Genomic DNA, 57,671 nt, shown 5'->3' on the forward strand with positions numbered 1-57,671 from the left:
CCATCGAGGACCTCATGCCCTGGCGCTTCAACCAGCCGTCAAGCATCGCCGCATAGGGCAACGACCTCGCGCTTACGATCAGCCGGGCAGTCAGGGGGGGCTGCACATTCACGCCAACTGCGACACAAACGATGATTTGACGGGTGCCGAGTCCGTCATGATGACATACACTATCCCAGACCACGGTCGACGCCGACGTCGGCGCCTGTCGTGGACAAAAGCCCTGTTTTTCATGTCTGCTTGTGATTTTTTTCGGGTCGATCTCCCGGCAGAACAAGAGGAACTGTTCCTGTGACCGAGATAGCCGCCATCAGCGCTGCATTGAGGAATGCATTCTGCACGCTACTCGACGTCGCGCCGGTCCCGGCCGGCTACGCGATCACCACAGGATTTATGCTGCCCGACGGGGACCTGCTGTCGTTCTACCTGATCGCTGATGCAGATGGTCGATTCCACCTCGAAGATGATGGCATGACGCTGCCCAATGCCGTTGCCGCTGGCCTCGACCTGAAGTCACCGGTTCGGGACGGCTTGTTGCGCGGGATCCTCAGGGACGAGGGGCTGTGCTACCTCGAGGATCTGTCGATCCGGTCAGATAGCGTGGAGGCATCCAGCCTTGGCCCAGCGGCTCTCCGTTTCGTATCTGCCATGATCCGAACGCGCGACCTTGCCCTTCTCAGCCGCGAGAATGTAGCCGCTTCGTTTGCCGATGATGTTCGGCGCGAGCTGGCCGGCCACTTGCCTGATAGTCTAGCCTTGGACGAGGAGAACCAAGGCCGGGGCGGCTCTACACCTGACATCACCCTGCGCAACCGCGCGACCGGAATCCGGGCGGCGCGTGTCTACGCTGCCGGGGGCGACCTACGGCTTCTGGATGCCCTCGTCGATTACCAGTCGAGTGACCGTAACGATTCTCCGGTCGTGGCCGTCGTGGATCGGCGCCGCGGCCGCGTGAGCGAGAGTCGGTTCAACACAGCGACGAACAAGGGCCTGCCAATGGCTATCGTGGATGGCAACGATGCGGAATGGGTGGATCGGGTCTTGGCGCTAGCTGGCGCTGGAAATCCACGTCACCCGATCATGCACTGAGCTAACTAACAGTCCAGCTGCTCTAGCCCGCCCTCATGGACGGGCTTTCTTATGCATGTCGCGTCGAAGCGAATTTCTGCGGTTTTAGCAGTAGCAAGCGAGGACGCCGGTCCTGCCTACGCGCCCTCCGCCGTCGATGCTGTCCCCCGTCACGACAGTAGTTGCGCGTCGGGGTCCACAGCAGATCGTTCGTCCAAGCGCTTACGCGCGCGACGAGCGTGACTGGTTCATCTTGGCAAGCAGCCGCCTCAGCAGCTTTGATAGCGCCGGCATATGTATCAAGGTCGATCGCAGCGCTCGCCTCTCAACTAGGGAACGCCTTGGCGCGTTCTTAGAATTCCACGAGAGGTTTGCCTGCGGCTCCTGCCTCGGGGCGCGCGCCGCAACCAGTGGGTCGCGGATCGATTCTTCCGCCTTCACACCAGAACAACGAAAACCCTCCGCATTCCTCCAGTACCGCCGAAACACCCGTCCTCATGTCGGCCCCCGCCGCGGCAGCCTCGTCTTATCCTCGCCCCCGACCTTCCCGCCGCGCGGCCGCGTGACTACTCTCCTGCTGCTTCCTCAGAAAGATCGACCGATGGGTATATTACTGAACCTGATCGCATTCGCGGTCCTGCTGTTCCTGATCTGGCAGCTTCGAGATCGCACGCTGTCCACCCGCGTGTTTGCCGCGCTGGTCGCGGGCACGGTGTTCGGGATCGTGTTGCAGATGATCCACGGACCGGACAGCGCCACCACCTCGACCACGATCGAGTGGGTCAACATTGTCGGCAACGGCTACGTGAAGCTGTTGCAGATGGTGGTCATGCCGCTGGTGTTCGTGGCGATCCTGAACGCGGTGGCAAAGCTGCACGACGCAAGTTCGCTCGGGCGGATCGCGACGTTGACGGTCGGCACGCTGCTGGTGACGACCGCCATCGCCGCCGCCGTCGGCATCGCGCTGGTGCTGGCCTTCGGCCTGAGCGCCGAGGGGCTGGTGCAGGGCGCCGCCGAAACCGCGCGGCTCGAGGCGATCCAGAACGTGCAGGCGCCCAAGGTGGCCGACCTGAGCGTGCCGGACATCGTGCTGTCCTTCATCCCCAGCAACCCCTTTGCCGAGCTGACGGGTGCCAGCCCGACCTCGATCATCGCCGTCGTCGTCTTCGCGGCGTTCCTGGGCGTCGCGGCGATCCGGCTCGTCCGGCGCGACGCGGAAAAGGGGCGCAGCCTGCTTGCGCTGATCGACACGCTGCAAAGCTGGATCACGCAGCTTGTGCGGATCATCATGGCGCTGACGCCGTTCGGCGTGCTGGCGCTGATGACCAAGATGGCGGCCACATCCGACGCGGCCGACATCCTGAACCTCGGGACCTTCGTCGTGGCGTCGTATATCGGGCTCGCGATCATGTTCGTGGTGCATGCGCTGTTCCTTGCGGGCGTTGGGGTGAACCCGGCGGCGTTCTTCCGCAAGTCGCTGCCGGTCCTGACCTTCGCGTTCTCCAGCCGGTCCAGCGCGGCGGCGATTCCGCTCAACGTCGAGACGCAGATGCGCCGCCTTGGCGTGCCGCAGACGATCGCGTCGTTCTCGGCCTCGTTCGGTGCCACGATCGGCCAGAACGGCTGCGCGGGGCTGTATCCGGCGATGCTGGCGGTGATGGTCGCGCCGACCGTTGGGATCAACCCGTTCGACCTGGGCTGGCTCGCGATGCTGGTGGGCGTCGTCACGCTGTCGTCGGCAGGCGTCGCGGGTGTGGGCGGCGGGGCCACGCTGGCCGCGCTGATCGTGCTGCCCGCGATGGGGCTGCCGGTAACGCTGGTCGCGCTGCTGATCTCGATCGAGCCGCTGATCGACATGGGCCGGACGGCGCTGAACGTGAGCGGGGCGATGACCGCCGGAACGGTGACGTCGCAGCTGATGGGCCAGACCGACCGCGGCATCCTGCAATCGCCCGAGGATGCCGAGTTGCTGACCGCCTGACGACGGCAGGCAATGGAACGGCGCGGGCGGAGGTCGCCCGTGTCAAGGGAAACGGCGCTCGTCAATGCGGGCGCCGTTTTCGGTTGTAAGGGGCCGCAGGATCAGCCGGTCCTGTCCAGCCTATCCCGATCAGAACTTCCGCGGCTTGCCCTTGGGCTTGCCGGTCGGACCGGTCGCCGGCCGGGTGGCGCTGCGGGGTTTGCGCGTCCCGGCCGGACCACCTTCGGTCGGGCCCGCCTTTTTGTAGCCTTTCGGGCGGTCGGGCGCGGCGAAATCGGCCCCGGCCTTGCGCGCGGGTTTTCCCTTGCGGTCGTCGGGCTGGGCGTTCGTGCGGGGGCGGGCGGGGCGTTCTGCCGGGTCGGGGCGCTCGGCCTGCTCGGCCCGGGCGGGTCGGGCGGGGCGCTCCGTCCGCTCCGGGCGGGGGGCTCCGTCGGTGTCGGGGTGGCGGCGCTCGGCCGCTTTTTTCGGCCACGGCTTGCCCGAGCCCTTGGCGGCGGGCTTGCCGGTCCTGGAGGCAGGGCGGTCAAGCATCGGCTCGCCCGCCATGCGGGTCATGACAAGGCCCGCCTCAAGTTCCGTCACCTGGCCGAAGCGGGGTGCGTCGGCGGTCGCGATCTGGACGAAAGTCTCGTCCTGGCGGACGCGGATCGCGCCGATGGAATCGCGCGAGATCCCGCCCGCCTCGCAGATCTTGGGCAGAAGCCAGCGCGCCTCGGCCCGCCCGGTGTGACCCACCGACAGCGAAAACCACACCGCATCCCCGAACTCGCCGCGCGGGCGCGGGGCCTGGTCGGACGGCGCGGCAGGCGGATCGGCCAGTTCTTCGGGCGCGGGGCGGCCCTCGCGCCACAGGCGGATGAAGGCGGCGGCGACGTGTTCGGCGCCGAAGCGCTCGATCAGGGCGGCGGCGGCTTCGGCCTCGTCGCCCACGCCCTGCAGAAGCGCCGGGTCGTCCAGCATCCGGCGGTCGTCCTCGGCCCGGACCTCGTCGGCGGTGGGGGGCGTGCCCCATTCGGCGCTGACCTTGGCGCCTTGCAGCAGGCGCTGCGCCTTCTTGTAGTCGGCGGGGGTCACGATCAGCGCCGACACGCCCTTGGCGCCCGCGCGGCCGGTCCGGCCGGAACGGTGCAGCAGGGTTTCGGGGTTCGTCGGCAGGTCGGCATGGATCACCAGTTCCAGCCCCGGCAGGTCGATCCCGCGCGCGGCCACGTCGGTCGCCACGCAGACGCGCGCGCGGCCGCCCCGCAGCGCCTGCAGCGCGTGGGTGCGTTCCTGCTGGCTGAGTTCGCCCGACAGCGCCACGGCGCCGAAGCCGCGGTTGCCCAGCCGCGCCAGCAGGTGATTCACGTTGGCGCGGGTCTTGCAGAAGACGATCGCGGTCTTGGCCTCGGTCAGGCGCAGCAGGTTGAAGATCGCGTTCTCGCGGTCGCGCGCGGTCACGCTGATCGCGCGATAGGTGATGTCGCCGTGCTGGCGGGCCTCGCCCTGCGTCACAAGCCGCAGCGCGTCGCGCTGGAAGGTCTGCGCCAGCTTCTCGATCGCGGGCGGGACGGTGGCCGAGAACATCAGCGTGCGCCGGTCGGCGGGCGCCGCGCCAAGGATGAACTCAAGATCGTCGCGGAAGCCGAGGTCCAGCATCTCGTCGGCCTCGTCCAGCACGCAGGCGCGTACGAAGGACAGGTCCAGGCTGCCGCGGTCGATGTGGTCGCGCAGGCGGCCGGGGGTGCCCACGACGATCTGCGCGCCGCGGATCAGTGCCCGGCGCTCGGTCCGGTAGTCCATGCCGCCGACGCAGGTCGCGATCTCGGCCCCGGCGTAAAGCCATGCCAGTTCGCGCGCGACCTGCAGCGCCAGTTCGCGCGTGGGTGCGATCACCAGCGCGGCGGGCAGGCCGGGCAGGGGCAGCGCATCGCCGTTCAGGATGTCGGCGGCCATCGCAAGGCCGAAGGCCGCGGTCTTGCCCGACCCGGTCTGTGCGGACACCAGCAGGTCGCGCCCCGCCGCCTCGGGCGCGAGGACGGCGTTCTGTACGGGGGTCAGGTCGTCATAGCCGCGCGCCGCGAGTGCGGCCGCCAGCGGCGCGGGAATCATCCCGCCGAGGGTCGGTTCGGTCATGTGTCTTGCCAATGCAAAGGGGGATGCGCGCATCCGTGTGATGGCGCCATCCCCTTGCGGCAGGCCCCTGTTGCCCGCCGACCCGGTCATCCGGTGCCGAAGGGGCCAACTAGGGGACGTGGCCCGGCAATGTCAAGGAAACCCCGGCAAACAATGGAAAAATCGCGTTGGTCAGGCTAGCGCGCGGGACCGGCTGGGCGGCTCCGCGCCGCCTTGCCGCGGCCGATAGCGTCAACATGCTTTACCGATTGTCGGATTTGCGTCACGTTCGCCCCAGTTTGACGCCTGGGGGGCGTCGCACACACAATTCGGAGGACCCGCATGACCAAGCTTTTCCTGACCACGGCGCTTGCCGCCATCCTCGCCGTCCCGACGCTTCCGGCGCTCGCCGCCACGCCCGCGCCGGGCGAGAAGCTGGCCGCGCAGCAAAGCTACAACTACTGGCTGCTGGACGCGATCAAGACGCTCGACCCGCAGAAGAACACCGACCGCGAAGGCTCGGACGTCATCAACCAGCTGTTCGAGGGTCTGACGAGCCAGGACGCCAAGGGCGCGATCATCCCGGGCCTCGCCGAAAGCTGGACCGTGAGCGACGACAAGAAGGTCTACACCTTCAAGCTGCGCGACGCCAAGTGGTCGAACGGCGATCCCGTGACCGCCAACGACGTGGTCTTCGCCTGGCGCCGCCTGGCCGACCCGGCCACCGCGTCGGAATACGCGTGGTTCGCGGAACTGGCCAACATCGCCAACGCCAGCGAAGTGGTGAAGGGTGACCAGCCCGCCGACCAGCTGGGCGTCAAGGCCGTCGACGACCGCACGCTGGAAGTGACGCTGACCCAGGGCACGCCCTACTTCCTCAAGATGCTGACCAACGCCTCGCTGTTCCCGGTTCCCCAGAAGGTCGTCGAGGCCGAGGGCGACAACTGGACCCAGCCCGGCAAGCTGGTCGGCAACGGCGCGTTCACGCTGGTCAGCCACGACCTGGGCGTGCAGCTGACGCTGAAGAAAAGCGACACCTACTGGGATGCCGCGAACACCATCCTGACCGACCTGAAGTTCACCACCGTCAGCGACGTGAACGCGGCGCTCACGCGCTTCCAGGCCGGCGAGCTGGACTATACCGAGATCCCGGGCGGCCAGTATCCGCGCCTTGAAAAGGAATACCCGGACGCGGCCACCGTGTCGCCCAAGGCCTGCACCTACGCCTACATCCTCAACCTCAGCGACAAGGGGCCCGAGGCGCTCAAGGACAAGCGCGTGCGGCAGGCGCTGGCTCTGGGCATGCAGCGCGACATCGTCGTGAACAACATCCTGCAGGGCGGCCAGAAACCCGCCTGGACCTGGACGCACTGGGCGATGGACGGCTTTGCCGAGCCGGAAAACCAGTGGGCCGCGATGAGCCAGGAAGACCGCACCGCCAAGGCGAAGGAGCTGCTAGCCGAGGCCGGTTACGGCCCCGACAAGCCGCTGGCGCTGTCGCTGCAGTACAACACCTCGGAAGATCACAAGAAGATCGCCGTGGCCGCGCAGCAGTTCTACAAGCAGCTGGGCGTGAACGTCACGCTCAACAACGTCGAGTGGAAGGTCCACACCGACAAGATGCAGAACCAGGACTTCGACATGGCGCGTTACGCCTGGTGCGCCGACTACAACGAGCCGTCGACCTTCCTCGACTACTTCCGCTCGACCGGCAAGAACGAGGGCAAGTTCAACAACGCCGACTACGACGCGGCGCTGGATCACGCCAAGACGGCCGAGAACCCCGCCGAGGACTACAAGAAGGCCGAGGCGATCCTGGCCGACGAGGTTCCCGGCGTGTTCGTCTACAACTACGCCTCGGTTGCGATGCGCAACCCGGCGATCAAGGGCGTTCCCCTGGAAAACCCGATGAACGACTGGTACGCCAAGGACTTCTATCGCGTCGAACAGTAACGCGATCGATGTCGTGACATGACGGCCGGGGCGCGCGCGCGAGAGCAAGCGCGCCCCGGACCCTTGTCATTCCTTTCGGATCTCATCCAGGCGAGACCCAGATGTTCGGATTCATTCTGCGGCGGCTCGCGGTGGCGATACCCACCCTGCTGCTGCTCATCATCATTTCATTCGTCCTGATGCACTCGGCACCCGGCGGGCCGTTCACGCAGGAACGCGCGCTGCCGCCGCAGGTGCTGGCGAACCTCGATGCCAAGTACGGGCTTGACCAGCCCCTGATCGTCCAGATGTGGACCTATATCGTCGGCATCGTCACCCGGTTCGACTTCGGGCCGAGCTTCATCTATCCCGACCTTTCGGTCAACGACATCATCTCGCAGGGTTTTCCGGTGACGCTGACCTACGGCGCGATCGGGTTCACCCTGTCGGTGCTGTTCGGCGTGATGCTGGGGATCGTCGCCGCGATCCGCCACAACACGTGGATCGACACGGCGGCCGTCGGCGTGTCGATCGGGGCGCAGGTGCTGCCCAACTTCGTGATCGCGCCGATCCTGGTCCTCGTCTTCACGCTGTGGCTGCGCTGGCTGCCCGGCGGCGGCTGGGGCGGCTGGCCCTACTGGGTGATGCCGATCATCGCGCTGACGCTGTCGCACATGGCCTCGATCGCGCGGCTGACCCGTTCGTCGATGCTGGAGGTGCTGGGCTCGAACCACATCCGCACCGCCCGCGCCAAGGGCCTGAGCGAGCGCGCGGTCATCATGCGCCACGCGCTGAAACCGGCGATGCTGCCGGTCATCAGCTACCTCGGGCCGCTGTTCGTGACGATGATCACGGGCTCGGTCGTCGTGGACATGTACTTCTCCACCGGCGGGATCGGGCGCAGCTTCGTCGATTCCGCCCTGTCGCGCGATTACGCCGTGATGATGGGGATCACGATCCTCGTCGGCGCGCTGACGATCTTCTTCAACCTGCTGGTCGACGTGCTTTACGCGTGGATCGACCCCAAGATCAGGTACTGACGCCATGACCATGATCGACCGCGAAGCCATCGAACGCCTTGGCGATTCGCTGAACGCGCAAGAGGTTCAGGGCCGCAGCCCGTGGGCCGACGCGCGCCGCCGCTTCCTGCGCAACAAGGCCGCCGTGGCGGGGCTGATCGTCCTGCTGCTGGTGCTGGCGTTCGGGCTGTTCGGCCAGCATCTGGCCGCCTGGAACAACGAGGACCTCGACTTCAACGTGATGGGGATGGTGGCCGAAAAGGGCCAGCCATCGATCGAAAGCGGGCACTATTTCGGCACGGACGAGCTGGGTCGCGACCTGTTCGCGCGCACCGTGCAGGGCACCCGCGTGTCGCTGCTGGTGGGCATCGTCGGTGCCGCGATCGCGGTCGTCGTCGGCACGCTGTACGGCGCCGTCTCGGGCTTTTCCGGCGGGCGGACCGACCAGATCATGATGCGGGCCGTCGATATCCTGATGTCGATCCCCTACATGTTCGTGCTGATCCTGCTGCTCGTGATGTTCGGCCGCTCGATGTGGCTGCTGTTTCTGGGGATCGGCCTGATCTCGTGGCTGGACATGGCGCGGATCGTGCGCGGCCAGACCCTGACCCTGAAGAACCGCGAGTATATCGAGGCTGCGCGCGCCACCGGCGTTCCCGGCTGGCGCATCATCCTGCGCCACATCGTCCCGAACCTTCTGGGCGTCGTCGCGGTCTATGCGACGCTGCTGATCCCGCTGATGATCCTGACGGAAAGCTTCATGTCGTTCCTGGGCCTCGGCGTGCAGGAGCCGCTGACCTCATGGGGCGCGCTGATTTCCGAAGGCGCCAAGACGATGAACTACGGCACGTTGTGGCAGCTGCTGTTCCCGCTGTTCTTCTTTGTCATCACCCTGTTTGCGTTCTTCTTCGTCGGTGACGGGCTGCGCGACGCGCTGGACCCGAAGGATCGCTGAGATGCTGCTTGAAGTGAAAGACCTGAACGTCCGTTTCGCCACCCCGGACGGAGAGGTGAAGGCCGTGAACGGCATCGACCTTGACGTCGAGCGGGGCGAGACGCTGGGCATCGTGGGCGAATCCGGCTCGGGCAAAAGCCAGCTCGCCTTTGCGATCATGGGGCTTCTGGCCCGCAACGGCACCGCCACCGGGTCGGTCCGGTTCGAGGGGCAGGAAATCCTGAACGCCCCCGCCCGCACGCTGTCGAAGCTGCGGGCCGAGCGGATCGCGATGGTGTTCCAGGACCCGATGACCAGCCTGAACCCCTACATGCGGGTGTCGGACCAGATGGCCGAGGTGCTGATGCTGCACAAGGGCATGGGCAAGTCGGCGGCGGTCGCAGAATCCGTGCGGATGCTGGACGCGGTGCGGATTCCCGACGCCCGCGGCCGCGTGAAGCTGCACCCGCACGAGTTCTCGGGCGGCATGCGCCAGCGGGTGATGATCGCCATGGCGCTGCTGTGCCGGCCGGACCTTCTGATCGCGGACGAGCCCACCACCGCGCTCGACGTGACGGTGCAGGCGCAGATCATGGAATTGCTGGACGACCTGCAACGCGACTTCGGGATGGCGATGATCCTCATCACCCACGATCTTGGCGTCGTCGCCGGGTCGTGCGAGCGGGTGATGGTCATGTATGGCGGGCGCACGCTGGAACGCGCGCCGGTCGATCCGCTGTTCGCCGCGCCGACCCAGCCTTACACGCAGGGGCTTTTGTCGGCGATCCCGCGGGTGGACCAGAGGGGGTCGCGCCTGTCGGCCATCCCCGGCTCGCCCCCCAACATGACCCGGCCGCCGGCGGGCTGCCCCTTCACCCCGCGCTGCGCCTATGTGATGGACGTCTGCCATCAGGCGATGCCGCCCCTGGTGACGTTCGAGCCGGGCCGCTCGCGCGCGTGCTACGCCGAGATCGAGCGGGTGATGGCGGGTCCCCCGCCCGTGGTCGAGATGCCGGAACCCGCAGCGGCGGAACTGCTTGAGACGACGGCGCCGGATCTGACCAACGCGCTGCCCGATGCGGCCGTCGCGGGCGCGGGCAGCGCCGGCGTCACGCCCGAAGGACGCCGCCCGTGACTGCGCCTGTAACTGCGCCCGTGACAGCACCCGCGACTGCGCCGCGCCTTTTCGCCGGACCCTGCGCGCGGGTGGGCTGCCGCCCCGCCGCCGGGCCCGAACGCCCCCTGAACGGAGACCGTCACCCATGACCAACGGCACCTCTGCACCGCTTCTCGACGTGCGCGACCTGCGCGTGACCTTCGACATCCGCCGCGACGGCGACATGCCCTGGACGCCGCCGCGCCACCTGCGCGCGGTCAACGGCGTGGACTTCACGATCCGTCCCGGCGAAACGCTGGGGATCGTGGGCGAATCCGGCTGCGGCAAGTCAACCCTCGCGCGGGCGCTGATCGGCCTCGTCCCCGCCACCGGCAAGGCGATCTGGCAGGACGGAACCGACCTTCTGTCGCTCAGCGCGCGGCAGATGCTGCGCTACCGCAGCGACATCCAGATGGTGTTCCAGGACCCGCTCGCGTCCCTGAACCCGCGCATGACCGTGGGCCAGATCATCGCCGAGCCGCTGACGACCCACCGCAAGGGCCTGTCCCGCGACGAGGTGAAGCTGCGCGTCAAGCAGATGATGGACCGCGTGGGCCTGCTGCCGAACCAGATCAACCGCTATCCGCACGAGTTCTCGGGCGGGCAGTGCCAGCGGATCGGGATCGCCCGCGCCCTCATCGTCGAGCCCAAGCTCATCATCTGCGACGAGCCGGTGTCGGCGCTCGACGTGTCGATCCAGGCGCAGGTCATCAACCTTCTGGACGACCTGCAGCGCGACCTGGGTCTTGCGCTCGTGTTCATCGCCCACGACCTGTCGGTGGTGAAACACATCAGCGACCGGGTGATGGTCCTTTACCTAGGCAAGGTGATGGAACTGGAAGGCGCGGACGAGGTCTATGCCAACCCCCAGCACCCCTATACGCAGGCGCTCTTGTCGGCGGTGCCGGTGCCCGATCCCGCGCGCGAGCGCGCCAAGCGGATCATTCCGCTGGTGGGCGACCTGCCGTCGCCCCTGGCGCCGCCGTCGGGCTGCGTGTTCCGCACCCGCTGCCCGCGCGCGCAACCCCTGTGCGCGGCCGAGGTTCCGGCGCTGACGGGCGGGCGGCACGGCGCGCACGCGCACCGCTTCGCCTGCCACTTCCCCGGCCCGCTGACCGCAACCGAGATCGACGCCCACCGCGAGGCGGCCGCCTGAGCCTGTTTACCCGAACGCCAAATCGGAAAGGCCCCGTTCCTTGCCGGAACGGGGCCTTTTCCTTTGGCCGGCAGCTCGCGCCTATTCCAGTTCGACCAGCAGGTCCTTGGCATCGACCTGCGTGCCGGGCGCGACGTGCAGCGCCTTCACCGTCGCCGCGCGGTCGGCGTGCAGCCCGGTTTCCATCTTCATCGCCTCGATGGTCAGCAGCAGGTCGCCCGGCTTGACCTTCTGCCCCGCCTGCACGGAAACCGAGGCGATCGACCCCGGCATCGGCGCGCCCAGATGGGCGGGGTTGCCGTCGGCGGCCTTTGGGCGCGCCACGGTCTTGGCCCTTTCCAGCCGGTTCGGCACCCGGATCACGCGCGGCTGGCCATTGAGTTCGAAGAACACCCGCACGTCGCCCTCGTCCGAGGTTTCGCCGACCGCCTGCAACCGCAGTTCCAGCGTCTTGCCGGGATCGATCTCGATCGAGATCTCCTCGCCGGGCTCCATCCCGTAGAAGAAGGTGCGGGTGGGAAGCGTACGGACCGGCCCGTAGGCCGCATGGCGCTGCGCGTAGTCGGTAAAGACCTTGGGATACATGAGGTAGCCGTTCAGGTCCTCGTCATCGAGATCGGCGCCGGTCGCCTCGCGCGCGGTCGCCCGCACCGCCTCGATGTCCACGGGGGCCAGCCCCTTGCCGGGCCGCTCGGTCAGGGCAGGCTCGCCCTTCAGGACCTTGGCCTGGATCCCCTGGGGCCATCCGCCGGGCGGCTGGCCCAGATTGCCCTTCATCATGTCCACGACCGAGTCGGGGAAGGCCACGTCCACGCCCGGGTCCTCGACCTGCGCGCGGGTCAGCCCCTGCGACACCATCATCAGCGCCATGTCGCCCACGACCTTGGACGACGGCGTGACCTTGACGATGTCGCCGAACATCAGGTTCGCGTCGTGATAGGCCTGCGCGATCGCGGGCCAGCGTTCCTCCAGCCCGAGGCTGCGGGCCTGCGCCTTGAGGTTGGTGAACTGCCCGCCCGGCATCTCGTGCAGATAGACCTCGGACGCGGGCGCCTGGTTGCCGGACTCGAAGGCCGCGTATTGCTGGCGCACCTGTTCCCAGTATGTCGAAAGCGACCGGATTGTCGCCATGTCCAGTTCCGTGTCGCGCTCGGTGAAGCGCAGCGCCTCGACGATCGACCCCAGCGCGGGCTGCGAGGTGCCGCCGGCAAAGCTGTCCATCGCCGCGTCCACGGCATCCACGCCCGCCTCGGCGGCCGCCAGCAGCGTGGCCGCGCCCGCGCCCGAGGTGTCGTGGGTGTGGAAGTGGATCGGCAACCCGACCTCTTCCTTCAGCGCCTTGAAGAGGACGCGGGCGGCCGGGACCTTCAGCAGCCCCGCCATGTCCTTGAAGCCCAGTACATGCGCGCCCGAGGCCTCGAGCTCTTTCGCCATGCCGACGTAGTAGCGCAGGTCGTATTTCGCCCGGTCGGGGTCCAAGAGGTCGCCGGTATAGCAGATCGTGGCCTCGCAGACCTTGTCGGCCGCGATCACGGCGTCCATCGCGACGCGCATGTTCTCGACCCAGTTGAGGCTGTCGAAGACGCGGAACACGTCCACCCCAGACGCCGCCGCCTGCGCCACAAAGGACTGGACGACGTTGTCGGGATAGTTGGTGTAGCCGACGCCGTTCGACGCGCGCAGCAGCATCTGGGTCATGATGTTGGGCATGCCCTCGCGCAGGTCGCGCAGGCGCTGCCACGGGCATTCCTGCAAGAAGCGATAGGCCACGTCGAAGGTGGCACCCCCCCAGCATTCGACCGAAAAGAGCCCCGCCATGTCCGAGGCGTAGGTGGGCGCCACGCGGATCATGTCGATCGACCGCATCCGCGTCGCCAGCAGCGACTGGTGCCCGTCGCGCATGGTGGTGTCGGTGATCAGAAGGCGCTTCTGTTCCTTCATCCAGTCGGCCACGCCCTTGGGCCCGCGTTCCTCGAGCAGTTGCCGCGTGCCCGGCCGCATCTGCGCCTGCGGCGGCGGTGCCTTGGGCGTCCTGAGGTCGGCGGGCGGCTTGACCCGGCCCGCCGTTTCCGGGTGACCGTTCACGGTGATGTCGGCGACGTAGGTCAGGATCTTGGTCGCCCGGTCCTGCGGGCGTTCAAAGGCGAACAGCTCGGGCGTCGTGTCGATGAACTTGGTCGTGTAGGTGTTGTCGAGGAACGTCGGGTGCTTGAGCAGGTTGATCACGAACTCGATGTTCGTGGACACGCCGCGGATGCGGAACTCGCGCAGCGCCCGGTCCATCCGCGCGATCGCCTGCGCGGGCGTTGGCGCCCAGGCGGTGATCTTGACCAGCAGCGAATCGTAGTAGCGGGTCACGACCGACCCGGCATAGGCGGTGCCGCCGTCCAGCCGGATCCCCATGCCGGTCGCGGTGCGGTAGGCGGTGATGCGGCCGTAATCGGGGATGAAGTTGTTCTGCGGGTCCTCGGTCGTCACGCGGCACTGGACCGCGTGGCCGCGCAGGCCGATGTCGGCCTGCGACGCCATCCCGGTCGCCTCGGCCAGCGTCCGCCCCTCGGCGATCAGGATCTGCGCTTGCACGATGTCGATGCCGGTCACCTCCTCGGTGACGGTATGCTCGACCTGGACGCGGGGGTTCACCTCGATGAAGTAGAACCTGCCGCTGTCCATATCCATCAGGAACTCGACGGTGCCGGCGCATTCGTAGTTCACGTGGGCGCAGATGCGGCGGCCCATCTCGCACACTTCGGCGCGCTGCTCGGCGGAAAGGTAGGGTGCGGGGGCGCGCTCGACGACCTTCTGGTTGCGGCGCTGCACGGTGCAGTCCCGTTCGAACAGGTGGTAGATCTGGCCGTGCTTGTCGCCGAGGATCTGAACCTCGACGTGGCGCGCGCGCTGTATCATCTTTTCCAGGTAGCCCTCGCCATTGCCAAACGCGGCCTCGGCCTCGCGCCGGCCCTCGCGGACCTTCGATTCCAGTTCGTCGGCGTTCAGGATTGGCCGCATCCCCCGCCCGCCGCCGCCCCAGGACGCCTTGAGCATCAGCGGATAGCCCACCGCCTCGGCCTCGGCCCGGATCGCGTCGAAGTCCTCGCGCAGAACTTCGGTCGCGGGAATGACGGGAACGCCCGCCTTGACCGCCACGCGGCGGGCCGACGCCTTGTCGCCGAGCGCGCGCATGGTGTCCGCGCGGGGGCCGATGAAGGTGATTCCGGCGGCGTCGCAGGCATCCACGAAATCGGGGTTTTCCGACAGCAGGCCGTAGCCCGGATGGATCGCGTCGGCGCCCGACATCTTGGCGACGCGGATGATTTCCGGGATCGACAGATAGGCGCCCACCGGTGACAGCCCCTCGCCGATCCGGTACGCCTCGTCCGCCTTGAAGCGGTGAAGGCCCAGCTTGTCCTCTTCGGCGTAGACTGCGACGGTCTTCTTGCCCATCTCGTTGGCGGCGCGCATCACGCGGATGGCGATCTCGCCCCGGTTGGCGATGAGGATCTTGTCGAAGGTTTTCATGGTCGCGGGCTTTCGGGCAGACGGGGGCAGGGCGCCGCCCGTTCGGGGTGTCCAGTCGCTTGCCCGGATCCCGGTCGCGCCCGGGCGGCGCGGACGGGAACCCCGGTCTGCGCGGCATGTTCGCGATCCGCGCGGCGCATGCAACACCGGCATGCGCCGATGCGCGGCGAAGCGCTTCGCTTGCGCGACGTCAGCGGCGGCGGCTTACCACGGGAAATGGCCGATGGGGGTGCGCTTGGGGGTCTTGGGTGTGCGGACGGACTGCGGGATGTAGTCGGTCCACAGTTCCCTGGGCGGCACCGTGATCTTCGGCAGGCGGGCGAGGAAGCGCCCGGATGCGAGTTCGTCGAAGTCCGGGAAGGGGCCGAGGAAGAAGTCGTCAATGGGAACCGAGATGGCGTGGCTCTCTCCCCCGCTTCCAATCTCGTCGAAGGTGAGCGTCGGCAGGTCGCCGTTCACGTAGACGTCTGAGACGAAGAGGCTGTAGAACCGCAGTCCATCGTTTCCAGCAAGTGAATGATATTCGGTGAGCAGGAGGCCAGCCTGCCCAGTCATGGCAGGATTGGCGTTTACGAAGTAGGTGCAGGTTCTTTCAAGGTCTCGGAAGAAGTCGACCTTAATCATGCGTGTTCCGGGACGTCTCTCCTCGCTCACCGTAAAACTAAGAGCGGGATTCTCTGGATCGCCGAAGAGGATGACGTACTGCTCGCCGCGCAAATGGAGAGCGCGAGCTTTTGCTTCGGTCAAAACGTTGACGGGCTGTAGGCCAAACCTGAGCGAGTAGCGGATGGCGAAGGTCGGGATCATTGCTGGCCGATTACTTCAAGGGCTTCAGCAGTAAGCTGCATCTCTGACGTGTAAATACCGTTGGTCATTCGAGTGCCTCGTGACTGAAGTCGGCGCATTAAGAACAATCGACTCCTGAACGGTCATTCCCAAGCTTTCGGTCCAAGAAGATCGACTGCTCCGCGTGGCGAGGACAACGGAACACAACCGATGGGGTCGGCAGACCTTAAACGCATCCCTGCCGCCGGCACCGGCGACTGCCCCACAGCCGTTTTCGCTGTTGCTGTCGTCACCATCGCTATACCTGCTACGTGGTTCATGGATCGTGTCCATGCCATGACATCGCGCTCAAGCAGGCGAAAGCTTGCCCACCGACCCCGCCGCATCGAAAGGACGCCCATGACCGACAGCATCTACGCAAATCTCACGCAGCTGGGGCAGGCGACCGCGCTGCCCGCCTCGCCCGATGACGCGGTGCTCGAGCGGGTTGCCAATCCGCAGGCGGGCATCGCCTACAACGTCCGCTTCACCGTGCCGGAGTTCACGTCGCTCTGCCCGATGACCGGGCAGCCCGACTTCGCGCATCTCGTCATCGACTACGTTCCCGGCGACTGGCTGGTCGAGTCGAAGTCGCTCAAGCTCTATCTGGGCGCGTTCCGCAATCACGGCGCGTTTCACGAGGACTGCACGGTATCCATCGGCCGCCGGATCGCCGGGTTCCTGGAGGCGCGCTGGCTGCGGATCGGCGGCTACTGGTATCCGCGGGGCGGGATCCCGATCGACGTGTTCTGGCAGACCGGGGCGATGCCCGCCGACGTTTGGATCCCCGACCAGGGCGTGCCGCCCTATCGCGGGCGGGGCTGAGCGGGCGGTGACGCTTGCCGTCTATGCCGCCGCGGCGGTGGCCGAGATCGCGGGGTGCTTTGCCTTCTGGGCGTGGCTCAGGCTGGGGCGACACTGGGCGTGGACGCTGCCGGGCGCGGGATGCCTTATCGTCTTCGCGCTGCTGCTCACGCGGGTGGACGCTGGCGCTGCCGGGCGTGCCTTTGCGGCTTATGGCGGCATCTACATCTGCGCGTCGCTGGGCTGGATGTGGCTGGTCGAAGGCGCGCGGCCGGACCGCGCCGACGTTGCGGGGGCGGCGCTGTGTCTTGTCGGCGCGGGGGTGATCCTGCTTGGCCCGCGCGGCTGACGGGTGGCCGCCCGGATAGCCGCCGGTGTCAGCCCGCCGGGCCGGACGGGTCGTGCGGGATCCGCCCCTCGGCGCGGTCGCGGTGCAGCGCCGCGCGGCCCAGCACCATCAGCGTGACCGGCGTCGTCACCAGCATCATCAGCCCCAGGAACAGTTCGGGCACCACCAGCCGCGATCCAAGGGTCGAAAACATGATGACCGACCCCAGCAGGATGCCGCCCGCGCCCCAACTCGTCCCCAGCGTCGGCGCGTGCAGCCGGTCGTAGAAATTGCCCAGCCGGATCAGCCCCAGCGCGCCGATCAGCGTCAGCACCGACCCGACCGCCACCAGGACCGCGACGATGATCGCGACCGAAGGGGGAAGCTGTTCCAGGTGGGTCATTCGATCACCTCGCCGCGCATCAGGAACTTGGCCATCGCGGTCGTCGCGACGAAGCCCAGCGTCCCGATCACCAGCGCCGCCTCGAACAGGAAGTGGGTGCCTTGCCGCATGCCGGTCACGACCATCAGCAGCATCGCGCAGACATACATCGTATCCAGACCCGTCACGCGGTCCTGCGCGCGAGGGCCGCGGATCGCGCGCATCCCGGCCAGCACCAGCGCGCTGACAAGGCAGATCTGGGACGTGACGAGCACCCAGGACAGGACCGTTGCGGCCGTCATCGGAAAATCTCCATCAGCAGGGGTTCGTAGCGGGTCTTTATGACGCGGGACCAGTCCTGATCGTGCTTCAGGTCGAAGACGTGCAGCAGCAGCCCGTTGTCGTCGGGGTCAAGCTCGATCCAGGCGGTGCCGGGGGTCGAGGTGATGATGATCGCCAGCATCGCCAGCGCGTTGCGGTTGGTGAGGTCCAGGGTGATCCGCACGAAGCCGGACCTGCGACGACGGCCGCGCGCGTCGGTCAGGATCAGCCCGGCCACCTGATAATTCGACCGGATGATGTCGAGAAACACCCGCCCCACCAGCAGCAGCATCAGGCCGGGGCGGCGGACCCGCACCCGTTCGGCCGTGAGCTTGCCGAAGGCCGCGCCTGCGACAAGGCCCACCAGAACCGCAAGCACCATCTGCCCCGGCGTGACGCCGGTCAGGATCAGCCACAGCACCGCGATCACGAACGAGACGAGGGGGTGGGGAACCATGGTCATTCGTGACCTTCCCCCACCGGCAAGGCGTTCATCACCTTGCCGATATAGACCGAGTTCTGCGTCAGCGCCTCGGCGGTGCGGTCGAGATAGCGGATCGCGGGCTCTGCCTCGATCGTCAGCAGCGCCAGGGTCGCCACGACCGTCATCACCGCCAGGATCTCGACCGCGGGCAGCGGCGGCTCCTCGGCGTCGGCCCACAGGCTCTGGATGCCCCAGCGCACCATCGCGATCAGGGTGGCGAGGCCCGACAGGATCAGCAGCCCGACGAACAGCCAGTGTCCCCACATGAAGGGCTGCGTTCCGGCGGCCTCCACAGCGCCCGTCAGCATCGACAGCTTGCCCATGAAGCCGGGCAGGGGGGGCAGGCCCGCGACCACCATCACGCAGGCCACGAACGCGATCCCCAGCAGCGTCGTCGCGCCCGGGATGACCGGGCCCGCGTCGTTGGGCGCCATGTCGTCCTCGGGGTCGAGGCCGTAGGCCTCGGCGGTGACGGCCAGCAGGCCCGCGATCCCGCCTTCCTTGCGGCCGATCGGCTCGACCAGCAGGAACAGCCCCGACAGCGCGAGGGTGGACGCGAACATGTAGTAAAGCCCGCCCGACAGCATTGCCGCGCTGTCGTATTCGATGGCAAGGCCCACGACGCTCAGCAGCGTCCCCGACGAGACGAGGACGAGGTTGCCGGTCATCCGGCTGAGATCCTGCGAGGCGAGGACACCGACCATGCCGAAGGCGATGGTGGCAAGCCCGCCCGCGACCAGCACCTCGGCCCCGAAGCCCGCCGACGCGCCCGCCGACCCGCCAAACAGCAGAAGGCCGAGCCGGATCACCGTATAGACGCCGACCTTGGTCATGATTGAAAACACCGCCGCCACAGGCGGCGACGCCGCGCTGTAGGCATTGGGAAGCCAGAAGCACAGCGGCCACATCGCCGACTTTATCAGGAACGCGCCCGCCAGCAGCACCGCTGCGGCGTGTATGAGCGGCCGGTCCGCATCCGATAGAAGCGGCACCCGCCTTGCGAGGTCGGCCATGTTCAGCGTGCCGGTGACGCCGTAGATCAGCGAAACCCCCAGCAGGAACAGCATCGCCGCCAGCAGGTTGATCGCGATGTAGTGCAGCCCCGCGCCCACCCGCGCCCGCCCGGTCCCGTGCAGCAGCAGGCCGTAGGACGCGGCCAGCATCACCTCGAAAAAGACGAACAGGTTGAACAGGTCGCCGGTCAGGAACGCACCGTTCACGCCCATCAGCAGGCACTGGAACAGCGGCGCGAAATGCTGCCCGTTCCGGTGCCAGCGGTCGCCCGCGTAGATCAGCGCGGGCAGCGCCACCAGCGAGCCGAGCAGCAGCATCACGGCCGACAGCCGGTCCAGCACCAGGACGATCCCGTAGGGCGAGGGCCAGTCGCCCAGCAGATAGACCGAGACCGCCTCGGTCGAGTCCTTGGCGTGCAGGATCAGCGCCACCGCGACGATCAGCTGCAACCCGCAGGCTGCAAGGCCGATCCCCTGCTTCAGCTTCCGCCGCCGCTCGTCGTAGAGCAGCATGATCGCGGCCGCGACCAGCGGGATGAGGATCGGCGCGACGATCAGGTGCACCGGCAGTTGGCCGGTAAGGTGGGCGGGCAGGTTGCCCGCGATGTCGGCGGCCCCGTTCACGGCTTGCGCTCCGATCCATCGACATGGTCGGTGCCGGTCAGGCCCCGCGACGCCATGATGACGACCAGGAACAGCGCGGTCGTGGCGAAGCTGATGACAATTGCCGTCAGGACCAGCGCCTGCGGCACCGGGTCGGCAAAGACGTCGGGATCGACGAAGCCGCCCTTGGGCATGATCGGGGCCGCGCCTTCGACCAGGCGGCCCATGGCGAAGATGAACAGGTTGACGCCGTAGGACAGCAAGCACAGGCCGATGATGACCTGGAACGTGCGCGGGCGCAGGATCAGCCACACGCCCGAGGCGACGAGAACGCCCATGCTCACGGACAGGACGAGTTCCATCAGCGATCCTCCGTCGCAAGGGGCGCGTCCGCGGGTGAGGGCGCGGGCCGGTCCGGCGGCGTCGGCGCGACCGGCCTTTGACCCGCGACCGCCGCGGCGTCGGCTTCATCGCGCGCCCGCAGACGCGCCGAGCGCAGCGACTGGTGGGCGATGGCGATCAGGATCAGCACGGTCGCGCCCACCACCACCGCGAATACGCCCATGTCGAACAGAAGCGCGGTCGCGGCCGGCACCTCGCCGATCAGCGGAATCGCGACGTACTGCGCGTGCGCGGTCAGGAACGGATAGCCGAACAGGATCGAGCCAAGCCCCGTCGCCGCCGCGAACAGCAGCCCCGCGCCGATCCAGCGCACCGGCAGGATCGTGATCCGCCCCTCGATCCAGCGCACGTTCGTGGCGAGGTATTGCAGCAGCAGCGCCACCGCGAACGCGACGCCCGCGGCAAAGCCGCCGCCCGGCAGGTCGTGGCCGCGCAGGAACAGATAGGCCGACAGGGCGATGGTCACGGGGAACATCCACTGCATGATGACCGACGGGATCGCCATCATCACGTCGTGGCGGGTGGGTTGGTGTTCAGCCTCGCGCAGGGCGTCGGACGCCTCTTCGGCGGCGCTCATCGGCGGCAGTTCGACCTGCGTCTGCTGGTCGGGCACGGCCACGCTTTCGGGCGCCGGGCGGAAGCGGCGCAAGAGCGCGTAGCAGGTCAGCGCGACGATCCCAAGCACGGTAATCTCGCCCATCGTGTCGAAGGCGCGGAAATCCACCAGGATGACGTTGACGGCGTTGGTGCCCCCGCCCTCGGCATAGGCGTTGCGGCGGAACCAGTCGCCGATGGTCAGCCCCGGCGCGGCCGTCATCACCGAAAAGGCCAGCGCCGCGACCCCGGTGCCGCAGACCGCCGCGATGACGAGGTCCTGGGTCCGCCGGGCGCGGGCCTGCAGGCCAAGATCGCCCGGAATCTCCTGGCGGCGCTTGGGAAGCCAGCGCAGCCCCAGAAGCAGCAGGACGGTCGTCACCACCTCGACGAGCAACTGCGTCACCGCAAGGTCGGGGGCCGAGAACCAGGCGAAGGTCACGGCCGTCGCCAGCCCCGCCCCGCCCAGCAGCGCCAGCGCGGCGAAGCGGTGATACTTGGCCTGGATCGCCGCGCCCACCGCGCAGGCCGCGCCGCCGAACCACAGCAGCGCGAAGCTTGCGTCGAAGTTCTGCATCAGGTCGCGCGGGTTCAGCCGCGACGCGCCGACCAGCACGATCGCCGCCCCCGCCGCCACCAGCAGCACCGCCAGCCGCATCTGCACCTGAAGATGCCGCGTCCCGAACCGGCGATAAAGCCTGAGCGACCATTTCCGCGTCAGCAGCAGCATGACCCGGTCGAACATCGACTGCGCCGACAGCCGCGCCAGCAGCCCCGGCGCCTCGTTCGCGTTAAGGAGCTTGGGCGCCGCGATCAGATACAGGAACGTGCCGAGCGCCAGCGCCGTCAGGCTCATCTGCAGGGGCGTGTTGAAGCCGTGCCACAGGGCGAGGCTATAGTCCGGCACGTTGCCGCCAAGGACGGCGACCACGCCCGCATGCAGCACCGGACCGATCAGGGCCGCGGGCCACAGCCCGACCAGCAAGACAAAAAGGACCAGCAATTCGACCGGGCGCCGCATCCAGGTCGCGGGCTCGTGCGGTTCCTTGGGCAGGTCGGTCGCGGGCGGGCCGAAGAACACGGTCATGATGAAGCGCAGCGAATAGGCGATGGAAAAGACGCTGGCGAGCGTCGCCATGTAGGGCAGCGCGTTGTCGAGCCAGGTGCCGTTGTGCCAGTCGGCGGCCTCGGCGAAGAACATCTCTTTCGACAAAAAGCCGTTGAGCAGCGGCACGCCGCCCATCGCCGCCGCCGCCACGATCGCCAGCGCCGAGGTGCGCGGCATCGGCCGGCGCAGCCCGCTCAGCCTTCGCATGTCGCGGGTGCCGGTCTCGTGGTCGATGATGCCGGCGGCCATGAACAGCGACGCCTTGAAGATCGCGTGGTTGAGGATGTGGAAGATCGCGGCGACAATCGCCCCGCCGCTGCCGATCCCCGCAAGCGCGGTGATGAGGCCCAGATGGCTGATCGTGGAATAGGCCAGCAACCCCTTGAGGTCGTTGCGGTACAGCGCGATCAGCGCGCCGAACATCAGCGTGGCCATGCCGGTGCCCGCGACGATCCAGAACCAGGCGGGCGTGCCGCCGAGGACGGGCGAAAAGCGCACCAGCAGGAACACCCCCGCCTTTACCATCGTCGCCGAATGCAGGTAGGACGACACCGGCGTCGGCGCAGACATCGCGTTCGGCAGCCAGAAATGGAACGGCACCTGCGCGGATTTGGTGAACGCGCCCAACAGGAACAGCCCCAGGATCCACGGGTACCAGGCATGGGCGCGCACCACGGCGCCCGCCCGCAGCACGTCGTCCAGCTGGTAGCTGCCCACGACCTGCCCCAGCAGGATCATCGCCGCGAGCAGCGCCATCCCCCCGGTCCCGGTCACGATCAGCGCCGTCCGCGCCCCTTCGCGCGCGCCCGCGCTCTGGTGCCAGTAGCCGATCAGCAGGAAGGAAAAGATGCTGGTCAGTTCCCAGAACACGACCATCAGCAGGATGTTGCCCGACACGAGCAGCCCCACCATCGCGCCCGAGAACGCGAGCAGAAGCCCGTAGAATCGCGGCACCGGGTCGGCGGGCGACAGGTAGTAGCGGGCGTAGATCACGACCAGAAAGCCGATCCCGAACACCAGCAGCAGCATCAGCCACGCAAAGCCGTCCAGCCGCAGCGCCAGGTTCAGCCCCAACGACGGCACCCATTCGATCGTGCGGGTGACAACGCCGCCGTCCTGGACCTGCCCGAACAGCGCGGCAAGCCCGATCAGCCCCGCGAGCATCACCCCGCAGCCCAGCACGACCTCTCCGTTGCGGGCCGACACCGGCATGGTGATCGCCGCAAGCGCGCCCGCGAAGGGCAGGACGACCAGAAGGGTGATGAGGGTCTGGGCGAGCATGGGTCCGGCTTGCAGTCTTTCGGCGGGCGGTGCCGGCGGGACCGGCATCGGGGTTTCGGGCGGCGCGGGTGCCCCAGGGGGCGGTGCGGCCGGCATGCGGGCGGACGCAGGACCGCGCGGAACGCGCGCCGGCGGGGCGCCGGCGGGATACCTGCGGCCCAACCCCCCTGGCTGCGCGCCCGCCGTCGGCAAATGGCCGGACGCGCATCGGGGTGTTCGCGCGCGGCCTGCCCAAGGGGGCGATTCCGGAGCCGAACGGCCGCGTGACAGGGTTGCCACCTGCCCAAGGCGCTACACGTGCGAAGGCGGGCGCGTCAATCCGGACGGGACGAGAAAATGGCCGGCGCGGGTGGATCGGTGCAGGCCGTTCCGGTCAGCAGGCGCAGCGCCCGGCGCACGCGCGGCAAGGCGCGACGACCGCGTGACAATCGCGTGAGTCCTGCGGCCTGATCTGGCCGCGCGTGATGGGGAAGGTCCGACCCCCGACCGGCATCTTGGCGTTGCCTCCACGGGCCGCCCCGACCGTGCCTGCCTAATCGCGCGGCGTCGTCAGCCCGCCGCCGTCCAGCCGCCGCCGCGACAGGTCCAGCCGCGCCTCGGCCCCGGCGAGGTCGCGGATCGCGTCGCGCAGGAAGCCCAGATGCGCGTGCGCCGCCGCCCGCGCGTCGTCCGGGCGGCGGGTCAGGATCGCGTCCGCGATCGTCAGGTGCTGGTCGCGCAGCTTGTCGCGGATTGCGGGGATGGAAAACATCCGCGCCCGGTTCTGCAGCACGTCGCTGCGCAGAAGCGACGACAGCGCCTGCATGATCTGCAGCAGCACCAGGTTGTGGCTCGCCTCGTAGATCGCGGCGTGAAGGTCGGCGTCGGCCTCTGCCTCCTCCTGCGGGTCGGCGGTGACGTGGGCACGCTCGATCCGCTCGGCGCAGGCGCGGATGCGGTCCAGATCCACGTCGTTGGCGCGCATCGCCGCCATCGCCGAGGCCGCGCTTTCCACCGTGTCGCGGAACTCCAGATAATGATCGGCGACCTCGCCCCGTTCAGCCAGCAGCCGTATCAGCGGATCGGTGATCGAGGCTGTGGCAAGCTGCGCCACCCGCGCGCCGCGACCTTCCTTGCTGGTCAGGAGCCCGCGGCTTTCCAGGTCCTTCAGCGCCAGCCGCACCGTCGGGCGCGACACCCCCAGCCGCAGGGCCAACTCGCGCTCGGGCAGCAGCGGCTCGCCGGGTCGCAGCGATCCTTCAAGGATCAGCCGCTCGATCCGCGCGGTGACGGCGGCGGCGGCGGTGGGGGGCTTGGCCGCGTCCGGGCCGGGCAGCGCGTCGTTCATGCCGCCACGTTCGTGGCTGCGCGGGCGTTAGGCAAGGCCCCACAGACAAGGGCTTGACGATTTCGGTAAAAAAACTTTACCACAGGTGATCGGCTTGCCGCACCGCAGATTGGAACGCCCCGATGTCCACGATCGCCATGCCCGCGCCAGACCAGGACATCATCGCCCGCAAGGACGAGATCGTCGCCGCGCTTGCCGCCGTCCTGCCCGCCGACGCAGTGATCTTCGACCCCGAGGAAACCCGCGCCTACGAATGCGACGCGCTGACCGCCTATCGCTGTCCGCCGCTGGCCGTGGTGCTGCCGCGCTCGACCGCCGAGGTCGCGGCCGCGATGGGCGTCTGCCACCGCATGGGCGTCAAGGTCGTGCCGCGCGGGGCGGCAACCTCGCTCGCCGGGGGCGCGCTGCCCACCGCCGACAGCGCCATCATCGGCACGATGCGCCTGCGCGAGGTGCTGGAAATCGACACCGCCAACCGCTTCATCCGGGTGCAGTCGGGCGTGACGAACCTGTCCGTCAGCGCCGAGTTGGAGCCCGAGGGGTTCTTCTACGCCCCCGACCCGTCCTCGCAGCTGGCCTGTACCATCGCGGGCAACATCGGCATGAACTCGGGCGGGGCGCACTGCCTGAAATACGGCGTCACCACCAACAACCTGATGGGCGTGACGCTGGTGCTGGCGACGGGCGAGATCGTGGAACTCGGCGGGCCCGAGCCGGGCGCGGCGGGGCTGGACCTCGTCGGCCTGATCTGCGGGTCCGAGGGGCAGCTTGGCATAGTGACCGAAGCCACGCTGCGGATCCTGCCCCGGCCCGAGGGGGCGCGGCCCATGCTGATCGGGTTCGACAGCGCCGAGGTCGCGGGCGAATGCGTGGCGCGGATCATCCGCTCGGGCGTGCTGCCGGTCGCCATCGAATACATGGACGACGTCTGCCTGCGTGCCGTCGAGGCGTTCGTCCACGCGGGCTATCCCGACTGCACCGCCGTCCTGATCGTCGAGGTCGAGGGGTCCGAGGCCGAGATCGCCGACCAGACCGCCCGCATCCAGGCCATCGCCGCCGACCTGAACCCGGTCGAGTTCCGCCCCAGCCGGACCGAGGCGGAATCGCTCGCGATCTGGAAGGGGCGCAAGTCGGCATTCGGGGCGATGGGGCGGATCGGCGACTACCTGTGCCTCGACGGCACGGTGCCGGTGTCGCAGCTGCCCTTCACCCTGCGGCGGATCGGCGAGATGTCCAAGGAACACGGGCTCGAGGTCGCGAACGTCTTTCACGCGGGCGACGGCAACATGCACCCTCTGATCCTGTTCGACGCCAACACGCCCGGCGATCTGGAACGGGCCGAGGCGTTCGGGGCCGAGGTCCTGCGCCTCTGCGTCGAGGTGGGCGGCTGCCTGACCGGCGAGCATGGCGTGGGGATCGAGAAGCGCGACCTGATGAGGCGGCAGTATTCGCCCGACGACATGGCGATCCAGATGGAGGTCAAGACCGCCTTCGACCCCGGCTGGCTTCTGAACCCCGCCAAGGTGTTCCCGCTGGACGAAAGCCGCCTCTTCCGCGAGGGCGCCGCGCGATGGACGTGAGCCTGGCATCGGATGTCGCGCCGGGCGACGAGGCGGAACTCGCCGCCTTCGTCGCGGACAGCGCGGCCGGCCGCCGCGCGCTTCGGGTCATCGGCGGCGGCACGCGTCTGCCGTTCTCCGGCGACGGCGTCACGTTGACCACCCGCGCGCTCCGGGGGATCGTCACCTACGAACCGGGCGAGCTGACCCTGATCGCCCGCACCGGAACGCCGTTGGACGAGATCGAGGCGACGCTCGCGGCCCAGGGGCAGGCGCTCGCCTTCGAGCCGATGGACCACCGCGTGCTGCTTGGCGGCTCCGGCACGCCTACTATCGGCGGCGTCGTCGCGGCGAACGTCTGCGGCCCGCGGCGGGTGCAGGCGGGGGCGGCGCGCGACCACCTGCTGGGCGTGCGCTTCGTGGACGGGCAGGGGCGCGTCATCAAGAACGGCGGCCGGGTCATGAAGAACGTGACGGGGATGGACCTTGGCAAGTTGTTGGCGGGGTCGTTCGGGACGCTGGGCGTGCTGACGCAGGTGGCGCTGAAGACGCTGCCGGTCGCGGAATCGCGGCTGACGCTGGCGTTCCCCGACGTATCGGCCCGGCAGGCGGTCGAGATCTTCTGCGCCGCGCTGGGCACGCCCTGCGAAGTGTCGGGCGCCGCTTTCCTGAACGGCACCGCCTGGCTGCGGATCGAGGGGCTGGCGGGGCAGGTGGCCCATCGCCGCGACCGGCTTGCCGCGCTGCTCCGGGGCCGCCCGGTCGAGGTGCTGGACGATGCCGCCACGCGGGGGCTGTGGCGCGACCTGCGCGACGTGCGCTATTTCGCGGACGTCGCCGGTGCTGTGTGGCGCATCGTGGTCAAGCCGACCGACGCGCCCGCCGTGCTGGACGCGCTGGCGCCGTTGGGCGGTCGGTCGTCGCTCGACTGGGGCGGGGGGCTGATCTGGCATGTCGGGCCGGGCGGCGCGGATGCGGTCAGGCGCGCGGTCAGGCAGGCGGCCGCCGCCGGCCACGCGACGCTGGTTCGCGGCGATCCGGCCGCAGACGGCCCCGTCTTCCAGCCGCAGCCCGCCGGCGTCGCCGCGCTTTCCGCCGCCATGCGGCGCACCTTTGACCCTGCCGGGATCCTCAATCCCGGCCTGATGGCGGGCTGACATGCAAACGACCTTCACCGACGCGCAGCTTGCCGACCCGCTCACCCGCCGCTCGAACGAGATCCTGCGGTCCTGCGTCCATTGCGGCTTCTGCACCGCGACCTGCCCGACCTACAAGGTGCTGGGCGACGAGCTCGACAGTCCGCGCGGGCGCATTTACCTCATCAAGGACATGCTGGAAAACAGCCGCGTCCCCGATGCGCGGACGGTGCTGCACATCGACCGCTGCCTCAGCTGTCTCAGCTGCATGACGACCTGCCCGTCTGGCGTGAACTACATGCACCTGGTCGATCACGCCCGCGAATACATCAACGACAATTACCGCCGCCGTTGGGACGACCGCGCGCTGCGCTGGCTGCTGGCGCGGGTGCTGCCCTATCCGGGCCGGTTCCGGCTGGCGCTGGGGGCGGCGCGGATCGCCCGGCCGTTCCGGCGGATGGTTCCCGACGCGCGGCTGCGGGCGATGCTGGACATGGCGCCGCCGCGATTACCCGCGCGCAGCCCCAACGACCGCCCGCAGGTGTTCGCGGCGGACGGGCGGCACCGCCGCAGGGTGGCGCTGCTGACAGGTTGCGCGCAAAGGGCGCTCAACACCGACATCAACGACGCGACGATCCGCCTGCTGCGCCGCCACGGCTGCGAGGTCGTGATCCCCAGGGGCGTCGGCTGCTGCGGCGCGCTGACCCACCACATGGGCCGCGCGTCCGAAAGCCACGCCATGGCCGCCGCCAACATCCGCGCGCTGGCGGCCGAGATGGACGGCGAGGGGCTGGACGCGCTGGTCATCAACACCTCGGGCTGCGGCACGACTGTCAAGGATTACGGCCACATCTTCGCGGACGGGCCGCTGGCGGACGACGCCGCGCGGGTCGCGGCGAGCGCGCGGGACGTGACCGAGGTGATGGCGGACATCATGGCCGACGGTGGCCTGTCCGACCCGACCCGCGCCGAGCCGCTGCGGGTGGCCTATCACTCCGCCTGCTCGCTTCAGCACGGCCAGCAGGTGCGGGGCGCGCCCAAGGAACTGCTGAAGGCGGCCGGGTTCACCGTGGTCGAGCCGCGCGACGCTCATATCTGCTGCGGATCGGCCGGAACCTACAACCTGCTGCAACCGGCGATCTCGGCCGATCTCAAGGCCCGCAAGGTCGAGGCGATCACGGCGACCCGCCCGCAGGTCATCGCCGCCGGCAACATCGGCTGCATGATGCAGATCGGGTCGGGCACCGATGTCCCGGTCGTCCACACGGTCGAGTTGCTGGACTGGGCGACGGGCGGGCCGCGGCCGCCCAGCCTTGCGGGCCTTGCGGCGATCCGGTGAACACACGCGGCGTTCGCGTCAGCCGGAAAGCTTGGCCACCCGCCGCGTCTCGTTGACGATCGCAAGGGCGCACCCGCGCGCCGCCTCGTCGATGGTGGCGCGGGTCAGGCCGATGTCGCGCAGGGTCTCGTCCGGCAGCGACGAGAGATCGCGGCGCGCCGCGCGCTCGATCCGGCGGATCGCGGCGGCGTGGCGGCGGGCGCGGACCAAGTCGAGCATGCGCCGCAATAATGCGCCCGTGCGTGCATGGGTCAGGATGAGGCTCTGGGTGGTCATGAATGGGTTCCGAGTTTGCGATTGTAGGTATCGCGCTTCTCGCGGTCCCGCGTTGGCGCCGGCGTGGCAGCCATCGTCGTATCTGCGTGCCGCAGGCGTGGAAATGGCGCACCGTGCCCGTCCCCCTCAGCCCGGCTTCACGCCCCCCATCACCCCCGTCAGGTCGTCGGCAAGCCCCCGCACGCTTGCCCCCATCGCCGCCAGCCCCTCGACTGGCAGCCGTGCCGCCAGCGCCGAGATCGAGATCGCGCCGACCGGGTCGCCTGTGGGCGACCACACCACCGCCGCCACGCAGCGCATGCCCGGCGTGAACTCCTCGTCGTCCACGGCATAGCCCCGCCCGCGGGTCAGCGCGATTTCGGTCCGCACCGCGTCCATCGTCGTCAGGCTGTGCCGGGTCGCGGGGCGCAGCCCGTGGCGCGCTACCAGCGCGTCGATGGCGTGGTCCGGCCAGGTCGAGACGATCGCCTTGCCCATGCCGGAGTTCATGACTGGCGCCCGGCCGCCGGGCGGTGCGATCGCGCGGATGATCTCGCGGCTTTCGACCTGCGCAACGGTGATGACCTCGCCGTCCTCGAGAACGCCGAGGTTCGCGGTCTCGCGGCTCAGGTCGCGCAGGCGGCGCAGGAACGGCATCGCGGCGGCGATGAAGCTTTGCCAGCGGGTGAAGGCGACCCCCACGGCGAACGCCTTGCGGCCGATGTGCCAGCGGGTCGCGGCGGGGTCGAACTGCGCGAAGCCGCGTCGTTCCAGCGTGGCGAGCAGCCGGTGCGTGGTGGACGGCGCCAGCCCCGCCTCGCGCGCAAGCGCCGTCAGCCGCACGCCGTCCGCGTGCGCCGCCAGCGCCTCGAGCAATGACAGCGCGCGATCGACGGACTGGACGGTGCCGAGCTTTTCCACCCTCGCAGCATGTTCCACATCGTGGAAAACTTCCACCCCGCGCTGGCATGATCGGCCCGCAAGGCGCAGCGTGCGCGCCAATTCCGCAGCGGAAATGGAGTTTTCAGATGACCACCCACGTCGATCGCGCCGGCCTTCAGGTCGCCCCCGTCCTCGCCGCCTTTGTCGAGGACCGCCTGCTGCCCGGCCTGCCGGTCACGCCGGATGCGTTCTGGTCGGGCTACGCCGCGCTGCTGCGCGACCTCGCCCCGGAAAACCGCCGCCTGCTGCAGGTACGCGACGAGATGCAGGGCAAGATTGACGACTGGCTGGCGAACCGGCGCGAGAAGGACTGGGACAACGCCGCCTGGCAGGATTTCCTGCGCGAGATCGGCTACATCGTCCCGGAAGGGCCCGCGTTCAAGGTCGAGACGGGGCCGACCGATCCCGAGATGTCGCAGGTCGCGGGCCCGCAGCTCGTGGTGCCGGTGATGAACGCGCGCTTTGCGCTGAACGCCGCGAATGCGCGCTGGGGGTCGCTCTACGACGCGCTTTACGGCACCGACGCGCTGCCGGGCGCGCCCGAGGGCAAGGGCTATGACGAGAAGCGGGGTGCCGAGGCTGTGGCATGGGCCGCGCGCTTCCTTGACGACGCGCTGCCGCTGGACGGCGGACGCCACGCCGACGTGACCGCGTGGCGGGTCGAGGACGGCCGCGCCATCGCCACCATCGACGGACGCGATGTGGGGCTGGCGGACCCCGCCGCCTTTGTCGGCTACTCTGGCGACAAGGCTGCGGGCGCGCGCTCGATCCTGCTGCGCCACAACGGCCTGCATGTCGAACTGGTGTTCGACCCCTCGCACCCGGTCGGCGCGGCCAGCGCATCGGGCCTGCGCGACGTGGTGCTGGAATCGGCACTGACCGCAATCCAGGACCTTGAGGACTCGATCGCTGCCGTCGATGCCGACGACAAGGTTGCGGCCTACGCCAACTGGCTGGGCCTGATGCAGGGCGATCTGTCCGAGACGTTCGAGAAGGGCGGCCGCAGCCTGACCCGCCGCCTGAACCCCGACCGCGACTTCACCGCGCCCGACGGGTCCACCCTGACGCTGCCGGGACGGTCCGCGCTGCTGGCGCGGAACGTGGGCCACCTGATGACCACCGACGCGGTGCTGCTGGACGGGGCCGAGACGCCCGAGGGGATGATGGACGCCGTCGTCACCGTGGCGGCGGGGATGCACGACCTCGCCCGCACGGACGGGCCGCGCAACTCCCGCACCGGGTCGATCTACGTCGTGAAGCCCAAGATGCACGGCCCCGAGGAAGCGGCCTTCGCCGACCGCACCTATGCCCGCGTCGAGGAGATGCTGGGACTGGCGAACGGCACCGTGAAGCTGGGCCTGATGGATGAGGAGCGTCGCACCTCGGCCAACCTGCGCGAATGCATCCGCGCGCTCAAAGGGCGGATCGCGTTCATCAACACCGGCTTCCTCGACCGCACCGGGGACGAGATCCACACCGTCATGCAGGCCGGTCCCGTGCTGCCCAAGGGCGAGATCAAGGACGCGTCCTGGCTGTCGGCCTATGAGAACGGGAACGTGGACGCAGGACTTGCGACCGGGCTGAACGGCAAAGGCCAAATCGGCAAGGGCATGTGGGCCAAGCCCGACGACATGGCCGACATGCTGGCCGCCAAGGCGGGCCACCCGAAGGCGGGCGCCACCACCGCGTGGGTGCCGTCGCCGACCGCCGCCACGCTGCACGCCGTCCACTACCATCAGGTGGACGTGGCCGCGCGCCAGGCGGAGCTGGCCAGCCGCGAGCGCGCGAGCTTCGACGCGCTGATGACCCCGCCGCTGATGGGCAAGCGCAACCTGTCCGAAGCGCAGGTCGCGCGCGAGATCGACCTGAACACGCAGTCGATCCTCGGCTACGTCGTGCGCTGGGTTGACCAGGGCGTCGGCTGTTCCAAGGTGCCCGACATCGACGACGTGGCGCTGATGGAGGACCGGGCGACGCTGCGGATCTCGGCCCAGTTCCTTGCCAACTGGCTTCTGCACGGGATCATCACCGAGGCGCAGCTGGACGAAAGCCTGCGCCGCATGGCGCTTGAGGTGGACCGCCAGAACGCCGCCGATCCGCTGTACCGTCCGCTCGCGCCGGGCTACGACGGCCCCGCCTTCAATGCCGCGCGCGAGCTGATCGTCAAGGGCGGCACCGAGCCGTCCGGCTATACCGAACCGCTGCTGCACCACTGGCGCCGCGTAGCGAAAGCGTCCTGAGGAGAATGGAATGAAGACCCTGCAACGACTTGACCTTGACGACGCCCGCCTGCTGATCGCAGGCGCCACCGCCCGCGCGGGCGAAATCGGCGTGCCGATGTGCATCGCCGTCACCGACGAAAGCGGCCAGCTGATCGCGTTCGAGCGGATGGAGGGCGGCAAGGTCACCTCGACCACCATCGCGATCGACAAGGCCTTTACCGCCGCCGCCGCGAAGAAGGCGACGCACAACTACGGCACCTCCAGCCAGCCGGGCGCGCCGGCCTACGGCATCAACTCGGCCATCGGCGGTCGGCTGATGGTGGTTGGCGGCGGACTGCCGGTCGCCTGGCAGGGCGAGGTCGTCGGCGGCATCGGCGTGTCGTCGGGCACGCCGGCGCAGGATCAGGACGTGGCGCAAGCCGGAATCGACCACTGGAACGGCAGCCGGTAAGCGGTCCGGCCGCGCATTGCCGAGCGCCGTGGTGCCGCGAGGCGCCGCGGCGTTTTTCATGGCGAGAGCGGGCGAGCAGAGGACGCGGCCGGTCTCGGTAGCTTCGTGCGAGATTGGTGTGATGCGGCGGGCTTGCCGCAATGCGCTTCGCTCGGCTTGAGAAAAGGCGTGTGCACGGCGCCTTGCGGAAGCAGGTGCGTCACCGCACGAGATCATGGCTGTGACGGGTCAGGAGACCTTCGCCGAGATCAAGCACTATCCGCAGATAGGTGCGCGGGGCAGGTCTGGCGGACCGTGCAATGGAGAGGATCAGATGACGTATCCAGAGGGGGGTGCGTGGCTAAACTTTGGCTAACTGGCTAACTTTTCCCCGATATTAGCCAAAAAAACTGTCAGATTATCGCACAAAATCAATGATTTAAATGAAAATGATGGCAGCCCGTAGGGGAGTCGAACCCCTCTTTTCAGGTTGAAAACCTGACGTCCTAACCGATAGACGAACGGGCCATCCAAGTCGTCCGCGCGGCGCTGCCCCGCGACGTGGAGCGGTGTTTAGGTCAGGGCCGCGGGGGGCGCAAGCAGAAAAACGCACCCGCCGCGAAAGGTTTTTGCGTCACGCCTCTGCCGCGTCGTCCAAGCGCAGGCGCAGGCGCTGTCGGCCGCCCCAGACCGACAGTTCCAGCTTGCCGGCAAGGTGGAAGCGGCGGCCCTGCGCGCCCATCAGCGCGGGGCCGAGCGGGCCGGCCATGGCGCCCCACGCGACCGCGTCCACGGGCGCCGCGCCGGGGCTGCGGAAGCGCAGGCGCAGGTGGCCGTCGCCCATGGTCGAGACGCTGTCCACCAACTGGTCCGCGAACGCGAATCGCGGGGCAGGGGCGGCCGCGCCGAAGGGGCCAGCACGGTCCAGCATCTCCATCAGCTCGACAGTGGCACCGGCGGGATCGAGCAGGCCCGAGATCCGCAGGGCGTCCGTCGCCTCGGCCTCGCCCGCCTGCCGCGTCACCAGCTCTGACAGCCGCGCCATCGCGGCGGGGATGGCGTCCGCGGCGACGGTCAGGCCCGCGGCCATCGCGTGGCCGCCGCCCTTTTCGATCAGCCCCTCGGCCATCAGGCGCTGCATCGCGCGGCCGATGTCCACGCCGGGAACCGAGCGGGCCGAACCCTTGCCGACGCCGTCCTGCACCCCGATCACGACCGAGGGGCGGCGGGTCGCCTCTTTCACCCGCGCGGCGACGATGCCGACGACGCCCGGGTGCCAGCCTTCGCCCGCGGCCCAGGCGAGCGAGGGATCGCCCCGCGCCTCGACCTGCGCCAGCGCCTCGTCGCGTAGCCCCGCCTCGATCGCGCGGCGGTCGCGGTTGAAATCGTCGAGCCGGGCGGCCATCAGCGCGGCCTGATGCGGATCGTCGCAGGACAGGCAGCGCGCGCCCAGGTCGGCCTGCCCCACGCGCCCACCCGCATTTATGCGGGGGCCGAGAAGAAAGCCCAGATGGAACGCCGTCGGCAGCGTGTCGAGCCGGGCCACGTCCGACAGCGCCACCAGCCCCGGCCGCTGCCGCCGCGCCATGATCGCAAGACCCTGCCGCACGAAGGCGCGGTTGACGCCGACAAGCGGGGCGACGTCCGCCACCGTCGCCAGCGCCACGAGGTCCAGATGCGACAGCAGGTTCGGCTCGGGCCGCCCTGCGGCGCGCAGGACGCGGTTGCACTGCACGAGCGTCAGGAACACGACGCCCGCGGCGCACAGGTAGCCAAAGGCGCCGTCCTCGTCTGCCCGGTTGGGGTTCACGACGGCGAGCGCCGGGGGCAGCGTCTCTCCCCCTTGGTGGTGATCCAGCACGATCACGTCGGCGCGGCCTTGCGCCGCCGCCAGCGCCTCGTGGCTGAGCGTGCCGCAATCGACGCAGACGATGAGGTCGTGCGCGGCGGCAAGGGTCGCGACGGCCGGCGCGTTCGGGCCGTATCCCTCGTCGATGCGGTCGGGAACGTACAGGGTCGCGTCGCGCCCCAGCGACCGCAGCCAGCCGATCAGCAGCGCCGCCGAAGCGCCGCCGTCCACGTCGTAGTCGGCAAAGACCGCGATGCGCTGGCCGTCCAGCGCGGCCGCGACGATGCGCTCGGCCGCGGGCCCCATGTCGCGCAGGCGCAGCGGATCGGGCAGCAGGTCGCGCAGGCGCGGCTCGAGGTGGCCGGGCGCGGCGTCGTGGTCGATGCCGCGTTCGGCCAGCACGCGCGCGATCGGCAGGGGCAGGGCGGACAGCTGCGCCAGCCCTTCGGCCCGACGTTCGAGGTCGGGGGCGGGGCCGATCCAGCGGCGGCCGCCCAGCGAGCGCGCGACGTCGAGGAACGGCCGCGGCGAGGGATCATCGAAGGACATGGGGTTTCTTGCGGCAGCGGCGCGGCGCTTGCAAGTCCACGGTCGCCCGGCCTGGGGGCGAGAGGCGCCCGGCCGCCGCGAGGGACGGCCGGGCGGAAGGGTCAGGCCCGCTTGACCGGGTTGCGGTAGAACATCCGGCGGACCGAGCCGGTCTTCGAGCGCATCAGGATCGTTTCGGTCTCGATGAAGCCCGGCTCGCGGCGCAGGCCCTTCACGATCGAGCCGTTGGTGACGCCGGTGGCCGAGAAGATCACGTCGGCGGTCACCATCTCGTCGCGGGTGTAGATGCGGTTCAGGTCGGTGATGCCGGCCTTGGCGGCACGGCCGCGTTCGTCGTCGTTGCGGAACATCAGCCGGCCCCACATCTGCCCGCCCATGCATTTCAGCGCGGCGGCGGCCAGCACGCCTTCGGGTGCGCCGCCCGAGCCCATGTACATGTCGATGCCGGTGATCTCGGCCTCGGCCACGTGGATGACGCCCGCCACGTCGCCGTCGGTGATCAGGCGGATCGCCGCGCCGGTGGAACGGACCTCGGCGATCATCTCCTCGTGGCGGGGGCGTTCCAGGATGCAGACGGTGATGTCCTCGGGCGTGACGCCGCCGGCCTTGGCCAGCGCGCGCACGCGTTCGGCGGGCGACATCTCAAGGCTGACCACGTCCTTGGGGTAGCCCGGACCGACGGCCAGCTTGTCCATGTAGACGTCGGGCGCGTGCAGCAGCGTACCCCGCGGGGCCATCGCGATGACGGTCAGGGCGTTCGGCATGTCCTTGGCGGTCAGCGTCGTGCCTTCCAGCGGGTCCAGCGCGATGTCCACCTCGGGGCCGTTGCCGCTGCCCACTTCCTCGCCGATGAACAGCATCGGCGCCTCGTCCCGCTCACCCTCGCCGATCACGACGGTGCCCTTGATGTCGAGCATGTTCAGCTGGTCGCGCATCGCGTTGACGGCGGCCTGGTCGGCGGCCTTTTCGTCGCCGCGGCCGATCAGCTTGGCCGACGCGTGGGCCGCGGCCTCGCTGACGCGGGCAAGGCCGAGGGAAAGCATGCGGTCGTTGAAGTCGTTGGTCGGCGCCATGTCTGGGATCCTCGGCTGAGTGCGATTGCCCCGGCTTCTAGGGCCGGGTCGCCGGGGCGACAAGACTGGGGGCGCTAACGGCCGGGCACATCGGTCACTTGGCCGAAAGTTCCAGCGCCAGCGCGTGGATCCGGGGCACGATATCGCCCAGCGTCTGGTGGACAAGACGGTGCTGCGCGACGCGGCCCATCCCCTCGAACCGGGGCGAGGCCATGCGGACCCGGAAATGCGTCTGGCCGCCCTCGCGCCAGCCGCCGTGGCCGCGATGCTGTTCGCTTTCGTCCAAGACCTCGAGCCGGGTCGGACCCAGCGTGGCCAGACGTGTCGTCATCTCGTCGCCGATGTCGTGGGACAATCCGGTCGCTCCCCTTACAAAACCGCGCAAATGCCTTACACTCCCGGTCCCGAGTCGGATAGCAGGCCTCTACATGACCAACAACGACCCGTTCGGTTTCGACATCTCCGCCGCTTCGGACAAGAAGCGGCGCACCAAGGGCCGCCGGGGCATGTCCGGCGCGTTCGAAACCTCGACCCGCAGGTGCGACAAGGAAGGCTGTTCCGAACCGGGCCAGTACCGCGCGCCGAAAAGCCCGCGCGCGCTGGATGACTACTACTGGTTCTGCAAGGACCACGTGCGCGAATACAACCTCAACTGGAACTACTTCCAGGGCCAGTCCGAGGCGGAGTTCCAGCAGTTCCTGGACAACGCGACGGTTTGGGAACGCCCGACCAAACCGTTCGGCAAGGCGCAGGAACAGGCGTGGGCGCGCCACGGCGTCAGCGACCCGCTGGAAATCCTGGGCGCGAACGGCACCGCGCCCGAAGCGCGCGCCCGCATGGCCCGCAAGCTGCCGCCGACGGAACGCCGCGCGCTGGAGATCCTTGAGGCGCGGGATACCTGGACCAAGATCGAAATCCGCAAGCAATACAAGTCGCTGGTGAAGGATCTTCACCCCGACATGAACGGCGGCGACCGCTCGGACGAGGAGCGGTTGCAGCAGGTCGTCTGGGCCTGGGACCAGATCAAGGACAGCCGCAGCTTCCGCGACGAATGAATTGAAAACGCCGCGCCTTTCGGGCGCGGCGTTCCGGTTTTCGGGGGGCGTCGGATCAGACCGCCGCCTTCAGCTTGTCCACAAGATCGACGCGTTCCCAGCTGAAGCCGCCATCCGCTTCCGGAGCGCGGCCGAAATGGCCGTAGGCTGCGGTGCGGCGATAGATCGGGCGGCACAGGTCCAGATGCTGGCGGATGCCGAGCGGTCTCAGGTCCATGACCTCGGCCAGCGCGCGCTCGATCTCGGCCTCGGGGACGACGCCGGTGCCGAAGGTGTCGGCATAGATCGACAGCGGCTCGGCCACGCCGATCGCGTAGCTCAGCTGGATCACGCAGCGCCGCGCAAGGCCGGCGGCCACCACGTTCTTGGCGAGGTACCGCGCGACATAGGCGGCCGAGCGGTCCACCTTGGTCGGGTCCTTGCCGGAAAACGCGCCGCCGCCATGCGGGGCCGAGCCGCCATAGGTGTCCACGATGATCTTGCGCCCGGTCAGGCCCGCGTCGCCGTCGGGGCCGCCGATCACGAACTTGCCGGTCGGGTTGACGTGCCAGACGGTCTTGTCCGTCAGCCAGCCCTGCGGCAGCACCTCGCGGACATAGGGTTCGACGATGGCGCGGATGTCGTCGGAGGACTGCGCCTCGTCCTTGTGCTGGTGGCTGACGACGATCTGCGTGACCTCGACGGGCTTGCCGTCCTCGTAGCGGACCGACAGCTGCGACTTGGCGTCGGGGCCCAGCGTCGGCTCGGCCCCCGACTTCCGCGCATCGGCCAGGCGGCGCAGGATCGCGTGGGCGTACTGGATCGGGGCGGGCATCAGCTCGTCGGTTTCATCGACCGCGTAGCCGAACATGATCCCCTGGTCGCCGGCGCCGTCGCGATCGACGCCCTGCGCGATGTGGGCGGATTGCTCGTGCAGGAAGTTCAGGACGTGGCAGGTGTTCCAGTGAAACTTTTCCTGCTCGTAGCCGATGTCCTTGATGACGCCGCGGGCGATCTCGCCGATGCTGCCCATGTAATTGGCCAGCCGCGACTTGTCGGTCAGCCCGATCTCGCCGCCGATCACGACCATGCCGGTCGTGGCGAAGGTTTCGCAGGCGACGCGGGCACCCGCTTCCTCGGTCAGCAGGGTGTCGAGGATGGCGTCCGAAATCTGGTCGCACAGCTTGTCGGGATGCCCCTCGGACACGGATTCCGAGGTGAAGACGTAATTATCGCGGGACATGATTGCTCCATTGGTTCGACCCGCCACGCCAGGAAGCCGTTGTGGGGGCAGAAGGCCCGCTTAGGGCAGGCGCGATCCGGGGTCAACAGCGGCGCGGCGGCGGCGCAGGCCGATGAGGCCGAGCGCCGCGACGATGGCCGCGACCGCGGGCCAGTCGCCGAACCGCCACCACAACGTCGGCGGCAGCGCGCCGGGCAGCGCCACGTCAAGGAACCCCGCCTCGTTCAGCGCAAGCTGCTGGCGCACCGCGCCCCGCGCGTCGATGGCGGCGGAAACGCCGGTGTTGGCCGCGCGAAGCAGCGGCAGGCCGCTTTCGATCGCGCGCAGCCGCGCCTGCGCGAGGTGCTGGTAAGGCCCCGACCAGCTGCCGAACCAGGCGTCGTTCGTCACCTGCAAAAGCCACGCGGGCCGCGCATCCGCCTGCCGCAGGTGGCGCGAGAACACCGCCTCGTAGCAGATCAGCGGCATGACCGGCGGCAGGCCCGCCAGCGTCATGACCCGCGCCCCCGGTCCCGGCACATAGCCGAAGCCTTGCTGGGCCGCAAAGGCACCGATCCCGAAGCGCGACAGCGTCTCGCCCCACGGGACGTATTCGCCGAACGGGACCAGGTGGAACTTGTCGTAGACCTGCCCCACGCGGGCGTCGGGCGTGAACTCCACCAGGCTGTTGAACCACCGGCCGCCTTCGCCGCGCTGGATGCCGGCGAGGACGGGCGCGCGCGCCGCGCCGACGATCTCGGGCAGCAGGGGGCCGGCTTCGCCCAGCAGGAACGGGGCCGCCGTTTCGGGCCAGACGACCGCGTCCGCGGGCCGGGTGGCGGGGGCCGCCGACAGGGTGAGCAGGCGGTCATAAAAGACGGGCGCCCATTCCGGGTCCCACTTGCGGGTCTGGTCGGCGTTCGGCTGGACGAGGCGGATCACCGGGCCCGCGTCGGGCGGGGGCGGCGCGTCCAGCCGGGCCAGGCCCGCGAACCACGCCGCGCCGATCAGTGCGGCCGACAGCGGCAGCCCGCGCGCGATCGCGGTCGAGATGCGGCCGTCGCGCGCGGCCCAGGCGGGCAGGGCGGCGGCGGCCATCGTCAGCGCGGACAGTCCGACCGCCCCGACCCAGGCGGCGGCCTGGCCGGCGGGGGTGGCGATCCAGATATGTCCGGTCAGCGCCCAGGGCAGGCCGGTGAAAAGCCAGCCGCGAACCCAGTCCGACAGGGCCAGCGCGGCGGCCACGGCAAGCGCGCGGTCGCGGCCCGCGCCCGCCAGCCGCCACGCGGCCCACGACGGCACGGCCCAGAACAGCGCCCCGCCAAGCGCCATGAGAACAAGCGCGAACGGCGCCATCCAGCCGTAGATCTCGGGCTCGACAAGGAACGGATCGACGATCCAGAACATGGCGAGGGCGAAGTAGCCGGTGCCCGCGAAAAGCGCGCTGCGAGAGGCGCGGCGCGCGGTCGGCGCGCGGCCGGTCCGCCAGACGACGACCGCCAGCGCGACGATGGCGACCGGCCACAACCCCCACGGCGCCTGCCCAAGCGCGGCGGCGCACCCCGCGACGATGTCGAGCGCCCAGCCGCGCCGTCCAGGCCGCGCCAGCCACGCGGGGCGGTTGGCATCAACCGCAACGGCGCCGGTGCGGGATCGCGACAGGCGGGGGGTCAAGGGACCGCTCGTCAGCCTTGCGCGGGATCGTCGGCCGGGACCGGCGCGGACGCCCCGCGGTCCGAGAGGGCGGCTGCATCGGCTGCGTCGCCTGCCGGAACGTCCGTGTCCGCATCCTTCTTCTTGCGGGTGCGGGGGGCGCGCTTCGGCTTGGCGGGCGTGTCCGTGTCAGCCTCGGCGGGGCCCTCGGCCGCAGGCTCGGCGGTCTTGCGCGACCGGGTGCGGCGCTTGGGTGCGGGCGTCTCGGCCGCGTCGGCGGCGGGCGGGGCGTTCGCCTGCGCGGCGTCATCCGTCACGGCCGCTGCCTCGGCCGCGACCTCGGCGGACGCATCCGCCTTGCGGCTGCGCGCGCGGCGGGCGGGTTTCTTGCGCTCGGCCGGTGCCTCGGCGTCCGCCGGACCGGTCGCCTTCGCATCGTCGGGCGCGGGTTCCTGTGGCTGCGCCTGCACTGGCGGCTCCGCAGGCGTCGGGATGGCCGTCGGCCCGACCGCCGCCTCCACCTTGGGCTGGTTCGCGGGTTCGGCCGGTTGCTCGTCGCCGGGCGCGGTCACGAAGCTGCGGAAGCTCGTCAGCATGAAGTCGGGGACGTGCTCGCCCATGCCCAGCACCGACGGCCCACGATCGCGGTCGCGGTAGCGGTCGCGCCGCTCGTCGCGGCTGCCGCGCCCGTCGTTGCGTCCATCGCCGCGCCCATTGCCGTTGTTGCCGTCATGGCGCCCGTCGCCGCGGTTCTCGGATCGCCCGCCGCGCTGGTCGTCACGACGCTCGCCGCCACGATCCTCACGCCGATCTTCGCGCCGTTCGCCGCCACGATCTTCCCGACGATCATCCCGGCGGCGCTCGCCACGCGGTGCGCGGCTTTCGGGCAGGTCGACGCGGCCGCCCTCGGTCACCGTCTCGATGGCGGGGGGCAGCCCGTTCTCGTCGCCCGAGGCGTTCACGGCACGGCGCTCCTCGTGCCCGGTCTCGCGGCCGGCTTCGTCCCGGCGCGGCTCGCCGCGGCGCGATCGTGTGCGGCTGCGCGACGACCCGCCGCGCCCGCCTTCGCGGCTGCCTTCACGCCCCGCGTCGCGCATCTCGCGCGGGGCGCGCTGCGCGTCGTCCGACAGCGAAAAGCCTTCCGGCAGCTCGGCCCGGGGCAGGGACTGCTTCACCAGCGCCTCGATCGCGGACAGGTACTTGTCGTCGGACGGCGTCCCTATCGAGATCGCGGTGCCAAGCCGACCGGCGCGCCCCGTGCGGCCGATGCGGTGGACGTAATCCTCGGCATGGCTCGGCAGGTCGAAGTTGAAGACGTGGCTGACCGCCGGAATATCAAGGCCCCGCGCGGCCACGTCCGACGCGATCAGGAAGCGCAGCGTCCCGTCGCGGAAACCGTCAAGCGTCGCCATCCGCTGCCGCTGCTCGAGATCGCCGTGGATCGGCGCGGCGTCGTAGCCATGCGCCTTCAGCGACTTGGCGACGATGTCCACCTCGGTCTTGCGGTTGCAGAAGATGATCGCGTTCTTGAGGCTGTCGCCCTCGGCGTCGATCAGCGCGCGCAGCAGTTCCCGCTTCTGCTTGGCGGTCTGGTCCTTGCGGGTGGGCGCAAGCTCGACCAGCTTCTGGGTGATCGTTTCCGACGTGGTGGCCTGGCGCGCCACCTCGATCCGGACGGGCGTGTGCAGGAAGGTGTTGGTGATCCGCTCGATCTCGGGTGCCATGGTGGCCGAGAAGAACAGCGTCTGGCGCGAGAACGGCGTCAGCTGGAAGATCCGCTCGATATCGGGGATGAACCCCATGTCGAGCATGCGGTCGGCTTCGTCCACGACCATGATCTGGACGCCTTGCAGCAGCAGGTTGCCGCGTTCGAAATGGTCCAGCAGGCGGCCGGGCGTCGCGATCAGCACATCGACGCCGCGGTCGATCAGCTGTTCCTGGTCGCGCATCGACACGCCCCCGATCAGCAGCGCCTTGGTCAGGCGGGTGTGCTTGGCGTAGGTGTCGAAGTTCTCGGCCACCTGGGCCGCCAGTTCGCGCGTCGGGCACAGCACGAGGCTGCGCGGCATCCGCGCGCGGGCGCGCCCGCGGCCAAGCAGCGTGATCATCGGCAGGGTGAAGCTGGCGGTCTTGCCGGTGCCGGTCTGGGCGATGCCGAGAACGTCGCGGCCTTCAAGGGCAGGCGGGATCGCGCCGGCCTGGATCGGGGTGGGCGTGGTGTAGCCCGCCTCTTCGATGGCCTTGAGGACCTTGGGGTCAAGCTTGAGGTCGGTAAACTGGGTCATGCGGGGGCTTTCGTCATGGGGAGAAGCTTCGTCCGTGGACGCAGCCCGGGCGCTGCCCAGTCCGCGTTTCTTCGGGACGCTTCGTTCTCCACGCGCCCCTCGGCCGCCCGCCGGATGCGGGCAAAGGGGCTGCTATCCCAAAAGCGCCGCTTCGTCAATGTGGTCGCGCGCAGCCATAAAGCGCATGCGGCGGGCTTCAAATCGCGGCTGGCGCCGATGAAAACCTGCGAAGCCGCTGGGCGAGCGTCGATTTGTCGTGATGTTTCCTTGCGCTGTCTCATTCTGGGGCTGGAACCCACGCGCCGGCCGGGGCAGTTTGATGCGGCGCGGCAACCTCGTTCGGCAATCGCAGGTTGAATTACCGGCGCAAAGGCCGCTAAGGGCTGAAAACGACGCGGACAAGATTGCAGGGGTTCTGGCCGATGAAGTTTGCCACCCGCCAGGATTGCGAATTGCCGGCCGAGGACCTGTTCGCGGCCATCAGCGACTTTCCCTTGGCAGAGCGGATGCTGGTGAACCGCGGCGCGCAGGTCCGCAGGCTGGACCCCTCGCGCGAGCCGGGGGCGGGGATGGCGTGGCAGATCGGGTTCGACCTGCGCGGCAAGCGCCGCGACGTGCGGCTGTCGGTGGTGCGCTTCGACCGGCCCGAGAACATCGTGATGGAAGGGGTCAGCGACATGTTCGATCTGACCATCGAGATGACGGTGATCGCGCTGACCCGCGCCAAGTCGCGCCTGATCTTCGAGGTGGATGCGCGTCCGCGCAACATGCGCGCGCGGCTGCTTCTGCAGACGGCGAAGCTGGGAAAATCGCAGCTGGACCGGCAGTTCGCGTCGCGGATCGCCGACTACGTTGCGGGCATTTCCACCGCGCACCGGCCGCGGCAGGCGCGCTGAACGGACGCCGGCCGGGCGTCCCGCGCCCTGCGGCCAGCCACCGCGTCAGCCCTGCGTGGCGCGCAGCGGATCGGCCGAATAGACGCCCAGGATCTTCAGCGACGAGGTGAAGTAGCCCAACTCCTCCAGCGCGCGGGCCAGCGCCGGGTCGTCGGGGTGGCCCTCGACGTCGGCGTGGAACTGGGTCGCGGTGAACACCCCGTCCACCATGTAGCTTTCCAGTTTGGTCATGTTGATGCCGTTGGTCGCGAACCCGCCCATCGCCTTGTAAAGCGCGGCGGGAATGTTGCGGACGCGAAAGACGAAGCTGGTCATCATCGCCCCGGACCCCGCACGGTTCGGGCGGCGCGCGTAATCGGCGTGGCGCGACATGATGAGGAAGCGGGTGGTGTTGTTCTGGCGGTCCTCGATCCCTGAGGCCAGGTTGTCCAGCCCGTAGATCTCGCCCGCGAGGCTGCTGGCCAGCGCGGCGCGGCCCGGGTCGCCCGCCTCGGCCACCAACAGCGCGCTGCCGGCGGTATCGGGGCCGACCACGGCGCGAATGTCGTGGCGGCGCAGGAAGTCGCGGCATTGCCCCAGCAGCATCGTGTGGCTCATCGCCTCGCGCACGTCGGCCAGTTTCGCGCCGGGCACGCCCAACAGGCTGATCTGAACCCTCACAAAACACTCGTCCACGATGTGCAGGCCCGATTCCGGCAGCAGGTGGTGGATGTCGGCGACGCGCCCGTAGGTCGAGTTCTCGACCGGCAGCATGGCAAGGTCGGCGCGGTGCGAGCGGACGGCGTCGATCGCGTCCTCGAAGGTGCGGCAGGGCAGCGCCTCCATGCCCGGGCGGGCGGCGCGGCACGCCTCGTGGCTGTAGGCGCCGGGCTCGCCCTGGAACGCGATCCGGTTGGTGCGGGTGGCGTCGTTCGGGGCGTCATGCCGGGCAGGGGTGAGGTCGGCGTTCTGGCCGGCGAACGGGCGGGAAGCGGGGCGGTCGTCTGCGGCGGGCATCGGGCGGGTGATCCTTCAGGGGGCGGCATGGTGTCGCGCACCCCGCATGGCGCGGAGTTTGTCGGGAGCGGCGAAGAACTATACCTTGAACCGACAAAGCGAAAGCGGGTAGATACCCGCGGATTCCACGGCTCACCGGACAAGGGATAGCGGGCATGTTCAACACGATGACCATTACGAAAGCGGCAGGCGCACTGATCGGCTCGCTGCTGTTTTTGCTGCTGGTGTCGTGGGGGGCGTCGGGCCTCTATCACGTCGGTCCGGCCGAACACGCGGCCGAGGGCGAGGAGCATCCGCAAGCCTATTCCATCGCGGTCGAGGAAGCGGCCCCCGCCGAGGGCGAGGCCCCGGCCGAGGCGGTGGACATCAACGCGCTGCTCGCATCCGCCGATCCGGCCGCTGGCGAAAAGGTGTTCGGCCGCTGCAAGGCCTGCCACAAGCTTGACGGCAGCAACGGCACCGGCCCGCATCTTGACGGCGTCGTGGGCCGCGCCGTCGCCTCGACCGATTTCAGCTATTCCGACCCGATGAAGGCCCATGCCGCCGAGGCGCCGAACTGGACCCCCGAGGCGCTGCAGGAGTTCCTGCTGAACCCCAAGGGTGTCGTCCCGGGCACCAAGATGACCTTCGCGGGCCTGCCGAAGCCGCAGGAACGCGCCAACGTGATCGCCTATCTGCAGGCGCAGTGACGCGGCTTTCGCTGTCGTTTTCGGGATCAAGGGGCGCGGGTTTCCGCGCCCCTTCGCTTTTCCAGATGGCCGCCGCGCACCGTCGCCCGTTCGTCACATTCGCGGGACCGCGCTTGCGCCGACGCCGTCCGCCGCTCTAGCGTGGCGGGCAGGCCGGGCGACCGCACGAGCCGGATGGCACCAGATGGCAGTTGTCGGGGGTGGGATGAAGCAGCCGGGCGCAATCGGTATCGCCGCAAGGATCGTGATGGGCGCGGGGCTTGCCCTGACGGCGGGCCCGGCGCTGGCCCAGCAGCTGGCCCCGACACTCGCACAGGCCCAACAACCGGCCCCGGCCGCCGCCACGCAGACACCCTCGCAGGCCACGCCCGCTACCCCTGCCGCCAGCCCAGCCACCGCACCCGCCGAGGCGACGATCACCGCACACGGCATCTCGATCTTCGGCGACCCGAAGCTGCCGCCCGACTTCAAGCACCTGCCCTACGTCAACCCCGACGCGCCCAAGGGGGGCGAGATCAGCGAATGGGCGTCGGGCGGTTTCGACAGTTTCAACCCCTATACCATCAAGGGCCGGGGCGCGGCGCTGTCCACCGTGATGCTGGAAAACCTGCTCATCGGCACCGCGGACGAGGTCGGGGCGGCCTATTGCCTGCTGTGCGAGACGATCGAATACCCCGAAAGCCGCGACTGGGTGATCTTCCATTTGCGCCCCGAGGCGAAGTTCTCGGACGGGACCCCCGTCACCGCGCAGGACGTGCTGTTTTCCTATGAACAGCTGCGCGACAAGGGTCTGTCGTCGTTCCGCACCGTGTTCGCGCAGATGGTCGCGGGGGCCGAGGTGCTGGACGACCGCAGCATCCGCTTCACCTTCACCCCCGACTATCCGCGCCGCGACCTGATCCAGTCGGTCGGCGGCCTGCCGGTGTTTTCCCGCGCCGATTTCCAGGCGAACGCGCGCGAGCTGGGCGAAAGCTCGGCCAAGCCCTTCATCGGCTCGGGCCCCTACCTGTTCGACAGCGCCGACATGGGCCGGTCGGTGCGCTATGTCCGCGATCCCGACTACTGGGGCGCGAACCTGCCCATCAACATCGGCCGCAACAACTTCGACCGCATCCGGATCGAGTATTTCGGCGACTACGAGTCCGCGTTCGAGGCGTTCAAGGCCGGTGCCTACACCTTCAGGAACGAGGCGAGCAGCATCATTTGGGCCACCCGCTACAACTTCCCGGCCTTCACCGCGGGCCACGTCGTCAAGGACGAACTGCCGAACGGCAACGTGGCGAGCGGGCAGGCATGGGTGATGAACCTGCGCCGACCGCAGTTCCAGGACCCGCGCGTGCGCGAGGCGCTGGGGCTCGCCTTCAACTTCGAATGGTCGAACGCGACCCTGTTCTATGGCCTCTACGAGCGCGTGAACAGCTTTTGGGAAAACTCGCCGCTCGAGGCGACGGGCAAGCCCTCGCCGGGGGAACTCGCCGTCCTCGACCCGCTCAAGGCGGACCTGCCGCCCGGCGTTCTGACGGATGACGCGGTGACGGCGCCCACAAGCGGCGAACGCCAGCTCGACCGCGCCAACCTGCGCCGCGCCGGCGCGCTGCTGGACGAGGCGGGCTGGACGGTCGCGCAAGGGTCGCCCGACGGCCTGCGCCGCAATGCCGAAGGGCGGACGCTTCGGATCGAGGTGCTGAACGATTCCCAGACCTTCGACCGGGTCCTGAACCCCTTCGTCCAGAACCTGCGGACGCTGGGCGTGGATGCCGTCCACACCCGCGTGGACGAGGCGCAGATAGAATCGCGCCTGCGCCAGCACGATTTCGACATGACCATCCCCAGCCAGCCGCTGGGTCAGAACCTGATCCCCGGCGCGGACCTGCAGCAGTTCTTCGGCTCGAACTCGGTCGAGGACGTGTTCAACGCGATGGGCGTTGCCAACCCGGCGGTGGACAGGCTGATCTCGCTGGTCGAGAACGCGACCACGCAGGAAGAGCTGACGACCCGCGTCCACGCGCTCGACCGGACCCTGCGCGCGCTGCGCTTCTGGGTGCCGCAATGGTACAAGGGCACCCACACCGTCGCCTATTGGGACATGTACGCCCATCCCGACGCGTTGCCCCCCTTTGCCTTGGGCGAACTTGATTTCTGGTGGTACGACGCCGATAAGGCGGAAAAGCTGAGAAGCGCGGGGGCGCTGCGCTAGGGCGCGGCGTCGAACCCGGGACCAGCCGAGGGCGGGACTGACGATGGGCGCATATCTTCTGCGGCGGCTGCTGCTGATCGTCCCGACGCTGATCGGGATCATGCTCGTCAACTTCACCCTGACGCAATTCGTGCCCGGCGGCCCGATCGAACAGATCGCGGCCCGCCTTCAGGGCGAGGGCGATGTTTTCCGCAACATCGCGGGCGGCGGCGACGCGGGCCAGTCGGCGGCAGGGTCCGAACAGCAATACGGCGGCGCGCAAGGGCTGCCGCCCGAGTTCATCGCCGAGCTGGAAAAAGAGTTCGGCTTCGACAAGCCGCCGGCCGAGCGGTTCGTCACGATGATGGGCAACTACCTGCGCTTCGATTTCGGCGAAAGCTGGTTTAGGTCGATCAGCGTGGTGGATCTGGTGCTGGAAAAGATGCCCGTCTCGATCACGCTGGGGCTGTGGTCCACGCTGCTGGCCTATCTGATCTCGATCCCGCTGGGCATCCGCAAGGCGGTCAAGGACGGCACGCCCTTCGACAACTGGACCTCTAGCGCGATCATCGTGGGCTACGCGATCCCGGGGTTCCTGTTCGCCGTGCTGCTGATGGTCCTGTTCGCGGGCGGATCCTACTGGAAGATCTTTCCGCTGCGCGGCCTCACCAGCGACGACTTCGACCAGCTGACCCGCTGGGGGCAGGTCAAGGACTATCTGTGGCACATTACCCTGCCGGTGATCGCGGCCACGATATCCAGCTTCGCGACGCTGACCCTGCTGACGAAGAACAGCTTTCTGGACGAGATCAACAAGCAGTACGTCATGACCGCCCGCGCCAAGGGCCTGACCCAGCGGCGGGTGCTTTACGGGCACGTCTTCCGCAACGCGATGCTGATCGTGATCGCGGGCTTTCCGTCCCTGTTCCTCGGCGTCTTCTTCGGCTCGTCGATCCTGATCGAGACGATCTTCTCGCTCGACGGCCTGGGCCGGCTGGGGTTCGAGGCGGCGGTGCAGCGCGACTACCCGGTGATCTTCGGCACGCTTTACGTCTTTGGCCTGATGGGGCTGCTGGTCGGAATCCTGTCGGACCTGACCTACGTCCTCGTCGATCCCCGGATCGACTTCGAAAAGCGCGCGGGATGAGGCTGTCGCCCCTGAACCAGCGCCGCTGGCGCAACTTCCGCCGCAACCGCCGCGCCTTCTGGTCGCTGGTGATCTTTGCAGTCCTGTTCGTCCTGTCGCTGCTGGCCGAGGTGATCGCCAACGAGAAGCCAATCGTCGTGAGCTATCGGGGCGAACTCTACTTCCCCGCCTACCGCTTCTACCCGGAAACGATGTTCGGCGGCGATTTCGGGACCGAGGCGATCTACCGCGATCCGGCGGTCCAGTGCCTGATCGTGTCGGGCGGGCAGCAGGGCTGCTGGGACGCGCCCGAGGACCTCATGGCGCAGGTCAGGGCCGGCACCTCGGACGTTCCGGCGGCCGAGCGAGGGTGGATGGTCTGGCCGCCGATCCGCTATCACTACACGACGATCAACAACATCGGCACCGCCCCCAGCGCACCGGATCGCGACCACTGGCTTGGTACCGACGACACCACCCGCGACGTGGCCGCGCGCGTCATCTACGGCTTCCGGGTGTCGATGCTGTTCACGCTGATCGTGACCATCGTTTCCTCCGTCCTCGGGATCGCGGCGGGCGCGGTGCAGGGCTATTTCGGCGGCCGCACCGACCTTTTCTTCCAGCGCCTGCTGGAGATCTGGGGGTCCACCCCGTCGCTCTACGTCATCATCATCCTGTTCGCGATCCTGGGGCGCAGTTTCTGGCTTCTGGTGTTCGTGTCGATCCTGTTCGGCTGGCCCGCCCTCGTGGGCGTGGTCCGGGCCGAGTTCCTGCGCGCGCGCAACCTCGAATACGTCCGCGCCGCCCGTGCGCTCGGCGTGCGCGACCGCACCATCATGTTCCGCCATATCCTGCCGAACGCCATGGTGGCCACGCTGACCATGCTGCCGTTCGCCGTCACCGGCACGATCTCCAGCCTCGCGGCGCTCGACTATCTGGGCTACGGCCTGCCCGCGTCGGCGCCGTCGCTGGGGGAACTGGCGCTTCAGGCCAAGCAGAACCTGCAGGCGCCGTGGCTGGGCTTTTCGGCCTTCTTCACCTTCGCGATCATGCTGTCGCTCCTCGTTTTCGTGTTCGAAGGGGTCCGCGACGCTTTCGACCCCCGCAAGACCTTCCGATGACCGATCCCCGCGACCCCGCAGCGCCGCTGCATCCGCCCGCAGGCCTGACCCCCCCGGTGATCCGCGCCCCGGGGCAGGCCGCAGCCGTGCCGGCCGAGCCGCCGCGCGACGACCGCCTCGGGCGGGGCGCAAATATCCCGGGGTCCGGGGCAGCGCCCCGGTCCGGCGCCCCCGCCCGCGCCGTCCTCGACGTGCGCGACCTGCGGATCAGCTTTAAGCAGGACGGCAAGGTCACGCATGCCGTACGCGGCGTCAGCTTCGCCGTGAACCGGGGCGAGACGGTGGCGCTGGTCGGCGAATCCGGGTCGGGCAAGTCGGTGACCGCGCTGACCACGGTCCAGCTTCTGGGCGACGCCGCGACCGTCGCGGGCAGCATCCGCTATGACGGCGCCGAACTGGTCGGCGCGCCCGAGGCGAAGCTGCGCGCCGTCCGCGGCAACGACATCAGCTTCGTCTTCCAGGAGCCGATGACCTCGCTCAACCCGCTGCACACGATCGAGAAGCAGCTGGCCGAAAGCATGACGCTGCATCAGGGCCTGACCGGCGCCGCCGCCCGCGCCCGCACGGTCGAGCTTCTGACCCGCGTCGGCATCCGCGATCCCGAAAGCCGTTTGGCCGACTATCCGCACCAGCTTTCGGGCGGGCAGCGGCAGCGGGTGATGATCGCGATGGCGCTGGCGAACGGGCCCGAGCTGTTGATCGCGGACGAGCCGACCACCGCGCTCGACGTGACGATCCAGGCGCAGATCCTGGACCTTCTGGCCGAACTCAAGCGCGACGAAGGGCTGTCGATGCTGTTCATCAGCCACGACCTGGGCATCGTGCGCCGCATCGCCGACCGGGTCTGCGTGATGCAGGGCGGCGAGATCGTCGAGCAGGGCGCGGTCGACGACATCTTCCGCGACCCGCAGCACCCCTATACCCGCAAGCTGCTGGCGGCCGAGCCGACCGGGCGCGCGGGCCCCGTGCCCGCCGACGCGCCCGAGATCGTGGCGACCCGCGACCTGAAGGTCTGGTTCCCGATCAAGCGCGGCCTGCTGCGCCGCACGGTGGGTCACATCAAGGCCGTGGACGGCGCGACGCTGTCGGTGCGCGCGGGCGAGACGCTGGGGATCGTCGGCGAATCCGGATCGGGCAAGACGACGCTCGCGCTCGCCATCGTGCGGCTGATCGAAAGCCGGGGACCGATCCTGTTCATGGGCCAGGACGTCGCCCGGCGCACGGGTCGGCAGATGCGAGCGCTGCGCCGCGACATGCAGATCGTGTTCCAGGATCCCTATGGCAGCCTGTCTCCGCGGATGACGGTCGGCCAGATCATCGCCGAGGGGCTGGGCGTCCACGGCGTCGAAAAGGGCCGAAACCGGCGCGACATGGTCGCCGGGATCATGACCGAGGTCGGGCTGGATCCGGCCACGATGGACCGCTATCCGCACGAGTTTTCCGGCGGGCAGCGGCAGCGGATCGCGATCGCGCGGGCGATGATCCTGCGGCCGAAGGTCGTGGTGCTGGACGAGCCGACGAGCGCGCTCGACATGACGGTTCAGGTGCAGATCGTGGACCTGCTGCGCGGGCTGCAGGCGAAACACGGCCTCGCGTTCCTGTTCATCAGCCACGACCTGCGGGTGGTGCGCGCCATGTCGCATCAGATCATGGTCATGCGCGCGGGCGAGGTGGTCGAGCAGGGCACGACCGAGCAGGTGTTCGCCAACCCGTCCAGCGACTACACGCGGCAGTTGATGGCGGCGGCGTTCCCGATCTCGGACGAGCTGGCGGCGGCGCTCGACCCGACCGAGGAAGCCTCTTGAAGCTTCTGTTCGTGCATCAGAACTTTCCGGGCCAGTTTCCGCATCTGGCGCCGGCGATGGCCCGGCGCGGGCACGACGTGCTGGCGCTGACCGATCAGGCGAACGGCCGCCCCGCGCCGGTGAAGGTCGCGCGCTACGCCACGCCGGAAAAGCCCACGGTCAGCCATTCGCTGGGCCGCACCTACGCCGAGATGGCCGAGCGGGGGTGGCTTGCCGCGCGCGGCGCGCGGGCGCTGCGCGACCGGCACGGCTATGTTCCCGACGTGATCCTGGGTCACAGCGGTTGGGGCGAGACGCTGTTCTTGCGAGAGATATGGCCGTCGGCGAAGCTTCTCGTCTATGCCGAACTGATGTATCGCACGCGCGGCCACGACGTGGGTTTTGATGAGGAAATCAGCCCCGGCACCGACGAGGCGCGGGTGTCCACCGTGGCGCGGTCGGCCCATCTGATCCAGGCGATGCTTCAGGCCGACGCAGGGCTTTGCCCCACACGCTATCAGGCCGACAGCTTTCCACCCGAATTGCGCGGCAAGCTGACCGTGATCCACGACGGTATCGACACCGGGACGGTGCGACCCAACCCGGCGGCGACGCTCGCGCTGCCGAACGGCAGGGTGCTGAAGGCCGGGGACGAGGTGCTGAGCTACGTCTCGCGCTCGCTGGAACCCTATCGCGGCTTTCACGTCTTCATGCGCGCGCTGCCGCGGATCCTTGCCGAACGCCCCGAGGCGCAGGTGGTGGTGGTGGGCGGCGACGGGGTCAGCTACGGCTCGAAGCCCCGCGACGCCGACAGCTGGAAGGCGCGCGCGCTGGCCGAGCTGGGCGACCGCCTGCCGCTCGACCGGGTGCATTTCCTGGGCCGGGTGCCCTATGCCGATTACCTTTCGATCATGCAGCTGACGCGGGTCCATTGCTACCTGACCTATCCGTTCGTGCTGAGCTGGTCCCTGACCGAGGCGATGGCGGCCGGCGCGCTGGTCGTCGCGTCCGACACCGAGCCCGTGCGCGAGGTGGTGCGGGACGGCGTGAACGGGCGGCTGGTCCCGTTCTTCGACCGTGAGGCGTTGGAAACCGCGCTGATCCGCGCGCTCAACGGCGATCCCGATGCCGCGCGGCTGCGCGCCGCCGCGCGCGAGACCATCCTGCGCGACTACGACCTGCGATCCCAAAGCCTGCCCCGGCTGATCGCGTGGCTGGAGCGTTTCGGCGGCCCGCCGCCCGCGCAGGCCGACCCGGAGCGCGCGGCCGCAACCTGGCCCTGACCGCTTAAATCAAGTTGGTCGCGCCCGCTCTCAGGGACGTGCGTCGCCCTGTTCCGCCGCGCGCCAGATGTCCTGCCCGGACCAGCCGGTCATCGCGTCGCCCCGCGCCACGCCCCGCAGGTCGGGCGCGACCAGCATCGGCGCGGCGTAGGTGAAGATCGGGATCACCGGCAGCCTGTCGCGCAGGATTTCCGCCGCCCGGGTCTGAAGCGGGCCGGGATCGGCGCTGGTCGCGGCATCGGCGGTCAGGCGGTCGTAATCGGCGTCGGCGAACCGTCCTGGGTTCGCGCCGCCCTGGCGGAAGTAGCGCAGAAAGCCGCCCGCGTCGTTCACGTCGGCGCACCAGCCGATCCGCGCGATCTGGAACTCGCCCGATTTCAGCGTTTCGGCGTGGTCGGACCAGGGCGCGTTCGCCAGCCGCAGCTCGACCCCCAGCGGCTTCCACGCGGCGCGGATCTGCTGGCCGACCGCCTCAAGCTCCGGCGCGCTGTTGTAGTTGAGTGTCAGCCGCAGCGGCTTGTCGGCGGTGATGCCCGCGGCCGCCGCCAGCCGCTCCGCCTCGGCCAGCCGCGCCTCGGGCGTCAGGCCCGCGTCGGGGGCGTCGGGCGCGGTGAAGCCCGCGATCTGCGGCGGGACCCACCCCCAGGCGGGCGATTGCCCGCCCTTCAGCGCGGCCACGATCGCCTCGCGGTCGATCGCCAGCGACAGCGCGCGGCGAAGGTCGGGGTTCCGCAGCGCCTCGGGCGCCTTGTCGGACTGGTTCAGCACCAGCGCGTTGGTGCAGGCGCGGGGCGCGGCCAGGGCGGCGTCGGCGCGATCCTCGGTCCACGGGCCGAACAGGGGGCCGGGGACGGTCATCAGGTCGATCTCGCCCGCGTCGAAGCGCGCGAGGGCGGCGTCGGGGTCGCCGCCGGTCGCGATCTCAATCCCGCTCAGCCGCACGGCGGCCGCATCGTGCCAGCGTGCCGAAGGGGCGAAGGACGCGCCTTTCTCGGGGTCGCGGGAGGTGAGGACGAAGGGGCCGTTGCCGACCAGCCGGTCGGTGTCGGTCCAGTCCGCCCCGTCGGCGGCCGCCGCGCGCATCTGCGCGGACGGCACCGGAAAGGTCCAGGACCGCATCACCGCCTTGTCGAGCCACGGCGCGGGCGCGGTCAGCGTCACGCGCAGCGTGCGCTCGTCCACCGCAGCGACGCCCAGGTCCGACGTGGGCGCCGCGCCGCGCACGACCGCGTCGGCGTTGGCGATGCCCATGACCTGGGTGTACCAGTTGCCGGCCGACCCCAGCGCCGGATCGGCGAGCCTGCGGAACCCGGCCACGAAGTCGGCCGCCGTCACCGGCGCGCCGTCCGACCAGACCGCGCCCTCGCGCAGGTGAAAGGTCCAGGTCAGCCCGTCGGCGGACACCTCGTGCCCGGTCGCCGCGGCGGGCAGGGGCAGGCCGTCCGGGCCGGGGCGGTACAGCCCCTCGAACAGCAGGCGGACCGCCTGGTCCGACGCGGCGTCCGCCACGAGTTGCGGGTCGGGCGTGCGGACCGGGTCGCGCATCCAAACGGACAGCAATTGATCCTGCGCCAGTGCGTCGCCCGCGCCGGTGGTTGCGACCGGCACGGGGACCGGGGCCTGCGCCGCGGCCGCCGCAGGAGCTTGGGCGCCCGGCACCGCCTCCTGCGCCACCGATGCGGCGGGCAGCAGGCCAAGCGCCGCGCACAGCGTGGCCGAAAGCAGCGGAAGGGTCGGCCGGGTCGTCATGGGCATGCCTGCGCGCGATGGGATCGCGCCGCTTCTACACCGCCGCCGGGCAGGCCGCCAGAACCGCCCCGTCCCGCCGCTTCCACCATCCACGTCGCGCCAGGCGGTTCAAAGCTGTTGACCCGGCGCGGGGGATCGTCCTATCGCAAACTGTCAATCCGAAGGTCGGCAGCCGCCACGCGCCCCCCATTCCGGCGCCGCGGACAAGCCGTCCCGAAGACGAAAATGGGGGAGGGGGAGACATGGGCGGCCTTCTGGGCTTCTCGCGCACGGTCGATCGCATCAACACCGTCATCGGCCGGGGGGTCAGCTGGCTGATCCTCGTCGCGATCCTTGTCAGCGCGGGCAACGCGATCGTCCGCAAGGTGTGGTCGATCTCGTCGAACGCGTGGCTGGAACTGCAGTGGTACCTGTACGGCGCGGCGTTCCTGCTGGCGGCGGCCTATACGCTGCTGGAAAACGAACATATCCGCATCGACATCATCTATGGCGGGCGCAAGCGGCGCACCCAGCACTGGATCGACCTGCTGGGGCACCTGCTGTTCCTGATGCCGTTCGTCATCCTGATGATCTGGCTGATGGTGCCGTGGCTGGAACGCTCGATCGCATCGGGCGAGCGGTCGATGAACGCGGGCGGGCTGATCCTGTGGCCGGCCAAGGCGCTGCTTCTGGCGGGGTTCGTGCTGCTGTTCTTCCAGGGTTTGTCCGAGATCATCAAGAAGATCGCCATCATGCGCGGGCTGATCGCCGATCCCCACGCCGAAGGCGGGCCGCACGGCGCGGCCGAGGTCGTGATCGACCCCGAGCTGCTGGCCGAGGCGGGCTTTGCCAGCCCCGACCATCCGGTCACCGACGAGATGATCGACCACCCGCTTGACCACAACCGCAACGCCACCGATGCCGCCGCAGGCCGGACCGGCCGCGCCCCCGGAACCCGGCCGGACGGAGGGCCGCGCGAATGATCATGGAACTGATCGCGCAGAACATGGCGCCCATCATGTTCCTGTCGCTCGTCGTCTTTCTGCTGCTGGGCTATCCCGTCGCCTTCTCGCTGGCGGCGAACGGCCTGCTGTTCTTCATCATCGGGGTCGAGCTTGCGCCCCTGTCGGGCGGCACCATCAACCTGTCGTGGCCGCTGTTGCAGGCCATGCCGGACCGGCTGTGGGGATTGCTGTCGAACGAGGTGATGCTCGCCATCCCGTTCTTCACCTTCATGGGGATCGTGCTCGAGAAATCGGGCATGGCCGAGGACCTGCTGGACACCATCGGCCAGCTGTTCGGGCCGATCCGGGGCGGGCTTGCCTATGCGGTCATCATCGTGGGGGCGCTGCTTGCGGCCACCACCGGCGTCGTCGCCGCGTCGGTGATCGCGATGGGCCTGATCTCGCTGCCGATCATGCTGCGCTACGGCTACGACCGGCGCGTCGCGTCGGGCGTCATCGCGGCGTCGGGCACGCTTGCGCAGATCATTCCGCCAAGCCTCGTCCTGATCGTGCTGGCCGACCAGCTCGGCCGCTCGGTGGGCGACATGTACAAGGGCGCGATGGTCCCCGGCCTGATTCTCACCGTTCTCTACATGAGCTACGTGCTGGTCATGACGATCATCCGCCCCGCCTCGATGCCCGCGCTGCCGAAAGAGGCGCGGACGCTGGGATCGGGCGTCACCTCGCTTCTGGTGGCGCTCGCCGCGGCGGGCGGGATCGGATACGCCGTCTGGCACTGGCTGCATCCGAGCCAGGGCGCGAACGCCGACATCCTTGCGGGTGCCGTCGCGGTGATCGCGATCTACCTCGTGGCGCTGGCCGACCGGACCTTCGGCGTCAACATGATGAGCCGGCTCGCGCAGCAGGTCATCATCGTGCTGATCCCGCCGCTCGCGCTGATCTTTCTGGTGCTGGGCACGATCTTCCTCGGGATCGCCACCCCGACCGAGGGGGGCGCGATGGGTGCCGTGGGCGCGCTGGTGCTGGCCGGGATGAAGGGCCGCCTAGGCGGCAGCGTGATCCCGCAGGCGCTGGCGTCCACAACCCGGCTGTCCGCGTTCGTCATGTTCATCCTGATCGGGGCGCGGGTGTTCTCGCTGACCTTCTACGGGGTGAACGGGCATATCTGGGTCGAGCATCTGCTGACGAGCCTGCCGGGCGGGCAGCTGGGCTTCCTGATCGTGGTGTCGGTGCTGGTGTTCCTGCTGGCGTTCTTTCTCGACTTCTTCGAGCTGGCGTTCATCATCGTGCCGCTGCTCGCGCCGGCGGCGGACGCGCTGGGGATCGACCTGATCTGGTTCGGGGTGATCCTGGGCGTGAACATGCAGACGTCGTTCATGCACCCGCCCTTCGGCTTTTCGCTGTTCTTCCTGCGCTCGGTCGCGCCCAAGTTCCCCTACAAGGACAAGGTGACCGGGCTGATGATGGAGCCGGTGAGGACCGGGCAGATCTACTGGGGCGCGGTCCCGTTCGTGGTGATCCAGGTCGTGATGATCGGGATCGTGATCGCGTTCCCGGGGCTGGTAATGCACTACAAGGGCCCGGCGATCGACACGTCCAACGTGCAGGTCGAGATCCCGTCATCGGGCGGCCTGGGTGGGCTTGGCGGCATCGGGGGTCTGGGCGGCCTGAGCGGCAATCCCTTCGGCGCGCCTGCGGCACCGGGTTCGACGACCGGCTCTGGTGCGGGTGCGCCCGCGGGGGGCACGGGCGGGCTCGGGGGCCTGTCGGCCCCGCCCGACTTCGGCGGCCCGGCCGCGCCGGCGCCACAGGCACCCGCGTCCGCGCCTGCCGCACCGGCTGCGGGCGGCCTTGGCGGGCTTTCCAGCCCGCCCGACTTCGGCGCGGCCCCCGCGCCCGAGGCAGCAGCGCCTGCGCCCGCGGCGCCCGCATCGGACGCTCCGGCGACACCCGCGCCGGCCGGATCGGGTCTGTCCGGCCCGCCGCCGGGGCTGGCTGCGCCGACCAACTGAGCGTCCGATTCAGACTGACGGGAAAGGGGCGGTATCAAACCGCCCCTTTTTCTTCCGCAACGTCGATCCCCCGAAACGAAAACCGCCGCCCCTTGGGGCGGCGGTCTGGTCGGCGATCCGCCAGCGGACCCCGTGCGGCTCAGGTCTTCAGCTTGCCGTTGCGCTGCTGGATCATCATCATCGTGTCGAAGGTGTAGTCGGTGGTCTGGCTGTAGAGATACCAGTCCTCGATGAACGGCTTCATCGCGTCCCACTGCCGCTTGAACTCGGCGTTCTCGCCCGAGATCTGCTCGAACACCTCGCGCGAGGCGTCGAAGGACGCCATCATCACGTCCTCGGGGAAGGGGCGAAGCTGCGCGCCGCTTTGCGCCAGCCGCTTGAGCGCCGGCGGGTTCTTCCAGTCATAGTTCGCCAGCGTGTTCATGTCGGCCGCGCGGCAGCAGGTCCGCAGCAGCGACTTGTAGGTCTCGGGCAGCTCGTTGTACTTCGCCAGGTTGAAGAACATGCCGACCGTCGGCCCGCCTTCCCAGAAGCCCGGGTAGTAGTAGTAGGGCGCGACCTTCTGGAAGCCGAGCTTCTCGTCGTCATAGGGGCCGACCCATTCGGCCGCGTCGATCGTGCCGCGCTCCAGGGACGGGTAGATGTCGCCCCCCGCGATCTGCTGCGGGATCACGCCCAGCTTCTCGACCACGCGCCCGGCCAGGCCCGAGATGCGCATCTTGAGGCCCTGCATGTCGGCGACCGACTTGATTTCCTTGCGGTACCAGCCGCCCATCTGGGCGCCGGTGTTGCCGGCCGGGAACGAGATCAGGTTGTACTTGGCCAGGAACTGGTTGTAGCTGTCGATCCCGCCGCCGTGATAGTTGTAGGCGGCCTTGCCGCGCGCGTTCAGCGTGAACGGCAGGTCGGCGCCGCAGGAAAACGCCGCGTCCTTGCCCCAGCTGTAATAGCCGACCGAGTTCGACGCCTCGACCGTGCCGTCGGTGGTCGCGTCCATCGCCTGCAGGCCGGGGACG

At 69.1% G+C, this 57,671-nt stretch carries 44 protein-coding genes, 1 tRNA gene, 2 pseudogenes and 1 riboswitch (1 of these 48 running past the window's edge); of the genes and pseudogenes, 25 read left to right on the top strand and 22 right to left on the bottom strand.

Features of this window, described 5'->3' with window-relative positions; translation table 11 throughout:
* From FNF32_RS15415 to FNF32_RS04280, 3 genes are all read left to right on the top strand, one after another.
* Nucleotides 1-295 (top strand): hypothetical protein (locus FNF32_RS15415; protein ID WP_221930656.1); only part of this gene is annotated, 295 nt, incomplete at its 5' end.
* Entirely contained in the window at nucleotides 292-1,089 is a 798-nt protein-coding gene (locus FNF32_RS04275; RefSeq protein WP_131673757.1) for a DUF1828 domain-containing protein, read from the top strand. The genes FNF32_RS15415 and FNF32_RS04275, both read left to right, overlap by 4 nt.
* 580 nt (nucleotides 1,090-1,669) lie before the next feature.
* The gene (locus FNF32_RS04280; protein ID WP_131673756.1) at nucleotides 1,670-3,049 is read left to right on the top strand and encodes an L-cystine transporter; all 1,380 of its coding nucleotides are present in this window, start codon (nucleotides 1,670-1,672) and stop codon (nucleotides 3,047-3,049) included.
* Nucleotides 3,050-3,178: 129 nt separating this feature from the next.
* On the opposite strand, the gene FNF32_RS04285 is transcribed toward FNF32_RS04280, so the two are convergent.
* Nucleotides 3,179-5,164, bottom strand: a complete 1,986-nt coding sequence (locus FNF32_RS04285) for a DEAD/DEAH box helicase (RefSeq protein WP_246087682.1) — start codon at nucleotides 5,162-5,164, stop codon at nucleotides 3,179-3,181.
* A gap of 321 nt (nucleotides 5,165-5,485) precedes the next feature.
* On the opposite strand from FNF32_RS04285, the gene FNF32_RS04290 reads away from it, so the two are divergent.
* From FNF32_RS04290 to FNF32_RS04310, 5 genes are all read left to right on the top strand, one after another.
* On the top strand, nucleotides 5,486-7,096 hold the full coding sequence (locus tag FNF32_RS04290; RefSeq protein WP_143796492.1) for a peptide ABC transporter substrate-binding protein: 1,611 nt from the start codon (nucleotides 5,486-5,488) through the stop codon (nucleotides 7,094-7,096).
* A gap of 101 nt (nucleotides 7,097-7,197) precedes the next feature.
* The gene (oppB, locus tag FNF32_RS04295; protein WP_131673753.1) at nucleotides 7,198-8,115 is read left to right on the top strand and encodes an oligopeptide ABC transporter permease OppB; all 918 of its coding nucleotides are present in this window, start codon (nucleotides 7,198-7,200) and stop codon (nucleotides 8,113-8,115) included.
* Nucleotides 8,116-8,125: 10 nt separating this feature from the next.
* A complete protein-coding gene (locus FNF32_RS04300) occupies nucleotides 8,126-9,049 on the top strand; it encodes an ABC transporter permease subunit (protein ID WP_131673765.1) in 924 nt (307 codons plus the stop codon).
* A gap of 1 nt (nucleotide 9,050) precedes the next feature.
* Nucleotides 9,051-10,163, top strand: a complete 1,113-nt coding sequence (locus FNF32_RS04305; RefSeq protein ID WP_131673752.1) for an oligopeptide/dipeptide ABC transporter ATP-binding protein — start codon at nucleotides 9,051-9,053, stop codon at nucleotides 10,161-10,163.
* Between the two features lie 127 nt (nucleotides 10,164-10,290).
* Nucleotides 10,291-11,340: an oligopeptide/dipeptide ABC transporter ATP-binding protein gene (locus tag FNF32_RS04310; RefSeq protein WP_131673751.1), complete on the top strand. Its 1,050-nt coding sequence runs from the start codon at nucleotides 10,291-10,293 to the stop codon at nucleotides 11,338-11,340.
* Nucleotides 11,341-11,421: 81 nt separating this feature from the next.
* On the opposite strand, the gene FNF32_RS04315 is transcribed toward FNF32_RS04310, so the two are convergent.
* Nucleotides 11,422-14,859, bottom strand: coding sequence for a pyruvate carboxylase (locus FNF32_RS04315; RefSeq protein WP_131673750.1), 3,438 nt, complete (start codon nucleotides 14,857-14,859; stop codon nucleotides 11,422-11,424).
* Between the two features lie 204 nt (nucleotides 14,860-15,063).
* Nucleotides 15,064-15,666: a hypothetical protein gene (locus tag FNF32_RS04320; protein ID WP_131673749.1), complete on the bottom strand. Its 603-nt coding sequence runs from the start codon at nucleotides 15,664-15,666 to the stop codon at nucleotides 15,064-15,066.
* Nucleotides 15,667-16,044: 378 nt separating this feature from the next.
* Here FNF32_RS04320 and queF point away from each other — a divergent pair, with 378 nt between their 5' ends.
* Nucleotides 16,045-16,509 carry a preQ(1) synthase gene (gene queF, locus FNF32_RS04325; RefSeq protein WP_131673748.1) on the top strand — a complete coding sequence of 155 codons (465 nt, stop codon included), beginning with the start codon at nucleotides 16,045-16,047 and terminating at the stop codon, nucleotides 16,507-16,509.
* Nucleotides 16,510-16,516: 7 nt separating this feature from the next.
* Nucleotides 16,517-16,837, top strand: coding sequence for a YnfA family protein (locus tag FNF32_RS04330; protein WP_131673747.1), 321 nt, complete (start codon nucleotides 16,517-16,519; stop codon nucleotides 16,835-16,837).
* Nucleotides 16,838-16,865: 28 nt separating this feature from the next.
* On the opposite strand, the gene mnhG is transcribed toward FNF32_RS04330, so the two are convergent.
* The 7 genes from mnhG to FNF32_RS04365 form a co-directional block, all read right to left on the bottom strand.
* Entirely contained in the window at nucleotides 16,866-17,219 is a 354-nt protein-coding gene (gene mnhG, locus FNF32_RS04335; RefSeq protein ID WP_131673746.1) for a monovalent cation/H(+) antiporter subunit G, read from the bottom strand.
* Nucleotides 17,216-17,500, bottom strand: coding sequence for a K+/H+ antiporter subunit F (locus tag FNF32_RS04340; RefSeq protein ID WP_131673745.1), 285 nt, complete (start codon nucleotides 17,498-17,500; stop codon nucleotides 17,216-17,218). The genes mnhG and FNF32_RS04340 overlap by 4 nt, the downstream gene beginning before the upstream one ends.
* Nucleotides 17,497-17,982, bottom strand: a complete 486-nt coding sequence (locus tag FNF32_RS04345; RefSeq protein ID WP_131673744.1) for a Na+/H+ antiporter subunit E — start codon at nucleotides 17,980-17,982, stop codon at nucleotides 17,497-17,499. Before FNF32_RS04345 ends, FNF32_RS04340 begins: the two co-directional genes overlap by 4 nt.
* On the bottom strand, nucleotides 17,979-19,640 hold the full coding sequence (locus FNF32_RS04350) for a monovalent cation/H+ antiporter subunit D (RefSeq protein WP_246087683.1): 1,662 nt from the start codon (nucleotides 19,638-19,640) through the stop codon (nucleotides 17,979-17,981). Before FNF32_RS04350 ends, FNF32_RS04345 begins: the two co-directional genes overlap by 4 nt.
* On the bottom strand, nucleotides 19,637-19,981 hold the full coding sequence (locus tag FNF32_RS04355; protein ID WP_131673743.1) for a Na+/H+ antiporter subunit C: 345 nt from the start codon (nucleotides 19,979-19,981) through the stop codon (nucleotides 19,637-19,639). The genes FNF32_RS04350 and FNF32_RS04355 overlap by 4 nt, the downstream gene beginning before the upstream one ends.
* Nucleotides 19,981-23,004 carry a monovalent cation/H+ antiporter subunit A gene (locus FNF32_RS04360; RefSeq protein WP_131673742.1) on the bottom strand — a complete coding sequence of 1,008 codons (3,024 nt, stop codon included), beginning with the start codon at nucleotides 23,002-23,004 and terminating at the stop codon, nucleotides 19,981-19,983. The genes FNF32_RS04355 and FNF32_RS04360 overlap by 1 nt, the downstream gene beginning before the upstream one ends.
* 532 nt (nucleotides 23,005-23,536) lie before the next feature.
* Entirely contained in the window at nucleotides 23,537-24,331 is a 795-nt protein-coding gene (locus FNF32_RS04365; RefSeq protein WP_131673741.1) for an FCD domain-containing protein, read from the bottom strand.
* Between the two features lie 131 nt (nucleotides 24,332-24,462).
* Here FNF32_RS04365 and FNF32_RS04370 point away from each other — a divergent pair, with 131 nt between their 5' ends.
* Genes FNF32_RS04370 through glcF form a run of 3 tightly spaced genes read left to right on the top strand, consistent with a single transcriptional unit; the run spans nucleotide 24,463 to nucleotide 28,365 of the window.
* A complete protein-coding gene (locus FNF32_RS04370) occupies nucleotides 24,463-25,911 on the top strand; it encodes an FAD-linked oxidase C-terminal domain-containing protein (RefSeq protein WP_221930661.1) in 1,449 nt (482 codons plus the stop codon).
* The gene (gene glcE, locus FNF32_RS04375) at nucleotides 25,902-27,047 is read left to right on the top strand and encodes a glycolate oxidase subunit GlcE (protein WP_131673739.1); all 1,146 of its coding nucleotides are present in this window, start codon (nucleotides 25,902-25,904) and stop codon (nucleotides 27,045-27,047) included. The genes FNF32_RS04370 and glcE overlap by 10 nt, the downstream gene beginning before the upstream one ends.
* A 1-nt stretch (nucleotide 27,048) precedes the next feature.
* Complete coding sequence (gene glcF, locus FNF32_RS04380) at nucleotides 27,049-28,365, top strand: glycolate oxidase subunit GlcF (protein WP_131673738.1); 1,317 nt, start codon at nucleotides 27,049-27,051, stop codon at nucleotides 28,363-28,365.
* Nucleotides 28,366-28,383: 18 nt separating this feature from the next.
* Here glcF and FNF32_RS04385 read toward each other — a convergent pair whose 3' ends face one another.
* Both FNF32_RS04385 and FNF32_RS04390 read right to left on the bottom strand, forming a co-directional pair.
* Entirely contained in the window at nucleotides 28,384-28,641 is a 258-nt protein-coding gene (locus FNF32_RS04385) for a DUF1127 domain-containing protein (protein ID WP_131673737.1), read from the bottom strand.
* A 126-nt stretch (nucleotides 28,642-28,767) separates the two neighbouring features.
* On the bottom strand, nucleotides 28,768-29,541 hold the full coding sequence (locus tag FNF32_RS04390; RefSeq protein WP_185961846.1) for an IclR family transcriptional regulator: 774 nt from the start codon (nucleotides 29,539-29,541) through the stop codon (nucleotides 28,768-28,770).
* A 107-nt stretch (nucleotides 29,542-29,648) separates the two neighbouring features.
* Here FNF32_RS04390 and FNF32_RS04395 point away from each other — a divergent pair, with 107 nt between their 5' ends.
* Together FNF32_RS04395 and FNF32_RS04400 are read left to right on the top strand one after the other, a co-directional pair.
* Nucleotides 29,649-31,802: a malate synthase G gene (locus FNF32_RS04395; RefSeq protein WP_131673735.1), complete on the top strand. Its 2,154-nt coding sequence runs from the start codon at nucleotides 29,649-29,651 to the stop codon at nucleotides 31,800-31,802.
* A gap of 10 nt (nucleotides 31,803-31,812) precedes the next feature.
* Nucleotides 31,813-32,235 carry a GlcG/HbpS family heme-binding protein gene (locus FNF32_RS04400; protein WP_131673734.1) on the top strand — a complete coding sequence of 141 codons (423 nt, stop codon included), beginning with the start codon at nucleotides 31,813-31,815 and terminating at the stop codon, nucleotides 32,233-32,235.
* Between the two features lie 432 nt (nucleotides 32,236-32,667).
* Here the strand turns inward: FNF32_RS04400 and FNF32_RS04405 are convergent.
* From FNF32_RS04405 to FNF32_RS04420, 4 genes are all read right to left on the bottom strand, one after another.
* Nucleotides 32,668-32,742, bottom strand: a tRNA-Glu gene (locus FNF32_RS04405).
* Nucleotides 32,743-32,848: 106 nt separating this feature from the next.
* Nucleotides 32,849-34,612: a single-stranded-DNA-specific exonuclease RecJ gene (recJ, locus tag FNF32_RS04410; protein WP_131673733.1), complete on the bottom strand. Its 1,764-nt coding sequence runs from the start codon at nucleotides 34,610-34,612 to the stop codon at nucleotides 32,849-32,851.
* Between the two features lie 101 nt (nucleotides 34,613-34,713).
* The gene (gene glpX / locus FNF32_RS04415; protein ID WP_185961847.1) at nucleotides 34,714-35,685 is read right to left on the bottom strand and encodes a class II fructose-bisphosphatase; all 972 of its coding nucleotides are present in this window, start codon (nucleotides 35,683-35,685) and stop codon (nucleotides 34,714-34,716) included.
* A gap of 94 nt (nucleotides 35,686-35,779) precedes the next feature.
* Nucleotides 35,780-36,016, bottom strand: a complete 237-nt coding sequence (locus FNF32_RS04420; protein WP_131673762.1) for a BolA family protein — start codon at nucleotides 36,014-36,016, stop codon at nucleotides 35,780-35,782.
* A 97-nt stretch (nucleotides 36,017-36,113) separates the two neighbouring features.
* Between FNF32_RS04420 and FNF32_RS04425 the strand changes: the two genes are divergently transcribed.
* Nucleotides 36,114-36,740 carry a DnaJ domain-containing protein gene (locus FNF32_RS04425; protein ID WP_131673732.1) on the top strand — a complete coding sequence of 209 codons (627 nt, stop codon included), beginning with the start codon at nucleotides 36,114-36,116 and terminating at the stop codon, nucleotides 36,738-36,740.
* A gap of 55 nt (nucleotides 36,741-36,795) precedes the next feature.
* On the opposite strand, the gene metK is transcribed toward FNF32_RS04425, so the two are convergent.
* From metK to FNF32_RS04440, 3 genes and pseudogenes are all read right to left on the bottom strand, one after another.
* Complete coding sequence (gene metK, locus FNF32_RS04430; RefSeq protein ID WP_131673731.1) at nucleotides 36,796-37,962, bottom strand: methionine adenosyltransferase; 1,167 nt, start codon at nucleotides 37,960-37,962, stop codon at nucleotides 36,796-36,798.
* A gap of 3 nt (nucleotides 37,963-37,965) precedes the next feature.
* Nucleotides 37,966-38,013: riboswitch (SAM-SAH riboswitch) on the bottom strand.
* 9 nt (nucleotides 38,014-38,022) lie between these two features.
* Nucleotides 38,023-39,615: an apolipoprotein N-acyltransferase gene (gene lnt, locus FNF32_RS04435; RefSeq protein ID WP_246087685.1), complete on the bottom strand. Its 1,593-nt coding sequence runs from the start codon at nucleotides 39,613-39,615 to the stop codon at nucleotides 38,023-38,025.
* 560 nt (nucleotides 39,616-40,175) lie between these two features.
* Nucleotides 40,176-41,879 (bottom strand): annotated as a pseudogene (locus tag FNF32_RS04440) (DEAD/DEAH box helicase); the annotation flags it as partial.
* Between the two features lie 422 nt (nucleotides 41,880-42,301).
* Here FNF32_RS04440 and FNF32_RS04445 point away from each other — a divergent pair.
* Complete coding sequence (locus FNF32_RS04445; RefSeq protein WP_131673729.1) at nucleotides 42,302-42,775, top strand: SRPBCC family protein; 474 nt, start codon at nucleotides 42,302-42,304, stop codon at nucleotides 42,773-42,775.
* Between the two features lie 45 nt (nucleotides 42,776-42,820).
* Here FNF32_RS04445 and FNF32_RS04450 read toward each other — a convergent pair whose 3' ends face one another.
* On the bottom strand, nucleotides 42,821-43,771 hold the full coding sequence (locus FNF32_RS04450) for a prephenate dehydratase (protein ID WP_131673728.1): 951 nt from the start codon (nucleotides 43,769-43,771) through the stop codon (nucleotides 42,821-42,823).
* 155 nt (nucleotides 43,772-43,926) lie between these two features.
* Between FNF32_RS04450 and FNF32_RS04455 the strand changes: the two genes are divergently transcribed.
* From FNF32_RS04455 to FNF32_RS04480, 6 genes are all read left to right on the top strand, one after another.
* Nucleotides 43,927-44,460 (top strand): c-type cytochrome, encoded by a 534-nt coding sequence (locus FNF32_RS04455; protein ID WP_131673727.1) that lies wholly within the window; start codon nucleotides 43,927-43,929, stop codon nucleotides 44,458-44,460.
* A 205-nt stretch (nucleotides 44,461-44,665) separates the two neighbouring features.
* On the top strand, nucleotides 44,666-46,657 hold the full coding sequence (locus FNF32_RS04460; RefSeq protein ID WP_246087686.1) for an extracellular solute-binding protein: 1,992 nt from the start codon (nucleotides 44,666-44,668) through the stop codon (nucleotides 46,655-46,657).
* A gap of 43 nt (nucleotides 46,658-46,700) precedes the next feature.
* Nucleotides 46,701-47,783, top strand: a complete 1,083-nt coding sequence (locus FNF32_RS04465; RefSeq protein ID WP_131673726.1) for a microcin C ABC transporter permease YejB — start codon at nucleotides 46,701-46,703, stop codon at nucleotides 47,781-47,783.
* A complete protein-coding gene (locus FNF32_RS04470; protein WP_131673725.1) occupies nucleotides 47,780-48,883 on the top strand; it encodes an ABC transporter permease in 1,104 nt (367 codons plus the stop codon). The genes FNF32_RS04465 and FNF32_RS04470 overlap by 4 nt, the downstream gene beginning before the upstream one ends.
* Complete coding sequence (locus FNF32_RS04475; RefSeq protein WP_425467887.1) at nucleotides 48,880-50,688, top strand: ABC transporter ATP-binding protein; 1,809 nt, start codon at nucleotides 48,880-48,882, stop codon at nucleotides 50,686-50,688. Before FNF32_RS04470 ends, FNF32_RS04475 begins: the two co-directional genes overlap by 4 nt.
* Nucleotides 50,685-51,950 carry a glycosyltransferase gene (locus FNF32_RS04480; RefSeq protein ID WP_131673724.1) on the top strand — a complete coding sequence of 422 codons (1,266 nt, stop codon included), beginning with the start codon at nucleotides 50,685-50,687 and terminating at the stop codon, nucleotides 51,948-51,950. Before FNF32_RS04475 ends, FNF32_RS04480 begins: the two co-directional genes overlap by 4 nt.
* A 30-nt stretch (nucleotides 51,951-51,980) precedes the next feature.
* On the opposite strand, the gene FNF32_RS04485 is transcribed toward FNF32_RS04480, so the two are convergent.
* Nucleotides 51,981-53,699 (bottom strand): peptide ABC transporter substrate-binding protein, encoded by a 1,719-nt coding sequence (locus tag FNF32_RS04485; RefSeq protein WP_185961848.1) that lies wholly within the window; start codon nucleotides 53,697-53,699, stop codon nucleotides 51,981-51,983.
* A gap of 242 nt (nucleotides 53,700-53,941) precedes the next feature.
* Here FNF32_RS04485 and FNF32_RS04490 point away from each other — a divergent pair.
* Both FNF32_RS04490 and FNF32_RS04495 read left to right on the top strand, forming a co-directional pair.
* Nucleotides 53,942-54,544: pseudogene (locus tag FNF32_RS04490) on the top strand (TRAP transporter small permease subunit); the annotation flags it as partial.
* A gap of 116 nt (nucleotides 54,545-54,660) precedes the next feature.
* Nucleotides 54,661-56,655 carry a TRAP transporter large permease gene (locus tag FNF32_RS04495; RefSeq protein WP_143796507.1) on the top strand — a complete coding sequence of 665 codons (1,995 nt, stop codon included), beginning with the start codon at nucleotides 54,661-54,663 and terminating at the stop codon, nucleotides 56,653-56,655.
* 139 nt (nucleotides 56,656-56,794) lie between these two features.
* Here FNF32_RS04495 and FNF32_RS04500 read toward each other — a convergent pair whose 3' ends face one another.
* Nucleotides 56,795-57,671 carry the 3' portion of a TRAP transporter substrate-binding protein gene (locus tag FNF32_RS04500; protein WP_131674599.1) on the bottom strand. Its footprint extends 236 nt past the window's final position, so only the last 877 of its 1,113 coding nucleotides appear in the window; its start codon lies off the right edge, out of view — the gene reads right to left on this strand; it ends in the stop codon at nucleotides 56,795-56,797.

It is taken from the genome of Paracoccus marinus (genome assembly GCF_007018965.1).
GTDB lineage: Bacteria > Pseudomonadota > Alphaproteobacteria > Rhodobacterales > Rhodobacteraceae > Paracoccus > Paracoccus marinus.

Coding starts and splice junctions, on each gene's coding strand:
- FNF32_RS04280 (WP_131673756.1), top strand. CDS start 1,670: ATGGGTATATTACTGAACCTGATCGCATTCGCGGTCCTGCTGTTCCTG.
- FNF32_RS04285 (WP_246087682.1), bottom strand. CDS start 5,164: ATGACCGAACCGACCCTCGGCGGGATGATTCCCGCGCCGCTGGCGGCC.
- FNF32_RS04290 (WP_143796492.1), top strand. CDS start 5,486: ATGACCAAGCTTTTCCTGACCACGGCGCTTGCCGCCATCCTCGCCGTC.
- oppB (WP_131673753.1), top strand. CDS start 7,198: ATGTTCGGATTCATTCTGCGGCGGCTCGCGGTGGCGATACCCACCCTG.
- FNF32_RS04300 (WP_131673765.1), top strand. CDS start 8,126: ATGATCGACCGCGAAGCCATCGAACGCCTTGGCGATTCGCTGAACGCG.
- FNF32_RS04305 (WP_131673752.1), top strand. CDS start 9,051: ATGCTGCTTGAAGTGAAAGACCTGAACGTCCGTTTCGCCACCCCGGAC.
- FNF32_RS04310 (WP_131673751.1), top strand. CDS start 10,291: ATGACCAACGGCACCTCTGCACCGCTTCTCGACGTGCGCGACCTGCGC.
- FNF32_RS04315 (WP_131673750.1), bottom strand. CDS start 14,859: ATGAAAACCTTCGACAAGATCCTCATCGCCAACCGGGGCGAGATCGCC.
- FNF32_RS04320 (WP_131673749.1), bottom strand. CDS start 15,666: ATGATCCCGACCTTCGCCATCCGCTACTCGCTCAGGTTTGGCCTACAG.
- queF (WP_131673748.1), top strand. CDS start 16,045: ATGACCGACAGCATCTACGCAAATCTCACGCAGCTGGGGCAGGCGACC.
- mnhG (WP_131673746.1), bottom strand. CDS start 17,219: ATGACCCACCTGGAACAGCTTCCCCCTTCGGTCGCGATCATCGTCGCG.
- FNF32_RS04340 (WP_131673745.1), bottom strand. CDS start 17,500: ATGACGGCCGCAACGGTCCTGTCCTGGGTGCTCGTCACGTCCCAGATC.
- FNF32_RS04345 (WP_131673744.1), bottom strand. CDS start 17,982: ATGACCATGGTTCCCCACCCCCTCGTCTCGTTCGTGATCGCGGTGCTG.
- FNF32_RS04355 (WP_131673743.1), bottom strand. CDS start 19,981: ATGGAACTCGTCCTGTCCGTGAGCATGGGCGTTCTCGTCGCCTCGGGC.
- FNF32_RS04360 (WP_131673742.1), bottom strand. CDS start 23,004: ATGCTCGCCCAGACCCTCATCACCCTTCTGGTCGTCCTGCCCTTCGCG.
- FNF32_RS04365 (WP_131673741.1), bottom strand. CDS start 24,331: ATGAACGACGCGCTGCCCGGCCCGGACGCGGCCAAGCCCCCCACCGCC.
- glcE (WP_131673739.1), top strand. CDS start 25,902: ATGGACGTGAGCCTGGCATCGGATGTCGCGCCGGGCGACGAGGCGGAA.
- glcF (WP_131673738.1), top strand. CDS start 27,049: ATGCAAACGACCTTCACCGACGCGCAGCTTGCCGACCCGCTCACCCGC.
- FNF32_RS04385 (WP_131673737.1), bottom strand. CDS start 28,641: ATGACCACCCAGAGCCTCATCCTGACCCATGCACGCACGGGCGCATTA.
- FNF32_RS04395 (WP_131673735.1), top strand. CDS start 29,649: ATGACCACCCACGTCGATCGCGCCGGCCTTCAGGTCGCCCCCGTCCTC.
- FNF32_RS04400 (WP_131673734.1), top strand. CDS start 31,813: ATGAAGACCCTGCAACGACTTGACCTTGACGACGCCCGCCTGCTGATC.
- recJ (WP_131673733.1), bottom strand. CDS start 34,612: ATGTCCTTCGATGATCCCTCGCCGCGGCCGTTCCTCGACGTCGCGCGC.
- glpX (WP_185961847.1), bottom strand. CDS start 35,685: ATGGCGCCGACCAACGACTTCAACGACCGCATGCTTTCCCTCGGCCTT.
- FNF32_RS04420 (WP_131673762.1), bottom strand. CDS start 36,016: ATGACGACACGTCTGGCCACGCTGGGTCCGACCCGGCTCGAGGTCTTG.
- FNF32_RS04425 (WP_131673732.1), top strand. CDS start 36,114: ATGACCAACAACGACCCGTTCGGTTTCGACATCTCCGCCGCTTCGGAC.
- metK (WP_131673731.1), bottom strand. CDS start 37,962: ATGTCCCGCGATAATTACGTCTTCACCTCGGAATCCGTGTCCGAGGGG.
- FNF32_RS04445 (WP_131673729.1), top strand. CDS start 42,302: ATGAAGTTTGCCACCCGCCAGGATTGCGAATTGCCGGCCGAGGACCTG.
- FNF32_RS04450 (WP_131673728.1), bottom strand. CDS start 43,771: ATGCCCGCCGCAGACGACCGCCCCGCTTCCCGCCCGTTCGCCGGCCAG.
- FNF32_RS04455 (WP_131673727.1), top strand. CDS start 43,927: ATGTTCAACACGATGACCATTACGAAAGCGGCAGGCGCACTGATCGGC.
- FNF32_RS04460 (WP_246087686.1), top strand. CDS start 44,666: ATGAAGCAGCCGGGCGCAATCGGTATCGCCGCAAGGATCGTGATGGGC.
- FNF32_RS04465 (WP_131673726.1), top strand. CDS start 46,701: ATGGGCGCATATCTTCTGCGGCGGCTGCTGCTGATCGTCCCGACGCTG.
- FNF32_RS04470 (WP_131673725.1), top strand. CDS start 47,780: ATGAGGCTGTCGCCCCTGAACCAGCGCCGCTGGCGCAACTTCCGCCGC.
- FNF32_RS04475 (WP_425467887.1), top strand. CDS start 48,880: ATGACCGATCCCCGCGACCCCGCAGCGCCGCTGCATCCGCCCGCAGGC.
- FNF32_RS04485 (WP_185961848.1), bottom strand. CDS start 53,699: ATGACGACCCGGCCGACCCTTCCGCTGCTTTCGGCCACGCTGTGCGCG.